The 44,995-nt window shown below is 70.4% G+C and carries 48 protein-coding genes and 1 pseudogene; 18 read left to right on the forward strand and 31 right to left on the reverse strand.

Annotated features, from left to right (window positions below):
• Positions 1–77: 77 nt before the first annotated feature.
• A complete protein-coding gene (locus FSY66_RS10920) occupies positions 78–875 on the forward strand; it encodes an enoyl-CoA hydratase (protein WP_144794855.1) in 798 nt (265 codons plus the stop codon).
• Positions 876–1,034: 159 nt separating this feature from the next.
• On the opposite strand, the gene FSY66_RS10925 is transcribed toward FSY66_RS10920, so the two are convergent.
• Positions 1,035–1,547, reverse strand: a complete 513-nt coding sequence (locus tag FSY66_RS10925; protein ID WP_144794858.1) for a ferritin — start codon at positions 1,545–1,547, stop codon at positions 1,035–1,037.
• Between the two features lie 72 nt (positions 1,548–1,619).
• Entirely contained in the window at positions 1,620–1,748 is a 129-nt protein-coding gene (locus FSY66_RS12945) for a hypothetical protein (protein WP_260853658.1), read from the reverse strand.
• A 277-nt stretch (positions 1,749–2,025) separates the two neighbouring features.
• Here FSY66_RS12945 and betT point away from each other — a divergent pair, with 277 nt between their 5' ends.
• The 4 genes from betT to FSY66_RS10945 all read left to right on the forward strand — a co-directional run bounded on the left by betT (position 2,026) and on the right by FSY66_RS10945 (position 9,545).
• Positions 2,026–4,254 (forward strand): choline BCCT transporter BetT, encoded by a 2,229-nt coding sequence (gene betT, locus FSY66_RS10930; RefSeq protein WP_144794860.1) that lies wholly within the window; start codon positions 2,026–2,028, stop codon positions 4,252–4,254.
• 8 nt (positions 4,255–4,262) lie between these two features.
• On the forward strand, positions 4,263–5,744 hold the full coding sequence (locus FSY66_RS10935) for an aldehyde dehydrogenase family protein (RefSeq protein WP_144794862.1): 1,482 nt from the start codon (positions 4,263–4,265) through the stop codon (positions 5,742–5,744).
• Between the two features lie 32 nt (positions 5,745–5,776).
• Positions 5,777–7,372, forward strand: a complete 1,596-nt coding sequence (locus FSY66_RS10940; protein ID WP_144794940.1) for a GMC family oxidoreductase — start codon at positions 5,777–5,779, stop codon at positions 7,370–7,372.
• A 178-nt stretch (positions 7,373–7,550) separates the two neighbouring features.
• The gene (locus tag FSY66_RS10945; RefSeq protein WP_144794864.1) at positions 7,551–9,545 is read left to right on the forward strand and encodes an acetoacetate--CoA ligase; all 1,995 of its coding nucleotides are present in this window, start codon (positions 7,551–7,553) and stop codon (positions 9,543–9,545) included.
• A gap of 93 nt (positions 9,546–9,638) precedes the next feature.
• Here the strand turns inward: FSY66_RS10945 and FSY66_RS10950 are convergent, their stop codons facing one another.
• The 4 genes from FSY66_RS10950 to FSY66_RS10965 form a co-directional block, all read right to left on the reverse strand.
• The gene (locus tag FSY66_RS10950) at positions 9,639–9,908 is read right to left on the reverse strand and encodes a DUF3072 domain-containing protein (protein WP_186304548.1); all 270 of its coding nucleotides are present in this window, start codon (positions 9,906–9,908) and stop codon (positions 9,639–9,641) included.
• A gap of 165 nt (positions 9,909–10,073) precedes the next feature.
• Positions 10,074–10,796: a hypothetical protein gene (locus FSY66_RS10955; RefSeq protein ID WP_144794867.1), complete on the reverse strand. Its 723-nt coding sequence runs from the start codon at positions 10,794–10,796 to the stop codon at positions 10,074–10,076.
• Between the two features lie 140 nt (positions 10,797–10,936).
• The gene (locus tag FSY66_RS10960; protein WP_144794869.1) at positions 10,937–11,500 is read right to left on the reverse strand and encodes a CAP domain-containing protein; all 564 of its coding nucleotides are present in this window, start codon (positions 11,498–11,500) and stop codon (positions 10,937–10,939) included.
• A gap of 292 nt (positions 11,501–11,792) precedes the next feature.
• A complete protein-coding gene (locus FSY66_RS10965; protein WP_144794871.1) occupies positions 11,793–13,055 on the reverse strand; it encodes an MFS transporter in 1,263 nt (420 codons plus the stop codon).
• A 125-nt stretch (positions 13,056–13,180) separates the two neighbouring features.
• Here FSY66_RS10965 and FSY66_RS10970 point away from each other — a divergent pair, with 125 nt between their 5' ends.
• Positions 13,181–13,639 (forward strand): MarR family winged helix-turn-helix transcriptional regulator, encoded by a 459-nt coding sequence (locus FSY66_RS10970; RefSeq protein ID WP_144794874.1) that lies wholly within the window; start codon positions 13,181–13,183, stop codon positions 13,637–13,639.
• A gap of 38 nt (positions 13,640–13,677) precedes the next feature.
• Here FSY66_RS10970 and FSY66_RS10975 read toward each other — a convergent pair whose 3' ends face one another.
• The 8 genes from FSY66_RS10975 to FSY66_RS11010 form a co-directional block, all read right to left on the reverse strand.
• Positions 13,678–14,313, reverse strand: coding sequence for an HhH-GDP family DNA glycosylase (locus tag FSY66_RS10975; protein ID WP_144794876.1), 636 nt, complete (start codon positions 14,311–14,313; stop codon positions 13,678–13,680).
• Positions 14,310–15,251 (reverse strand): alpha/beta hydrolase fold domain-containing protein, encoded by a 942-nt coding sequence (locus FSY66_RS10980; protein WP_144794878.1) that lies wholly within the window; start codon positions 15,249–15,251, stop codon positions 14,310–14,312. Before FSY66_RS10980 ends, FSY66_RS10975 begins: the two co-directional genes overlap by 4 nt.
• A 50-nt stretch (positions 15,252–15,301) precedes the next feature.
• Entirely contained in the window at positions 15,302–16,480 is a 1,179-nt protein-coding gene (locus tag FSY66_RS10985; protein ID WP_144794880.1) for a winged helix-turn-helix domain-containing protein, read from the reverse strand.
• A 16-nt stretch (positions 16,481–16,496) separates the two neighbouring features.
• A complete protein-coding gene (locus FSY66_RS10990; protein ID WP_144794882.1) occupies positions 16,497–16,868 on the reverse strand; it encodes an iron chaperone in 372 nt (123 codons plus the stop codon).
• 35 nt (positions 16,869–16,903) lie between these two features.
• The gene (locus tag FSY66_RS10995) at positions 16,904–17,779 is read right to left on the reverse strand and encodes a hypothetical protein (RefSeq protein ID WP_144794884.1); all 876 of its coding nucleotides are present in this window, start codon (positions 17,777–17,779) and stop codon (positions 16,904–16,906) included.
• 64 nt (positions 17,780–17,843) lie between these two features.
• Positions 17,844–18,659, reverse strand: coding sequence for an SDR family NAD(P)-dependent oxidoreductase (locus FSY66_RS11000; RefSeq protein ID WP_144794886.1), 816 nt, complete (start codon positions 18,657–18,659; stop codon positions 17,844–17,846).
• An 84-nt stretch (positions 18,660–18,743) separates the two neighbouring features.
• On the reverse strand, positions 18,744–19,892 hold the full coding sequence (locus tag FSY66_RS11005; protein ID WP_144794888.1) for an FUSC family protein: 1,149 nt from the start codon (positions 19,890–19,892) through the stop codon (positions 18,744–18,746).
• A gap of 1 nt (position 19,893) precedes the next feature.
• Positions 19,894–21,093 carry a sugar porter family MFS transporter gene (locus FSY66_RS11010; protein ID WP_144794890.1) on the reverse strand — a complete coding sequence of 400 codons (1,200 nt, stop codon included), beginning with the start codon at positions 21,091–21,093 and terminating at the stop codon, positions 19,894–19,896.
• 11 nt (positions 21,094–21,104) lie between these two features.
• Here FSY66_RS11010 and FSY66_RS11015 point away from each other — a divergent pair, with 11 nt between their 5' ends.
• Genes FSY66_RS11015 through FSY66_RS11025 form a run of 3 tightly spaced genes read left to right on the forward strand, consistent with a single transcriptional unit; the run spans position 21,105 to position 23,249 of the window.
• Positions 21,105–21,422, forward strand: coding sequence for a hypothetical protein (locus FSY66_RS11015; protein ID WP_144794893.1), 318 nt, complete (start codon positions 21,105–21,107; stop codon positions 21,420–21,422).
• Positions 21,423–21,468: 46 nt separating this feature from the next.
• The gene (locus tag FSY66_RS11020; protein WP_144794895.1) at positions 21,469–22,038 is read left to right on the forward strand and encodes a helix-turn-helix domain-containing protein; all 570 of its coding nucleotides are present in this window, start codon (positions 21,469–21,471) and stop codon (positions 22,036–22,038) included.
• Positions 22,039–22,091: 53 nt separating this feature from the next.
• Positions 22,092–23,249, forward strand: a complete 1,158-nt coding sequence (locus FSY66_RS11025) for a trans-sulfuration enzyme family protein (RefSeq protein WP_260853659.1) — start codon at positions 22,092–22,094, stop codon at positions 23,247–23,249.
• Between the two features lie 3 nt (positions 23,250–23,252).
• Here FSY66_RS11025 and FSY66_RS12950 read toward each other — a convergent pair whose 3' ends face one another.
• From FSY66_RS12950 to FSY66_RS11050, 6 genes are all read right to left on the reverse strand, one after another.
• On the reverse strand, positions 23,253–23,384 hold the full coding sequence (locus tag FSY66_RS12950) for a hypothetical protein (RefSeq protein WP_260853660.1): 132 nt from the start codon (positions 23,382–23,384) through the stop codon (positions 23,253–23,255).
• Positions 23,385–23,565: 181 nt separating this feature from the next.
• On the reverse strand, positions 23,566–24,003 hold the full coding sequence (locus FSY66_RS11030) for a VOC family protein (protein WP_144794897.1): 438 nt from the start codon (positions 24,001–24,003) through the stop codon (positions 23,566–23,568).
• 30 nt (positions 24,004–24,033) lie between these two features.
• Complete coding sequence (locus FSY66_RS11035; protein ID WP_144794899.1) at positions 24,034–24,477, reverse strand: HEPN domain-containing protein; 444 nt, start codon at positions 24,475–24,477, stop codon at positions 24,034–24,036.
• The gene (locus FSY66_RS11040; protein WP_186304549.1) at positions 24,470–25,063 is read right to left on the reverse strand and encodes a MarR family transcriptional regulator; all 594 of its coding nucleotides are present in this window, start codon (positions 25,061–25,063) and stop codon (positions 24,470–24,472) included. Before FSY66_RS11040 ends, FSY66_RS11035 begins: the two co-directional genes overlap by 8 nt.
• Positions 25,064–25,115: 52 nt before the next feature.
• Positions 25,116–25,808, reverse strand: coding sequence for a YczE/YyaS/YitT family protein (locus tag FSY66_RS11045; RefSeq protein ID WP_222115534.1), 693 nt, complete (start codon positions 25,806–25,808; stop codon positions 25,116–25,118).
• A gap of 48 nt (positions 25,809–25,856) precedes the next feature.
• Positions 25,857–26,804: an alpha/beta hydrolase gene (locus tag FSY66_RS11050; protein WP_144794903.1), complete on the reverse strand. Its 948-nt coding sequence runs from the start codon at positions 26,802–26,804 to the stop codon at positions 25,857–25,859.
• A gap of 327 nt (positions 26,805–27,131) precedes the next feature.
• Here FSY66_RS11050 and FSY66_RS13060 point away from each other — a divergent pair, with 327 nt between their 5' ends.
• Positions 27,132–27,980, forward strand: coding sequence for a hypothetical protein (locus FSY66_RS13060; protein ID WP_144794905.1), 849 nt, complete (start codon positions 27,132–27,134; stop codon positions 27,978–27,980).
• 103 nt (positions 27,981–28,083) lie between these two features.
• On the opposite strand, the gene FSY66_RS11060 is transcribed toward FSY66_RS13060, so the two are convergent.
• The 6 genes from FSY66_RS11060 to FSY66_RS11085 all read right to left on the reverse strand — a co-directional run bounded on the left by FSY66_RS11060 (position 28,084) and on the right by FSY66_RS11085 (position 33,270).
• Positions 28,084–29,070, reverse strand: a complete 987-nt coding sequence (locus tag FSY66_RS11060) for a quinone oxidoreductase family protein (protein WP_144794907.1) — start codon at positions 29,068–29,070, stop codon at positions 28,084–28,086.
• 34 nt (positions 29,071–29,104) lie between these two features.
• Entirely contained in the window at positions 29,105–29,962 is an 858-nt protein-coding gene (locus FSY66_RS11065) for an aldo/keto reductase (protein ID WP_144794910.1), read from the reverse strand.
• A complete protein-coding gene (locus FSY66_RS11070) occupies positions 29,959–30,405 on the reverse strand; it encodes a cupin domain-containing protein (RefSeq protein WP_144794913.1) in 447 nt (148 codons plus the stop codon). The genes FSY66_RS11065 and FSY66_RS11070 overlap by 4 nt, the downstream gene beginning before the upstream one ends.
• 4 nt (positions 30,406–30,409) lie before the next feature.
• Positions 30,410–31,312 (reverse strand): helix-turn-helix domain-containing protein, encoded by a 903-nt coding sequence (locus FSY66_RS11075; protein ID WP_144794915.1) that lies wholly within the window; start codon positions 31,310–31,312, stop codon positions 30,410–30,412.
• Between the two features lie 105 nt (positions 31,313–31,417).
• A complete protein-coding gene (locus FSY66_RS11080) occupies positions 31,418–32,062 on the reverse strand; it encodes a hypothetical protein (protein ID WP_144794917.1) in 645 nt (214 codons plus the stop codon).
• 167 nt (positions 32,063–32,229) lie between these two features.
• The gene (locus FSY66_RS11085) at positions 32,230–33,270 is read right to left on the reverse strand and encodes an alcohol dehydrogenase catalytic domain-containing protein (RefSeq protein ID WP_144794919.1); all 1,041 of its coding nucleotides are present in this window, start codon (positions 33,268–33,270) and stop codon (positions 32,230–32,232) included.
• Between the two features lie 169 nt (positions 33,271–33,439).
• On the opposite strand from FSY66_RS11085, the gene FSY66_RS11090 reads away from it, so the two are divergent.
• Positions 33,440–33,796 (forward strand): iron chaperone, encoded by a 357-nt coding sequence (locus tag FSY66_RS11090; protein WP_144794921.1) that lies wholly within the window; start codon positions 33,440–33,442, stop codon positions 33,794–33,796.
• A gap of 22 nt (positions 33,797–33,818) precedes the next feature.
• On the opposite strand, the gene FSY66_RS11095 is transcribed toward FSY66_RS11090, so the two are convergent.
• Both FSY66_RS11095 and FSY66_RS11100 read right to left on the reverse strand, forming a co-directional pair.
• Complete coding sequence (locus FSY66_RS11095; RefSeq protein ID WP_260853663.1) at positions 33,819–34,370, reverse strand: methylated-DNA--[protein]-cysteine S-methyltransferase; 552 nt, start codon at positions 34,368–34,370, stop codon at positions 33,819–33,821.
• Between the two features lie 89 nt (positions 34,371–34,459).
• Positions 34,460–34,957: an RNA polymerase sigma factor gene (locus tag FSY66_RS11100; protein ID WP_144794925.1), complete on the reverse strand. Its 498-nt coding sequence runs from the start codon at positions 34,955–34,957 to the stop codon at positions 34,460–34,462.
• Positions 34,958–35,593: 636 nt separating this feature from the next.
• Here FSY66_RS11100 and FSY66_RS11105 point away from each other — a divergent pair.
• From FSY66_RS11105 to FSY66_RS11135, 7 genes and pseudogenes are all read left to right on the forward strand, one after another.
• Positions 35,594–35,899 (forward strand): helix-turn-helix domain-containing protein, encoded by a 306-nt coding sequence (locus FSY66_RS11105; RefSeq protein WP_009374917.1) that lies wholly within the window; start codon positions 35,594–35,596, stop codon positions 35,897–35,899.
• Complete coding sequence (locus FSY66_RS11110; protein WP_260853661.1) at positions 35,896–38,979, forward strand: DNA-directed DNA polymerase; 3,084 nt, start codon at positions 35,896–35,898, stop codon at positions 38,977–38,979. Before FSY66_RS11105 ends, FSY66_RS11110 begins: the two co-directional genes overlap by 4 nt.
• A 10-nt stretch (positions 38,980–38,989) precedes the next feature.
• Entirely contained in the window at positions 38,990–39,295 is a 306-nt protein-coding gene (locus FSY66_RS11115; RefSeq protein WP_144794928.1) for a DCL family protein, read from the forward strand.
• Between the two features lie 17 nt (positions 39,296–39,312).
• Positions 39,313–39,636: a hypothetical protein gene (locus FSY66_RS11120; protein ID WP_144794930.1), complete on the forward strand. Its 324-nt coding sequence runs from the start codon at positions 39,313–39,315 to the stop codon at positions 39,634–39,636.
• A gap of 95 nt (positions 39,637–39,731) precedes the next feature.
• Positions 39,732–40,304, forward strand: coding sequence for a plasmid mobilization protein (locus FSY66_RS12695; RefSeq protein WP_222115535.1), 573 nt, complete (start codon positions 39,732–39,734; stop codon positions 40,302–40,304).
• Positions 40,305–40,435: 131 nt separating this feature from the next.
• Positions 40,436–40,783: pseudogene (locus tag FSY66_RS13150) on the forward strand (relaxase/mobilization nuclease domain-containing protein); the annotation flags it as partial.
• Positions 40,784–41,123: 340 nt separating this feature from the next.
• Entirely contained in the window at positions 41,124–42,068 is a 945-nt protein-coding gene (locus tag FSY66_RS11135) for a hypothetical protein (protein ID WP_144794932.1), read from the forward strand.
• A gap of 50 nt (positions 42,069–42,118) precedes the next feature.
• On the opposite strand, the gene FSY66_RS11140 is transcribed toward FSY66_RS11135, so the two are convergent.
• From FSY66_RS11140 to FSY66_RS11150, 3 genes are all read right to left on the reverse strand, one after another.
• Entirely contained in the window at positions 42,119–42,325 is a 207-nt protein-coding gene (locus tag FSY66_RS11140; RefSeq protein ID WP_260853662.1) for a hypothetical protein, read from the reverse strand.
• A gap of 11 nt (positions 42,326–42,336) precedes the next feature.
• Positions 42,337–42,891: an antirestriction protein ArdA gene (locus tag FSY66_RS11145; protein WP_144794936.1), complete on the reverse strand. Its 555-nt coding sequence runs from the start codon at positions 42,889–42,891 to the stop codon at positions 42,337–42,339.
• A gap of 137 nt (positions 42,892–43,028) precedes the next feature.
• Positions 43,029–44,585, reverse strand: coding sequence for a recombinase family protein (locus tag FSY66_RS11150; protein ID WP_144794938.1), 1,557 nt, complete (start codon positions 44,583–44,585; stop codon positions 43,029–43,031).
• Positions 44,586–44,995: the final 410 nt, after the last annotated feature.

A 44,995-nucleotide genomic window follows, 5' to 3' on the forward strand; every position in this document is an offset into this window, starting at 1 on the left:
GTGGCGATCATCCCCCGGCCTCACGCGTCCCGGCCCCTGCCAATAACGTCATGCCCTCTTACACCTAGACTGGGGCCATGACCGAGACCCAGGCATCCGAGCAGACCTACGACACGATCCTCGTCGAGACCCGCGGGCGGGTCGGCGTCATCACCCTCAACCGGCCGAAGGCGCTGAACGCGCTGAACGCCCAGGTGCTCGCCGATGTCCTGTCGGCGGCACGGGCCTTCGACGCCGACGACGGCATCGGCGCGATCCTGCTGACCGGATCGGAGAAGGCCTTCGCGGCCGGCGCCGACATCAAGGAGATGTCCGAGCGCGGGTTCTCGGAGATGTTCGCGACCGACTGGTTCGGCGCCTGGCAGGAGCTGGCGCAGCTCCGCACGCCCACCATCGCGGCCGTGAGCGGCTACGCCCTGGGCGGCGGGTGCGAGCTGGCCATGCTGTGCGATCTGCTGATCGCGGCCGACTCGGCGACGTTCGGCCAGCCGGAGATCAACCTGGGGGTGCTGCCCGGCATGGGCGGCTCGCAGCGCCTGACCCGGGCCATCGGGCGGCCCAAGGCCATGGACATGGTCCTGACGGGGCGGCAGATGGATGCCGCGGAGGCGGAGTCGGCCGGCCTGGTCTCGCGCGTGGTCCCTGCCGACCAGCTGCTCGAGCAGGCGATGGACATCGCCGAGACGATCGCCTCGAAGTCCCTGATGGCCACGATGGCCGCCAAGGAGGCGGTGAACGCCGCCCTGGAGACGCCGCTGTCGCAGGGGCTGATCTCCGAGCGGCGCCTGTTCCACAGCCTCTTCGCCACGGAGGACCAGAAGGAGGGCATGGCCGCGTTCGTCGAGAAGCGCGAGCCGCAGTTCCGCCACCGCTGAGCGGGTGACCGAGGCCGAGCGGCGTCGTCGGCCACGCAACGGCATGGAACCGGCGCCGTCCGACACGGTCCGGCGATGACGAGGCCCGCCGCCCCGTGCAAGGGGCGGCGGGCCTCGTTCCATGGTCCTCGGCGGCGGCCGACGAGCGCCGACCGGGTGTCAGCCCTCGGTCGTGCGGGCCGGGCGCTGGGACAGCTCGGCATCGATGCGCAGCAGGCCGGAGCCGTCGTCGCCGACGCGGCGGATGCGGCCCATGATCTCGTCGACCGTCGACTCCTCCTCGATCTGCTCCGAGGTGAACCAGTTGAGGATGGGGCGGGCGTCGATGTCGCCGGCCTCCTCGGTGGCCCGGTAGAGGTTCTGGATGGCCTCGGAGACCTTCTGCTCGTGCTTGTAGGCGGCCTCGAAGAGCTCCAGGGCGGAGGGCTCCACGAACTGCGCCGGCGCATTCAGGCCGCCGATCTGCACGTGGCCGTTGCGGGCATCCACGTGATCGATGAACTTGTTGGCGTGGACGATCTCCTCGTCCGCCTGGTGACGGAACCACGCGGCCATGCCGACGAGATCCTGCGCCTCGGCCTCGATCGCCAGCTGGCGGTAGACCAGAGAGGCCTCGAACTCGAGGGTGATCTGCTCGTTGAACTTGGCTTCGATCTCCTGTGAAATATTCATAATAAGAACTATAGGAGACCGGGCGGCTCGGCACCAGATCATGTGCTATGAGATGCATCGCTGAGCTGAGGCTCAGCTGGCCGAGGTCAGGCTCACCGAACCTCTTCGGACCTCGCGGCGCCCGTCGCAGTCCTCGACGCCGACCTGCTCGAGCCAGGCCGTGGCGGCCTCGGCATCCTGGCCCCCGCCGTTCTCGGTCATGGCCAGGCGCGTCCTCGGCGCTCGGGCGGGGCCGCCCATCCGGGGCTGCGCTCGAAGCTCTCCATGATCCGCACCTCCCGCCGCCGGGTCCCAGGCCGAGCGCGGCGGGCCGCGGGAGCAAGAGCCCAGGTGACAGGCAGGTCCGGCGGCAGGGTGAGTTCCTCCGCAGCGAGTCCTAAGGTGGAGCGGCCGGTCGATTCCGCAGGATCCTCAGGGTCCCTGGCGGGTCGGCCGTCTTCGTGCCGGAAGGCAGCCATTCCACCAGGAAGGAACTCCCATGGCAGGAACCGCCGAACCGCCGTCGGGCAGCACCGTCGTCCACGGGGCGGATGTGCCGTTCGACCCCGGGACCGCGGGGAAGCAGTCCCCCCGGCGCTCCGTCGTCAACTGGCCCGTGTTCCTCGGGGCCTCGGCGATCATCGTCGCATTCGCCGTCTGGGCCGCCGTCTGGCCGGGGACCGCCGAGACCGTCATCTTCGGGGCGATGGACTGGATCGCCACGAACTTCGGCTGGTACTACGTGCTGACCGTGACGACCGTCGTCGTCTTCGTGCTCGTGGTCGCCCTGTCCCGTGTGGGGCAGACCAAGATGGGCCCCGACCACTCCAAGCCCAAGTACAACCCCTTCACCTGGGCGGCCATGCTCTTCGCCGCGGGCATCGGCGTGGACCTCATGTTCTTCGGGATCTCGGGACCGGCGACCAACATCCTCACTCCCCCGGACGTGGCGCCGATGTCGGAGGAGGCCGCACGGATGGCCCCCCTGTGGACGATCTTCCAGTACGGCATCCCCGGCTGGGCCCTCTACGCGCTGATGGGGATGGTCTTCGGCCTGGTGGCCTACCGCTACCACCTGCCCCTGAGCATCCGCTCGGCCCTCGCGCCCGTCTTCGGCAAGCGCATCCACGGCGGCATCGGCCATGCCGCCGAGATCGGCGCCACGATCGGCACCGTCTTCGGCATCTCGGTGTCGCTCGGCATCGGCGTGGTGTTCCTGAACTACGGCCTCTCGGCGATCTTCGGCATCCCCACGAACGTCGCCGTCCAGGTCGCGCTCATGGCGGTCGCCGTGCTGATCACGGTGGCATCGACCGTCTCCGGCGTGGACAAGGGCATCCGCAGGCTCTCCGAGCTGAACGTGCTGCTGGCCATCGTGCTGATGCTCTGGATCCTGTTCACCGGCCGCACCCACGAGCTGCTCAACGCGCTCGTGCAGAACATCGGCGACTTCTTCTCCCGCTTCCCCGGGATGCTGATGAACACGTTCGCCTACACCGACGGCACCGCCGCCTACCCGGCGGATCAGTGGATGGCCGACTGGACGCTGTTCTTCTGGGCCTGGTGGATCGCCTGGGCGCCCTTCGTGAGCCTGTTCCTCGCCCGCATCTCCCGCGGCCGCACGCTGCGCCAGTTCGTGTTCGGCGTGCTGCTCATCCCGTTCGCCTTCATCCTGCTGTGGGTCTCGATCTTCGGGAACGCGACCCTGATGAACGCCGACGACCCGGATTTCCTGGAGCTGGCGGTCAGCCTCCCCGAGTCCGGCTTCTTCAACCTCCTGGAGCAGTACCCGGGCGCCTTCTTCACAATCCCGCTGGCGCTGCTCACGGGGCTGTTCTTCTACGTGACCTCGGCGGACTCCGGCTCGCTGGTCCTGGCGAACATGTCGTCGAAGACCACGGACACGGACACCGACGGCGCCCCATGGCTGCGCATCGTCTGGGCCGTCATCACCGGCATCCTGACCCTCGTCATGCTGTTCATCGACGGGGTCTACACCCTGCAGGCCGCCACGGTCATCGTGGGGCTGCCCCTGTCGCTGCTCGTGTGGATCGTGATGCTCAGCCTCTGGAAGATGCTGCGCACCGAGCAGGTGAACCTCGACTCCCGCCGGGCCGCCCTGCCGGGGCTGCTCAGGAGCCGCGTGCGCGAGACCGGCCAGCAGGGCAGTTGGCGCAAGCGCCTGCAGGACCGGATGTCCTACGCCTCCGCCGCGGACGCTCAGGCCTTCGTGGAGCGCACCGCGGCCCCCGCCGTGGAGGAGGTCGCCGCCGAGCTGTCCGACCTCGGGCTGTCGGTCGCGTGCCACCGCGGCGAGAACCCGGACAGCGGCATCCCGTTCGTGGACCTCGTCGTGTCCTTCCCGGAGGCCGAGGAGTTCAAGTACCAGGCCTATCCCGTGGCCCACGCGATGCCGAGCTTCGCGGCGAACCTGTCCGCCGTGCGCGATGTCTACTACCGGATCGAGATCTTCTCGACCCACGGATCGCGCGGCCGCGACATCATGGGGTACACCAAGGACCAGGTGATCGCCGACGTCCTGGACGCCTACGACGCGCACATCGCCTACCTGCACCTCAGCGGCGACGGCGGCGGCCTGGCGACCGGGGCCGTCACCGGCACCGCTCCGGACACCTGGCTCGACACGGACGAGATCGACGTGGTCGACCGGCGGTCCGAGCGGGCCGCCCGCACCGCAGCACTGACCAGCCCCACCGACAAGGAGTGAGCAGCGACATGACCGAGAGCATCGCGACCCTGTACATCGACGGAGCGTGGGTCCCCGCCTCCGACGGCGGGACGCGCACCATCATCTGCCCCGCCGACGGCACCGAGGTCGGCGCCGTCTCCGAGGCCACCGGCGACGACGTCGAGCGCGCGATCCTGGCCGCCCGGAAGGCCTTCGAGGGACGCGCCTGGGTGGACACCCCCGCCGCGCAGCGCGGCGACTTCCTGATCCGCGTCTCGGACGCCCTGCTGGAGCGCAAGGACGAGTTCGCCCGGGCCGAGGCGCTCGACACCGGCAAGCGCCTCGTGGAGGCCGAGGGCGACATGGACGACATCGCCGCCTGCTTCCGGTACTTCGGCAAGATCGCCGACCAGGACCCGGGGCGGCTGGTCGATGCCGGCGACGACGCCGTGATCTCCCGCGTGGTCCGCGAGCCGATCGGCGTGTGCGGCATGATCACGCCGTGGAACTTCCCGCTGCTGCAGGCCGCGTGGAAGATCGCCCCCGCCCTGGCCGCGGGCAACGCCTTCGTGCTCAAGCCGGCGGAGCTGACTCCGCACACCGCGATCCTGATCGTGGACGTGCTCGACGAGCTCGGCCTTCCGGCCGGTGTGGCCAACCTGGTGCTGGGCGACGGCGGCGTCGTCGGCGCCCCTCTGTCCAGCCACCCGGAGATCGATCTGGTGTCCTTCACGGGCGGTCTGGCGACCGGCCGGAAGATCGCGGCCGCGGCGGCCGAGGGCGTCAAGAAGGTCGCCCTGGAGCTGGGCGGCAAGAACCCGAACGTCGTCTTCGCCGATGCCGACTTCGACGCGGCCGTCGACAACGCGCTCAACGCGGCCTTCACCGACTCGGGGCTCGTCTGCTCGGCCGGCACCCGGCTGATCGTGCAGGACACGATCGCCGAGCGCTTCGTCGACGAGGTGGTCCGCCGCGCCGGCGACATCGTCATGGGCGGCCCGTTCGACGAGAAGGCCGAGACCGGCCCGCTCATCTCGAAGGCCCACCGGGACAAGGTCACCGACTACGTCCAGCGCGGCATCGCCGCCGGCGCCCGCCTGAGGGTCGGCGGCCACTGGGGCGGACAGGAGCACGAGTCCGGCTTCTTCTACGCCCCGACGGTGCTGGACCAGTGCGACCGGGACAACCCCGCGGTGGTCGAGGAGGGCTTCGGCCCGGTCATCACGGTCGAGACCTTCTCGACCGAGGCCGAGGCCGTCGAGATCGCCAACCACACCGAGTACGGCCTGGCCGGGGCGGTGTGGACCTCCGACGCCGGAACGGCCAACCGCGTGTCCCGGCGGCTGCGCCACGGCACCATCTGGATCAACGACTACCACCCCTACCTGCCGCAGGCGGAGTGGGGCGGCTTCAAGTCCTCCGGCGTGGGCCGCGAGCTCGGCCCGTCGGGTCTGGAGGAGTACACCGAGGCCAAGCACATCTACGAGAACACCGAGCCGGCCGTGACCGGCTGGTTCCCGCAGAAGTGACCGGCAGCATGCCAAGCGTGCCGCAGAACGAGATGGAGGAGGACCGCATGGCCGATGAGCCCGTGTCGGAGAACCTGATCACCGAGTACGACTACATCGTCGTGGGAGGCGGCTCGGCGGGCGCCGTCGTCGCCGCTCGGCTGAGCGAGGACCCGGAGATCTCCGTGGCCCTCGTCGAGGCCGGCGACCACGATCTGGACCACGAGATGGTCCTGCAGCTCAACCGCTGGCCGGAGATGCTGGAGTCCGGGCTCGACTGGGACTACCCGATCGAGCCGCAGGAGAACGGCAATTCGTTCATGCGCCATGCCCGGGCCAAGGTCCTGGGCGGCTGCTCGTCGCACAACTCGTGCATCGCCTTCCACCCGCCCGCCGAGGACATGGACCTGTGGGAGCAGATGGGCGCCGAGGGCTGGGGCGCCGAGACGATGCTGCCGCTGATCAAGCGCCTCGAGTCCAACCCGTCGCGCCCCGGCGAGCGGCACGGGACCGACGGGCCCGTCCAGCTGATGGACGCCCCGCCGGTCGATCCCGTCGGCGTGGCCCTGCTCGAGGCGTGCGAGCAGGCCGGCATCCCCCGCGCCCGGTTCAACGACTTCGAGACGGTCGTCAACGGCGCGAGCTTCTTCCAGGTCAACCGCCAGGCGGACGGCCGCCGGGCCTCGTCGTCGGTGTCCTACCTGCACCCGATCCAGCAGCGCGACAATCTCGAGATCCTCACGAACCGCCAGGTCATGCAGGTGCTCTTCGACGACGAGCAGCGGGCCGTGGGCATCGAGTACATCGACAACTGCTTCGACCGGTCGTCGATCATGCGCGCCCGCAAGGAGGTCATCCTCTCGGCCGGGGCCATCGACACCCCCAAGCTGCTGATGCTCTCGGGGATCGGCCCGGCGGATCACCTGCAGGAGGTCGGCATCGACGTGCGGGTGGACTCCCCGGGCGTGGGCTCGAACCTCCAGGACCACCCGGAGGCGGTGATCTCCTGGGAGTGCACCCAGCGGATGACCCGCGACACGACGCAGTGGTGGGAGATCGGCATCTTCTCCCCCACCGAGGAGGGCCTGGAGCTGCCGGACCTGATGATGCACTACGGCTCGGTGCCCTTCGACATGCACACGCGCCGACAGGGCTACCCCACCTCCCCCGAGTCGTTCGCGCTGACCCCCAACGTCACGCACGCCAGGTCCCGCGGCACGGTGCGCCTGCGCTCGATCGACTACCGGGACAAGCCCAAGGTGGATCCGCGCTACTTCACCGACGAGGACGGCTACGACATGTCCATCGCCGTGGCCGGCATCCGGAGGGCGCGCGAGATCGTCGCGCAGCCGGCCATGGACGCCTACCGCGGCCGCGAGCTGTTCCCGGGCGAGGAGGCCCAGACGGACGAGGAGATCGCCGACTACGTCGCCAAGACGCACAACACGGTCTACCACCCCGCCGGGACCTGCCGGATGGGCCCGGTCGACGACGACATGTCCCCGCTGGATCCCCAGCTGCGGGTCAAGGGCGTCCAGGGCCTGCGCGTCGTCGACGGCTCGATCATGCCGCAGCTCGTCGCCGTGAACCCGAACATCACCACGATGCTGATCGGCGAGCGCGCCGCGGACATCATCCGCGGCGCCTGAGCGCCGACGCGCTGTCCGGCACGTCGTCCGGCGGCCGCGGCGCCAGGAGGGCCCCGCAGACCCATCGGCCTGCGGGGCCCTCGTCATGACCGCCATGTGCTTCCCCTCACACGCCGTCTCCGCCATGCTCGTCCCATCACCTCCGGCCCACGCGCCGACCCCGACCCAGGAGGCGACCATGACCACCGCCGAGCGCCGCGAGCTGCGGCGCCCCTCCCCCGAGCGCATCGAGGCCTCCGAGCTGTCCCGCTATGCGCGATGGCTGCAGCGCACGCGCGGCGTGCGCGCGCAGAGCTACGCGCAGCTGCATGCCTGGAGCGTCGAGCACCTGGACGAGTTCTGGGAGTCGATCTGGGAGCACTTCGACGTCATCGGCGAGCGCGGGACGGGCCCGGTGCGCACCGGCGATGCGATCCTCGGCACGACGTGGTTCCCCGGCGCGCGGCTGAACTACGCCGAGAACCTCCTGCGCTGGTCCGAGCAGCGCCCGGACGACGAGGCGATCATCGGCCGTCACGAGACCTCGCCGCGCACCGCGCTGAGCTGGGCCGAGCTGCGCGGCCGGGTGGGGTCGCTGTCCGCCCGGCTGCGCGAGCTGGGCGTGCGCCCCGGCGACACCGTGTGCGCCGTGCTGCCCAGCATCCCCGAGACGATCACGGCACTGCTGGCCGTCGCGGCCGTGGGGGCCGTGTGGTCGGTCGTCAACACGGACTTCGGCGTGCAGGGGATCCGGGACCGGTTCGAGCAGATCGAGCCCACTGTGCTGCTGACCGTGGACGAGGTCGAGTTCAACGGCCGTCGCCGTGACCAGCTGCCGCTGCTCGCGGAGATCGTCGAGGCCCTGCCCAGCCTGGAGCACCACATCCTGGTGGACACGCGGCCGGGAGCGCAGGCCCCCTCCATCGGCGTGCCGAGCCGCCTGTACTCCGAGCTGGTGTCCGAGCCGCAGGAGCCCGACTTCGAGCCCGTCGAGTTCTCCCACCCGCTGTGGGTCCTCTACTCCTCGGGCACCACCGGCCGCCCCAAGGGCATCGTGCACTCCCACGGAGGCGTCGTCCTGGAGGCGCACAAGGCCAATGCCCTGCAGTACGACCTCCGCCCCGGCGACCGCGGGTACTTCGCGGTCTCGACCACCTGGATGGTGTGGAACCTCCTCGTCGACTCCATGATGCGCGGCGTCACGGTCATCACCTACGACGGCGTGCCGACAGCCGACTCCGGGCAGGTCCACGTGCGGCTGGTCGACGAGGAGCACGCCGCCTTCTTCGGCACGGGGGCCGCTCTGCTGTCGCTGATGGAGCGATCGGGCACGTCACCGGGCGAGCGCTTCGAGCTCTCGGAGCTGCGCACCGTGCTCTCGACCGGCTCCCCGCTGCCGGACTCCGCGTGGACCTGGGTCCACGACCGCCTCAAGGCCGACGTCCACCTGGGCTCAGACTCCGGCGGGACCGATGTGGCCTCGGGGATCCTGGGCTCCAATGCGTGGGATCCGGTGCGCGTGGGCGAGCTGCAGGCCCCTTACCTGGGCGTGGCCGCGGTGACCCTGGACCCGGACGGGCGACGGATCCGCGACGAGGTGGGAGAGCTCGTGATCACCGAGCCCATGCCGTCCATGCCGGTCATGTTCTGGAACGACCCCGAGGGCACCGCCTACCGCGAGGCCTACTTCAGCCAGTTCGACGGCCTGTGGCGCCAGGGCGACTGGGCCACGGAGCGCTCCGAGGGCGGCTGGCAGATCCACGGCCGCTCGGACTCGACGATCAACCGCGGCGGCATCCGCATGGGCTCGGCCGACATCACCTATGCGGTCGACGCGGTCCCCGGCGTGCAGGAGTCCATGGTGATCGGCGCCGAGCTCGAGGACGGCGGCTACTACATGCCGCTGTTCGTGGTCCCGCAGGAGGGAGTCGAGCTCGACGACGCCCTGCGCGAGGCCATCGTGCGCTCCATCCGAACCCGGGTCTCCCCGCGCTATGTCCCCGATGCGATCCTGGCCGCCCCGTCGGTGCCGACCACGCGCACCGGCAAGCTCATGGAGGTCCCGATCAAGCGGGTGTTCCAGGGCGGGGATCCGCAGGCCGTCAACCGCACCGCGGCGGCCGACGTCGAGACCCTGGAGTGGTACGTGGAGCAGGCCGCACGATTCGCGGCCGAGCGGGCCCGCGGCTCCTGAGACGCCCCGCCGGGAGCAGGCGGGGGCTGAACGGAGGCGGTGCCCCGGGACGTCCGCGGACGACCCGGGGCGCCGTGCTCCGGTGCGGCCGGCTCAGCCCTTGAGACGGTCGATGTGCTCGGAGGCCTGGGCCTTGGTCAGGTCGGCGGGGACGGTCTCGCCCGCCTGCTTGGCCAGGGTGTCCAGGTAGGACTTCTGGGACTCGGTCATGGGCTCGTCGCCGCTGACCCACTCCTCCGGATCCTTCTCCAGCGCGGAATCGCCGCCGGAATCGCCCGTGGCGCCCAGCATCTCGGCACCGCCCTCGGTGTCGTCGGTGACCGGCGTGTAGAGCTCGTCGTCGCCCTGTGCGTTCTCTGACATGGGAACAACCTCCTGGATCTGCGGCCGCCGCACGAGCGGCGGCCGGGTCGGGACGTCGACGCACGCCGCGGCGGTCGATGCCGCAGTGCGCGTCCGCGCTCATCATGGCACTGCCCACCGACGCAGCATCGGGGATGACGACGGCCGCCGCACGAGCGGCGGCGCTCAGGCGGTGCGCAGCCGCTGCACCAGCAGCACGACGGCCTGCGAGAGCACCATGCTGATCATCAGGACGACGATCGCCACGAGGCCGTCCGCGACGCTGATGCGCCCGTCGACGACGCTCGACCCCCACCATGTCACCGCGAAGACGGCCACGAGCATCACGCCGACGAAGACCAGCCGCAGCCACAGCGGATCGACCTGCGCGAAGACCGGGAGCATGGCCGCCCAGCCCAGGTTCGCGGCCGCCCAGAGGACCAAGGCCACGACCACGAGGCCCGCAGCATGCGGCGGGAGCGGCAGCGGCAGCAAGAGCGACGAGTCGACGTGCCACGGATGCTCCCCGCCCCGCAGCAGGTGCGGCCAGGCCAGCATGGCCGTCGTGAGCACCGCGGCCCAGGGCAGCCCGGCCAGGAGCACCGCCAGGCCGAGCCGGCGGCGCGGGAAGCCGCTGTCCGGCAGATCGGTGTCGAAGGCCCACCACGGCGACAGCAGAGCCCCGACCACCACGACGATGGCGCCGAGGAGAGCGCCGTCGAAGATGGGCTCGAAGGAGTTGTTCCGGATCAGACCGCGGGAGCCCAGGAAGACGAAGGCCCACGAGCCCAGCCCGATGGCGACCGCCCAGGCCGTCTGCCGGCGCAGGAAGCGGAGGATCTGAGCCGCCGACGACGGCTCGGCGGGCGTCGTCCGTGACGGCGGGATCATGCCTGATGGCTGGGGCACGACGGACTCCTTCGACGAGCGGTGTCGACGTCAGCCTAGTCAGACTATTTGCTTATGCAATACCGAGTCCTCGTGCCGGCGCGCTGCGGCCCCGGTCTCGGCGCGAGACCGGGGCCGCAGCGGCGCGAGGCGGTGTCGGATCAGAAGGTGCCGAAGTTCTGCGTGGCGTAGACATTGCCGTCGTCGCCTTCCGCCAGGCCGAACCCGGCCGCGTTGAACTGGGGATCCATGATGTTGGCCCGGTGCGAGGGGCTGTTCATCCAGTAGTCCACGAAGTAGGAGGCGGTCTCCTCCACGGAGCCCTGGGAGCCCATGCTGTAGGCGATGTTCTCGGCCATACCGGTGGAGCCGGCCGCACGGGTCTGCTCGATGAACGAGGGGTTGTGCGAGGGCGCCCCCGCGGCGGCCTGCTGCCCCGACCAGCCGGTGCTCATGGCATCCAGCTCGCCGCTTCCGGCCAGCGGGGACAGCCCGGCCTGGGCGCGGTGGTCGTTCACCTGCGCCAGGACCTCCTGGGAGACCTGCGCGGAGAAGGACGAGTCGACGGCGGGGGCGGCCTCGGGCTCGGGTGCCTGGGCGGCCGAGGCCTGTGCCCGGGGCTCGTCGGCGGCGACGGAGACCGCTGCCTGCGCGGGGGCGACTGCAGCACCGGTCCCGGCGGCGGCCAGAGCAGCGGCTGCGAGGCAGAGACGGGTCTTCTTCATGGGAATGCTCCTCAGCGAGTGGGGTGCGGGCGCGCTGCCCGAAGTCCGCTCGCGAACCTAGGAGCCGCAGCGACTCCCGCTCAAATCACTTTCGTTATCGAATCGTGATTCAGCCGTGATGCTCCTGTGACCTGAAGAGATGCTGAAGACCGCTGTCGCCCGCCATGAGGCGGATCGCGCTCCCCGGACTCGTCATCGCGATCGGAAGCCTGGGGATCTGCGCAGAATCACGGGCGCGGCCGACGCCCGGCCGTCGAGGAGGCCGGCGATCGCGCCGTGCCATGGGCGACGCTCAGACGACGCGGCCCGAGCGCGCGACCTGGTGCCGGCCGTGCACGAGCTGGTAGAAGACCCCGGCCACGACCACGAGTCCAGCCAGTCCCAGATACATGGGGCCGTAGCCCGTCGAGGAGAGGATCGCGCCCAGCAGCACCGGCCCCAGGCCGATGCCGACGTCGGCCAGCAGGAGCAGCGTCGAGATGCCGGTGCCGAGCCGATCGGCGGGCACGGCACTGACGGCGATGGCCTGGGCGGCCGGCATGAGCGTGCCGTAGCCCAGGCCGGTCAGCGCACCGGCGACGACGACCTGCCAGTCCTCGCCGGCCGCGGCCAGCACCACCAGCGCCAGGGCGAAGCACACGAGGCCGAACCACACGACCACGTTGTCGCCGCGCTGGTCCTGGACCCGGCCGAGCACGAAGCGCATCACGAGCATCGCCGCGGCATAGGCGACGAAGAACAGCCCGGCGCCGGCTGCGAGATCGCGCTCCACCGCATAGGCGTTGAGGTAGGTGATCACCCCGGCGTAGCACAGGCCGATCAGCACCATGAACAGCCCGATCGGCACGACGGCCGGGTGCACGATCTCGGACAGGGAGAAGCGGGCCTGCCGCGCAGCCGCGGCCTCGTCACGCTGCTCGGCCTCCTCGTCGGTGCGGGCGGGGGTGCCGGCAGCCGGCTTGCGCAGGAACAGCGCCAGGACGAGCCCGAGCACAGCGGTGCCCAGAGCCGTCGCGAAGAGGGCGCCGTAGCTGAAGGACCCGACCAGGAAGAGCCCCAGCGCGGGGCCGACGGCCGTGGCCAGGGTCGTGCCCAGGGCCACGTAGCCGGTGCCCTCGGCGCGACGGGCCGGCGGGATCACGGACTGGGCGATGGCCATGACCGCGGTGCTGGCGAACGCGTAGGCGAAGCCGTGCACGATGCGCACGGCGATCAGGGCGGGCAGCGAGGCTGCCGGGAGGTACAGCGCGCAGGCGATGATCACGACGGCCAGGGCCGCGAGCATGACCTTCCGGCGGCCGAGGCGGTCCACCACGAAGCCGGTGACCAGGCGCGCGACGGTGGCCCCGACGACGAATGCGCTCGAGGCGAAGCCGCTGGCCGCGTCGTCCGCGGCGAACTCCCGCACGGCATAGAGCGCCATGGTGGTCACGAGCAGGTAGAAGACCAGGTACTGCGAGAAGTTGACCAGCCACGCCAGCACGAAGGCAGGGGTGACCAGGCGCTGGGCGGCGGGGCGGTCGGTTCTGGGGATCTCACCGGTGGGGGCAGGCACGCGTCATCTCCTGGGGAACGGCATTTGTATGATGCAAATGTAGCACTGGAATTGCACGATACAATCGCCGCTGTCGGACGGCAGGTGCGAGCAGCGCCCGCAGACGCCGCAGGAGGAGCCGCCCCATGGATCGCCAGCCGCGCGAGGCCCTGATGTACGAGCACATGCTCATGTCCCGCCATGCGCTGCAGGGCTCCGCGCCGCGCCTGCGCCGGGCGACCCTGGAGCGCAGCGCCGCGGTGCTGCTCGCCCGGCTCCAGGCCTCGGGCCCGCAGACCGTGGCGGAGCTCGCCGAGGCCTTCGACCTGGACGTCTCCACGGTGCATCGGCAGGTCGCCGCCGCCATGAAGGCCGGTCTGATCGAACGGGTCGACGATCCCGACGGCGGCACGGCCCGGAAGCACCGGCCCACGCAGGAGGGCGCCTCCCGGCTGCGCGAGGACTTCCGCGGCCGCACCGAGTCGATCGCCGCCGTGACGGCCGGCTGGTCCGAGGAGGACGTCACGCAGCTCGCGCGCCTGATGCGGCGGTTCAACGAGTCCGCGGAGGCGATCCGGGAGCAGCCCTGGCCGCGTGAGGGCTGACCTCCGTGCGGTCGTGCGGGTCGTGCGGGTCGTGCGGGTCAGGCCAGGGGGTCGCCCGCCGACTTGTCGAGGGCCGCGCGCACGAGTGCCGCGGCCAGGCGCGGGAGGTCGTCGGCGGCCACCAGGTCCGCGAGCTCGCCGGGATCCGTCGGCAGCCCGACGCGGCGCGCTCCGTCGAGCGCCTTCCGGTCCAGGACAGGGGCGATCGACGGCCAGACGCCCTGCACCTCGCGGGCGAAGATCGAGGCGCCCGTGGGCCCGATCCCGGGGAACTCCTGCAGCCGCTTCAGCACCTCGTCGGCGGAGCCCGAGGCCTCGCGCAGCCGGCGCAGGTCCCCGCCGTAGGAGTCCAGCACGAGCTGGGCGCCCTCTCCCAGGCGCGTGGCCGTGGACTCGTCGTAGCGCTTGTACCGACCGCGCCCGAGGGCGGCCACGCGCTGCCGCCAGGAGGAGTCGCGCATCTTCTGCGGGGTGCCCAGGTCCGAGCCGATCAGCTCCCGGGCGGCCCCGACCGCGATATCGGCGCTGATCCGGGTCGAGAGCAGCGTGGTCAGCACGAGCAGGCGGTAGAGCGGGGCCGGCTCGTCCTTCAGGGTGATCCCCGCCTGCTCGGCGAAGGTCGTGCCGTGCCGCTCGAGCAGCGCTGCCACCGCGTCCCGGTGCGATCTCGTCATGCTCCGGCCTCCGTCCGGGTCGGCCCTGGGGCGGGCCGCAGGCTCTCGACCACGATCCGCGCTCCGCGCTCGCCGGCTCGGGTGGGCAGCAGGGGGAAGACATGCAGCTGGTCCTCGGCCTCGTGCCACGCGAGCTCGACGCCGACGGCCCGGGCCCGGTCGCGCAGCAGGCGCGCATCGGGGTTCAGGACGTCGCGGGTCCCGGTCAGCACCGTCAGGGGCCCGAGCCCGCGCAGATCCCCGGACAGCGGGCTGACCGCCGGATCCGTCAGCTCGTCGTCGCCCGCCCACTGCGCCGAGAGCACCTCTGCGCCGGGCACGCTCAGCCACGGGTCGATCGGCTCCAGCTCGGGGATCCGCGGGTTCTGCCAGGTGAGGTCCAGGGCGGGCGAGAGCAGCGCGGCGGCGGGCAGCGCGATGCCCTGATCGCGCAGCGCCAGCAGCGCGGAGAGCACGATCTGCCCTCCGCTGGAGTCGCCCGCCGCGCGCACCTGGCCCCCGGCTGCGAGCTCCTGGTGCACGAGCTCCACGACGCCGTCGCGGACCTGTCGGGCCCGGCCCCGCGGGAGCAGCGGGTGGATCGGGACGACGACCCGCTGCCGGGTCTCCCGCGCGATGCGCGCGATCAGCTGCCAGTGCTGCGGGCGGATCTCGTCGACCCAGCCCCCGCCGTGGACGTAGACGACGACCGGGAGGCCCGAAGGATCGCTGCCCCGCCGGCGCGTCGGCTCGACGTCGTAGACCGGCCAGCCGCCCGGATCGGGCAGGCGGCGGCTGATCCTCACGCCTCGCATCCGGCCGGGCGGCCCGAACGGCTGCGGACGCAGGTGCCGCTCGCGGATGCGCTCGCGGGCGCCGTCCTGCGACTCGAACGGGGCGCCGGCGCCCGCGGCGCGCAGGTACGGCGGGATCGCGGCGTCCGGCACGAGGATGCGCATGGCGGGGCCTCCGATCTCGGGGATCTCGGTCGGGCAGGGGCGATCCGAGTCTATTCCGGGGCGCCGATGACGTCGGCGAGCTCGAGCCACTGCGCCATCGAGCGCAGCTGCCCGGTCAGGGCCCCGCGGGCGGCCGCGGGGGCGTCGGGCTCCCAGGTCAGGCGCTGGACGCGCAGGGCGCCGGCGAGGCGATCGGCCTTGAGGTCCGCGCGGGCGACCAGCGTGTCGCCGTAGACGAACGGCAGGACGTAGTACCCGTGCCGGCGCTGGGGCCCGGGCGTGTAGATCTCCAGCCGGTACCGCATCCCGAACAGCGCCTCGGTGCGCTCGCGCTGCCAGACCAGCGAGTCGAACGGGCTGACGAGGGCCTCCACATGGGCCTTCCGCGGACGGCGGGCGGCCGTGTGGAGGTAGGCCGGGCCCAGCCCGCGGACCCCGACCTCCTCGAGCTCGCCGGCGGCCAGCAGATCGGCGACCGCGGCGCGGGACTCGTCCGCCCGCAGGCGGAAGTGATCGCGCAGGGTGCGCAGGCTCGCGATCCCGTGGGCGCGGGCGGCGATGCGGATCAGCTCCACGTGGGCCTCGTGCGCGTCCATGCGCCGCGACCGCTCGAGCAGCTCCGGGGAGAAGACCCGATCGGGCAGCACGTACGTCCGCTCGAACTGGCGATTGCGCCCGCTGCTGACGATCTGCCCCGACCAGAAGAGGAACTCCAGGGCGGTCTTGACCGCGGACCAGTTCCAGCCCCAGGCGTTCTCGCGCCCGGGCACCTCGTGCTCCACGAGCGCGTCGCACTCGCGGGCGGTGAGCGGCCCGTGCTGCGCGACCACCGCTCGGACCCGGTCCACCAGCTCGGGCTGCTCCCGGGCGATGCGGCGGATGCCGCCCCAGGCCTCGGTGCGGGCCCGCTCGCGCCGGAAGGCCAGCAGCGGCCAGGTCGACGGCGGGATCAGGCTGGCTTCGTGGGCCCAGTACTCCACGAGGCGGCGGGGCTGGCGGTCCCGGAGCCGATCCAGCCTGTCCCGGTCGTAGGGACCGAGACGCGAGAAGAAGGGGAGGTAGTGCGATCGGGTGAGCACGTTGACCGAGTCCACCTGGATCACGCCCACGCGGTCGATCACCCGGTTCAGGTGCCGTGCGGTGGCCGCTGCGGGGGCCGGCCGAGGGTCCAGGAATCCCTGGGCCGCCAGCGCGATCCGGCGGGCGGCGGCCGGGGTCAGCTCAGCCATGGCGCGTCCACGACCGTCAGCCGGCATCGATGCCGTGCTCGGCCAGCTTGGCCTCGATGAGCCGGCGGCACAGGTCCTCTGGGATCTCCCGGTCATAGGGCAGCTTGAGGAACCCGGCCCCGGACTCCTGCCCGGCCGCGGCCGCCTCGTCCTGCCATGAGGCGAAGAAGTCGGGGGTGAAGCGCAGCGAGCAGTGCTTGGCGAAGGCCTGCAGCATCCACAGCCGGTCCTTGCCGCTGAGGTAGGCCGGGGTGTTCCAGTGCAGCGTCTCGGCGACGGCGGGAGCATAGCCGAGGCTGATCTCCCGCAGCCGCAGCAGGTGCGGGCGCTGGTGGTCCTCGAGCCGGTCGAAGAAGTCCTGGGGGCTCTGGCGCTTGGGAGAGGGCATGGACCGAGGCTACCGCCGCGCCGACCGGGTCGGGCTCAGCGGCTCAGGATCTCCGTGAGCCGCTCCAGTGCCCGGGAGCAGGTCCGCTGCCGGGCCAGTCCCTCTCGGGCATGGGCTGCGGCGCTGAGCCCGCGCTCGGTCCAGACGAGCTGCACGATGCAGGGGTTCAGTCCCGCCCAGCCCGAGCCGACCATCCCCGTCATGTGCAGCACGGAGCCCCCCGGCCCGGACCATGCCTCGTCGGCCGCGCCGCCGAAGAGCTCCTGCCGCACCGCGCGCACCAGCTCCGGGTCCCGAGGCGCGGCCAGCTCGGCCTCCGCCCCGTCCAGGCGCGTGAGATGCCGGGAGCCGACGCCGGCACCGTGCGCTCCGCCGGCGCTGCCCGCGGCGGTCCCCGCCGTGCCTGCCCCGAACCCGCCGCCGACGGCCCCGCCCATGGCGCCGAGCTCCGCGAGCCGGGCGTCGAGCCGGGCCTCGACCTCGGTCAGGCTCAGCACCGGCGACGCGACGGCGACGGCTCGGCCCCGCAGCAGCAGCGGCATGAGCAGCAGGACCACGCCCCCGAGGCCGAAGAAGGCCGCGCCGATGAGCGGCACGGCGGCCGTCGCCCAGTCCCCCGCGGTCCGGTTCGGACCGCTCAGCGCAGCTGCGGCCATCCCCAGGCACCCGACCCCCATGCCGACGCAGCCCAGCCCCATGAGGACCGGGGCCGCGCCGCTGCCGGCGCCGAGCAGCTGGGAGGCCAGCACCAGGGCGCAGCCGCCGAAGAACGCGACCGCCACGATCCCGACGAGCGGTGCTCCGGCGAAGGCCACGAGGATCCCGAGGGCCGCGAAGAGCAGCGCGACCGCCAGGACCAGGATCTGCAGGACCCCTGCTGTGCGCCGCTTCGGACCGGATGACGGCTGCATGCGCGTGATGCTACCCCGATCATGTGCTAAAGCACATGGCCGGCCCGTCACGGGCTGCGTGATCTCAGGAGCCGGCAGGCCAGTCGTCGCGGACCGGTGCGCCTCCCACGACCACGTCCTCCTGGCGCCCCGTGACCCGTGTCCAGGAGTCCTGGGGGCGGTAGCCGAGCTCGACCATGGTGTTGGTGATGTCCCACCGGCGGTTCGGGTTCTCGGAGATCGCGTAGTACAGCCCGAAGGTCACGTCGGCCTCGATGGCCCGGCGCACCACCTCCACGCAGTCGTCCGGAGACAGCCACATGGCGTGCAGCAGCTCCTCGTCGGAGGCCAGGGGATCCTCGGCGTACCAGCCGATGCGCAGCGAGATGAACTCGAGGCCGAAGGCGTCGTGGTAGTAGCTGCCGAGGGCCTCGCCGAAGGCCTTGGAGACCCCGTAGAGCGAATCGGGACGGGGCAGCGTGGTCGGCAGGACGGGCCACTGCTCGTCGCGGTCGTGCATTCCGAAGGCGTGGTTCGACGATGCGAAGACCACGCGCCGCGCGCCGGCCTGCCGGGCGGCCTCCAGGACGTTGCGGGTGCCCACGATGTTGGTGCTCAGCACGTCGTCCCATTCGGAGTCCGGCGACGAGGCCCCGGCCAGGTGCACCACGGTGTCCACGCCGTCCATCAGCTCCTGCACGGAGCCCAGGTCGCTCAGATCGGCCGTGCGCAGGACCCGCTCCTGCTCCTCGTTCTTGGGGGTGCGGCCGTGCTGGACGATCTCGTAGTCGTGGCCCTTCTCGGTGAGGCGATCGGCCAGCAGCAGCCCGATGCCTCCCGTGGCCCCGGTGATGAGGATGCGACGGGTCTCGGCGGCGGAGGGGGAGGGTGAAGTCGTCATGGCCCCATCCTCGTGCCGGCGCAGGCGATCGGTCCAGGAGCCGCCGTCGGCAGGCTGCCCCCTCGGCGCGGGCCGCCGCCCCGGTCAGGACCGTGCGCCGCGGGATCTGCGCGCGGTCAGGGCACGCGTGCCGCGGCCCACCCGTCGCAGGATCGAGGTCCGCGGATCGGCCGGCCTGCTGACCTCGGCCTCGCCGCCCTCGCCGTGCAGCACCCTCCGGGCCGCGGCGGGGTCCAGGCCGGCGTAGAGCATGACGTCCCAGGCGAGCATCCGGATCAGGTGCTCCGCCGGAGCCGCCTCCCGCTCCCCGCCGGGCAGTGCGGAGAGCACCTCCGGCATGTCGTCGACCACGCGCTGGCGGTTCGCCCGATCCCCCGGATCCTCGGCCAGCCGCCGGATCAGCTCGGCGAGGCCCTGCAGCGCACGGGCGCGCTGCGCCCACAGGCCCCGGTCCTCCCGCAGAGCCAGGCGCACGGCGATGATCGCGTCGTCGCCGATCAGATCGAGGTGGCTCGCGTTCTCCGTCATCGAGACCAGCGGGCGGATCCCCGAGCGGCGGGTCAGGGAGTGCCGGGCCACGCGGCGGCTGCGATCCGTGGCCGAAGCCACCTCGGCGAGGTCGTCGCGCGTGCCGCGAAGGTCGCCCATGGCGGTCTCGGCGGCCCCCGCATCGTCCGCGCGCAGCGCCTCGGAGGCGGCCTCCAGACCGCCCGCCACCGCGGACAGCGCCTGCGATTCGGCCCGGTGCAGCAGGCGCATCGGATCCGGGGAGAAGAGCACCTGGGTGAAGACCAGCGCCACGCCGGCACCGATCAGCGCGTCGATGAAGCGGTGCGGACCGGCGCTGCCGTCGGAGATCGAGACCGTCAGCACGGCGGAGGCCGCGGCCTGGGCGACGACCAGGCGGCTGCCGCCGGCGGCCGTGGCGATCACCAGGGAGATCAGCACCGCGATCCCCAGGGCCGCCGCCTGGTGGGGGACGGCCAGCAGGACCAGCTCGCCGACGGCGATGCCCAGCAGCACGCCCCACAGCAGCCTCAGGGCCTGGACCCCGCGCTCGCCGACATCCGTGTTGAGGGAGATGACGGCGGCGATGGGCGCGAAGAACGGGTCCGAGTGGCCTGCGACCAGGCCCGCCAGGACGAACGCCAGCAGCGCCGCGGCCGCTCGCTGGAGCAGCGTCCAGCCCTCGGCGGCCAGGTTCTCCCGTGCCCTGCTGAGGCGGTCGCCCATGTCAGGCCAGCTTCTTCCCCTTGGTCTCGGGAAGGGCCTTCCACACGAAGACCACGCCGAGGATCGCGAACACGGTGTAGAGCCCGTAGGCGATGTCCAGGCCCGCGTTCGCGAGCACGGGGAACGTCAGGGTGATCAGCCAGTTCATGAGCCAGTTGACGGCCGTGCACACGGCCACGGCGATCGTGCGCAGGTCCGAGTCGAAGAGCTCGCCGAGCATGAGCCACATGACCGGCCCCCACGTGATGCCGAAGGCGATCGCGAAGCCGTTCATGCCGACCAGCGCGGCGATCGCCGCTCCCCGGGGCAGCGCGTCCTCGGCCCCGCCGGCCTGCGCGAACGCGATCGCCATGGTGGCCATCGACGCGATCATGAACAGGCCGCCGCCGATCAGCATGGGCCGGCGCCCCACGCGGTCCATGATCAGGATCGCCACGACGGTGGCCAGGATGCTCAGCCCGGCGGTCAGCATGCTCACGCCGAACGAGGCCTCGGTGGGCACGCCGACCGACTGCCAGATGGTGTTGGAGTACATCTTCACCACGTTGATGCCCACGAGCTGCTGGAAGGCCGCCAGCAGGATCCCGGCCCACACGATGCCCTGGAGCCCCAGGCGGCTGCCGCGCAGGTCCTTGAGCGAGGCCCTCGACTCGCGGTGCTCGAGCTTGTCGCGGATCCGCTCGAAGCGGCCCTCGACGTCGTCGCCGCCGGCGCGGTCGATGAACGCGCGCGCGGAGTCGTGGTCGCCCAGGCGGATGGCGTCGGGCGGGGACTGCGGGAGCCGCAGCGCGATCAGGAGGTAGACCAGGGCGATGACCGCCACGACGGCGAACATCCAGCGCCAGGCCTCCATGCCCCACAGCTGCGCCGTCTCCGAGCCGGCCGCGCGCGCGACGAGGTAGCCGGAGGCGAGGCCCAGGAACTGCCCCAGGACGATGGCCATCTGCCAGAACGTGCCCATGGTGCCGCGGATCCGCGGCGGGGAGACCTCGCTGACGTAGGCGGGGACCACCGCGCTGGCGGCGCCGATGCCCAGGCCCGTGCAGATGCGGAAGATCAGGATCAGCCAGAACCCGGCCGCGAACTGGGTGACGACCGAGCCCACGAGCATCAGAGCGCCGGCCAGCGCCATGACCCGGGTGCGCCCGATCCGCTCGGAGACGTCGCCGGCGAACCAGGCGCCGACGGCCGCGCCGATCATTGGCGATCGAGGTGATCAGCCCCGTCTGGAAGGAGCTGAGCTCGAGCGAGGGCGAGATCCCGTTGATCGCCGAGTTCATGGTGGACATGTCGAAGCCGAACAGGAAGCCGCCGATCACCGCGCCCAGGGCGAGCAGCGTGATGAATCGGGTGGGTCCCGAGGTCCGGGAGTCGGTCGGAGCGGATGCGGGCATGGGGATCCTCGGAATCGCTGAGTCGGGGGTGCGGGGCCTCGGCGGGCCCGCCCTTCACCGTATCCCGCTCCCGGAGGCCGGCGCCCGCCGCACGTTGCCGCCGTCACGCCCCACCCGGTCCCCGCGCCGCGCATGATCCACCATGATGGACAATCACGCGCAGATGATGGCATTCTGCGCCCATGGCAGATGATCTCGCCCCGGCTCTGGCGCGCACCATGCTCGAGGCGCGCACGCGCCTCGGCCTGTCCGCGGCGGCCCTCGCGGAGCGATCCGGGGTGTCCCGGGCGATGATCTCCAGGATCGAGCGCGGCGAGGCCCACCCGACCGCGGTGCTGCTCGGCCGCCTCTCCGGTGCCCTGGGCATGACGCTCTCGGAGCTGATCGCCCTGGCGGAGGGCGGCGACGATCCTCTCACCCGGGCCGCCGATCAGCCGGTCTGGACCGACCCCGCCACCGGGTACTCGCGCCGCGCCGTGTCCCGGCCGTCCGATGCCGCGCTCGAGCTGGTGGAGGTGAGCCTCCCGCCGGGGGCCGAGGTCGGCTACCCCGCGGAGGCCTACCGCTTCCTCGATCAGCTGGTGTGGATGCTCGCCGGGTCGCTGCGGATCCGCTCCGGGGCGCAGGTCCATGACCTGTCCCCCGGCGACTGCCTGCGCTTCGGCCCGCCGCAGGACACGGCGTTCATCAATCCGTCGGACTCGCCCGCCCGGTACCTCGTGGTGCTCGGCAAGCGCGGCCCGCGCACGTGAGCCCGGGCGAGCCCCGCCCGCTCCCGAGAGCCCCGAGAGAAGGAGGCCTCCTCATGGCCCAGCATCCGATGCACCCGCCCACCGTGCCCGTCGACCCCTCGTGGGGCCCCGACAGCGTCGTCGTCCAGGCGGGGCGCCCGGAGCGCACCGCGGGCGCTCCCATGAACCCGCCGGTCACCCTGAGCAGCACCTACGTCCACGACACCGACCGGGCCTACGGCCGCGACGGCAACGACGGCTGGATCGCGCTCGAAGCGGCCCTGGGTCAGCTCGACGGCGGCCGCGCGGTCGTCTTCGCCTCGGGACTCGCCGCGGCGACGTCGATCGCCGACCTGGTGCCCGTGGGCGGGACGATCGTGCTGCCGTCGTCGGCGTACTACGGCGTGGCCCACCTGTTCGCGCGGCTGGCGGACCAGGGCCGGCTCGCGGTGCGCACGGTGGATGCCGGCGACGCCGCGGCGGTGCTGGCCGCGGCCGAGGGGGCGGACGTCGTGTGGATCGAATCGATCGCGAATCCGACCATGGTGGTCTCCGACGTCGCGGCCATCGCCGAGGGGTCGAAGCGGCGCGGGGCGCTCACGGTCGTCGATGCGACCTTCGCCACGCCGCTGCGGCAGCGCCCGCTCGAGCTCGGAGCGGACATCGTGCTGCACTCGGCCTCCAAGATCATCGGAGGCCACTCCGATCTGCTGCTGGGGGCCGCGATCTGCGCCTCGGAGGAGCATGCCCAGCGCCTGGCGGCCCATCGTCACGATCACGGGTCGATCCCCGGGGCGCTCGAGACGTTCCTGACCGTGCGGGGCCTGCGGTCCCTGGACGTGCGCCTGGAGCGGGCCGAGTCGAATGCGACCGAGCTGGCCCGCCGCCTGGAGGGGCACCCTCGGGTCACGCGGGTGAACCGCCCGGATCTGCCCGACAGCCCGGAGCGCGCCAGGGCCGAGCGGGCACTGCCCCGGGGCTGCGGGAACATGCTCTCCTTCGAGCTCGACGCGACGCCGGAGCAGACCGACGAGATCCTCGTGGGCCTGTCCCTGCTGACCCACGCCACGAGCCTGGGCGGCGTGGAGACAGCGATCGAGCGACGGACGCGGTGGGCCGCCGAGGAGGCCGCAGGGGTTCCCATGACGCTGTGCCGCGTCTCCGTCGGCATCGAGGGCATCGACGACCTCTGGGCCGATCTGCAGGCCTCGATCCGCCGCGTCCTGGGCTGAAGCTCAGCGCATGAGGCGGCTGAGCAGCCGGTGCGCGCTGCGGCGCCCGAGCCGCTTGCCGTAGGCCTGCGGGCCGCTGCGCATCGCGCGCACATCGCCCTGCATCCGTCGTGCCCTGAAGAGCCAGTTCAGCATGGTCCCGTCCTCCTGGTGGTCGATCGGCGGAGCCCCGGCGGCCCGGCCGCCGAATCTCGACGACGCCGAGCAGGGGCTGCGTGGTTCCGGCCAGCGTAGGGCCTCCGGACGCTCCGGCGGGAGAGCTCGCTCCGGATCGAGCTCTCTGGCCGCCGGAGCATCCGGGGCATCCGTCGCCCGCTCAGCGGCCCCGGAGGTCCTGGGCGAGCATGACCAGGATCCCGCTGGGGCCCCGGAGGTAGGTCAGGCGGTAGACGCCCTCGTAGTCCGCGACGCCGCGCAGCGGCCGGCAGCCGTGCTCGGCCGCCGTCGCGAGGGCCGCGTCCAGGTCATCGACCTGGAAGGCGACCCGATGCATGCCGATCTCGTGCGGCTGCGTGGGCGTGGTCGGAACGGCCTCGGGGTGCACGTACTCGAAGAGCTCGAGGCGGCCGCTGCCGTCCGGGGTCTCGAGCATCGCGATATGGGCATGGTTGCCGTCCAGGCCCACGGTGGTGTCGGCCCACTGCCCGCGCACGGTGTCCCGGCCGATGACCGTGAGGCCGAGATCCGTGAAGAAGGCGACGGCGGCGTCGAGGTCCGCCACGGCGATGCCGACGTTCTCGAGTCTGATGCTCATGCCCGCACGCTAGCGCAGGGACGCCCGCCCTCAGGCCTCGACGGCGGCGGCACATGCCGCGACGATCGCCGCGGCGGCCTCGATCGCCTCCGCGACGTCCTGAGCGGTGGCCGTCGGACGGGCCTCGTCGGGGTACTCGGTGCTGTTGCGCACCTGCCGCATCCACTCGAACTCGGCCAGGGCGTCGTCGTGGACGTAGGCCGCGGCGGCGACCCCGGTGTTCACGTGCGCGCCGCCGACGGGCCGGGCCCGCAGCCCGTGGTCGGCGAGCACGCCGGCGAGCGCCTTGCGCGCGGCGTCATAGGCCGCGGTGAAGGCCATGGCCACGTCCTCGGTCCCGGAGAGCATCCGCGCGGTGCGCAGGTGCCGCTGCGCCGTGGCGATCACGCTGCGCGCATGCTCCGGATTCGGGCTCACGCGCTCGAGCTTCCGGGCCCGGAGCATCTGCTGGATCTCCGCCGGCGCCTCAGGCACGGACCGCTCCCGTCATGACGTCGACGACGGGGCGGCTGCGGACCGTCCGGACGAACGGGGACGCATCCTGCGACTCCCACTCCCGCGGCGTCAGACGAGTGATGCTCACGGGGGCGCCCAGCGCCTCGGTCGCGCGGGCGGCGATCTCGGTGAGCCGGCGGCGCGGGGTCTCCCCCACGACCAGCACGTCGATGTCGCGCGGGAAGCCCCCGGGCTCACCGGCTCGCCGGGCGGCCCACGAGCCGTAGATCAGGACCCGGTCGACGCCCTCGACGCCGTCGAAGGCCTCGCGCAGCACCGGCACCGGCCCGTAGGCGGATTGGATGATCTCGCGCATGGGCGCATGCAGCGGATGGTCCTGATCGGCCTGCACCATGCGGCTGCGCCCCTCCTGCCGATCGCGGAGGATGCCGCTGTCGACCAGTCTCCCCACCTCGCGATGGACCACCGCGGGGCTGACCCCGGTGCGGCGGCCCAGCTCGGCCAGGGAGAGCTCGCGGGCGGGATGCCCCAGCGTCTCGGCCAGGATGGCGCCCACGGCATCCGAGCGCACGAACGGCGTCAGCTGCGGGGGAAGAGTCTTCACAGAACCGGAAGATATATTCCGTTTATGGGAAGCGTCAAGGCCCGCCGCCCGCTCAGCGAGAATCGGGGCGGCGACGCGCGCGGATCCTGTTCCACCACCGCTGGTAGGTCTTGACGAGCCCGCCGACGACGAACGCCGCGAAGACCGTCCCCTCCCGGACCCCCTGGAGCTCACCGGACAGCCACAGGGAGAGGATCACCGCCAGGATCACCAGGAACCAGTCGAAGCACTGCTTGACCGTGCCGAACTGCCACCCCGAGACGGTCGCGATCGCCGCGACGATCCCCTCCCCGGGGATGTAGAGGATCCGCGGCAGCACCTGGATGAACACCCCGATGGACACCAGGACTGCCCCCAGGATCACCAGCAGCCACTGCTGCAGGTAGTCCGCCGGCTGCAGGAATCCCGTCAGGCGCAGGGAGACGTCGCACAGCCAGCCGAAGATCACGGCGACGGCGATCTGGAGGATGTTGATCGGGTGGAACCTGCGCCGCAGCAGGATCGCCTGCACCGCCACGAACACGAGGTTCATGAGGATCGTGATCCGGCCGAAGCTCAGCGGGAGGGGCCCGGCCAGCGCGGCGGGGACGGTCGAGATGGGCGAGGTGCCCAGCGCGGCGTGGACGGACACCGCGATGCCGACCGACATGATCCCCACGCCCGCCGCGAAGAGCAGCCAGCGCACGGGAAGGCCGAACTCGGGGGCGGGCATGGCCGGCCGGGCCGGCGGCTCGGAGGACTTCATGCCGAGGACCCTACGTCGGGGCGGGGGCGACCCAGGACCGCCGTCCGCTCAGCCCCGCTCGGCGACCCGTCCGACGAAGCCGAGGATCTCCGCCTCGACCTCCGCGCGCGTCGCCGGCTCGTTGTGCACCTCGTGGCGGACACCGGGGAACACGCAGGCGCGCACGTCGTCGTGGCCGCTGTCGCGAAGCCGGTTGGCCACGTGGAGCGCGCCTTCCCCGTACCCGGCGACCGGGTCCTGCTCGCCGGCCAGGATCAGCACGGGCAGACCGGTCGGCAGCGCGGAGTACCAGGACTCGCCGTTCGCCTGGTCGTAGAGGTCCACGAAGCCCTGCAGGAAGCGCGAGCTCAGGGGCGCGCCGAAGTTGTTGAAGGGGTCCCGGCCGTGATCCGCCACGACGTCGGCGTCGGCGGCGACCCAGGCGGTGGGCCCGGCATCCTCTCCGAAGCGCTCCAGGAAGCCGTCGAACAGCTGCCCGGCCAGGTGGTCCGGCGCTGGCTCGGCCCGGTCCTCCCCGGCGGCGAGGCGGGCGAGCTCGGCACGGTCCACCGAGTCCTCGATGCCGCGCATCTGCGCCGCGATGCCGCACAGGGCCAGACCGGCGAGCTGCGCCTCGGGACGCGAGGCGAGGACGCGGGCGATCATCGAGCCCCAGCTGTGGCCGAAGACCACGTACGGGACGTCGGGCAGCTCCTGGCGGACCCTGCCCTGCAGGGTCATCTCGTCGTCGACGACGACGCGGGCGGCCTCGTCGCCGGCATCGCCCCAGATCCCGGACTGCATGGCCGTGCGGCCGTGCCCGGCGTGGTCCCCGCCCACGACGGCATATCCCGCATCGAGAAGCGTGCTGATGAGGTGGAGGTAGCGCCTCGAGTGCTCGCCGAGGCCGTGGACGATGTGCACGACGGCCCTGGGCTGCGTGACCGGGGTGTGGAGCCAGGCCTGGATGGTGTCCCGGCCGTTGGCCGACGTGAACTCGAGCTCGTGCAGTGCCATGCGAGGCTCCTCTGCTGATCGATGCCGCGGCCACCGGCCGCCGATGTCGGCAGGTTATACCCGGCGGCATCGGGAATTGAGAAACCGCCCGGTCGCGCAGCGGGTCGAGCGGCAGACTTCCTGGTCGATCGGTCGGACACGTCGCACCGAGGCACGTCATGGAGGCCGAGGAGCCGCCGCGCATGCTCCGTGACACCGCCTCGCAGGACGGCCGCGGCCGCTGCCGGTCAGGGGCCCGTCGACGCTGATGAATGTACATTCATGTTAGGCTCCCAGGGACCGCTCAGGGTCTGCGAGCGGCCGCCCGCGTCGAACTGGAGCCCACCCGTGCCCGATATCAGCCGCCGCACCGTTGCCAGGAGCGTCGCCTGGGCCGTCCCCACCATCGCCGTGGCCGCCGCCGCGCCGGCCTACGCCGTCTCCCCCGGCAACCGCGTCGCGACCATCGGCGGGGGCGCGCCCGCGTACTACGGCTGGGGCGCCAACACGACCAACCCCAGGACCACGGCGACCACCACGCAGAAGCTCGAGTTCGCGGGTCAGGTCTCGCTGAGCGACCTGCCGAGGGACGCGGTCATCACCGGCATCAGCTACACGTACTGGTTCCAGAACCGCGTGGACACCGACACCAATCCCAACGGAGCCTCCGGTGCCCACGGCCCGGGCATCTACGTCCCGGGCAACGCCCGGGCGTCGACGTACAGCCCCGGGGTCTGCACCGTGAGCGGCAGCACGGTCAACGGCTGCCGGTTCACCTACGGGTCCGCCGCCATGTCAGCGCCCACCGACGGCAACACCAACACCAGGACGAACCCGTTCACCTCGGGCAGCGCCTCGGGGGCGGTGCGGACGAACCTGACGCAGCACACCTTCGACAACGGCCGGACGACCCTCGCGTGGCAGTTCGTCTTCACCGGGGATCCCGCCAAGGCGAACGCGCTGCTGACCACGGATGCGGAGGGCTACAAGCACCTGGCACTGCAGTCCACCCCGCAGATGAACGTCACCTACACCAACGTCCTGCAGAATCACCCCGCCCAGCGGACGATCCAGGTGGACCGCTTCTCCACGGTCACCTACACCTCCGGCGGACGGACCCACACCCTGACGCGTCGCATCGGCAACTCGGTCTTCTGCAACTCGAGCGCTCAGCCGGGCGGCGTGAACATGTGCTGACGGGCCCGCCGGTCCTGCGCTGACGAACGGCATCCCGCCTGCCCATCCTTCGGATCGGAAGGCGGGATGCCGTCGTTCCGGCCCCGCCGGGTTCTGCGCGGATTCAGCCGAAGGTCAGCACGATCTTGCCGACGGCCTCTCCGGAGCGCAGCCGGTCAGCGGCCTGCTGCGCGTCGGCGACGTCCACCGTGGAGTCGATGACGGGCCGGATGTCGCCCCGCGCGACCGCGGGCAGGACGGTCTCCTGAAGCGCCTCGAGAATCGGCAGCGTCTCCCAGTGTCGGGAGAAGCCGAACGAGACCCCGTGTACGCTCAGGTGCCGGTAGGACAGCGCATCGAGGTCGATCGTCGACGACGGGCCGGCCAGGCGCCCGATGTTCACCACGTGCCCGTCCTCGGCGGCCGCCGGGAGGCACTGCGCGAACGTGTCGCCGGCGATGTGGTCCAGCACGACGTCGACCCCGCGACCGTCCGTGGCGGCGAGCACGGCCCGCGTGAGGTCCTCGTCATCCGTCACGATCACCGTGTCGACACCGAGGTCCGCGAGCAGATCCCTCTTGCCCGCGCTCCGGGTGGTCCCGATGACCTGAGAGGCGGACAGGGCCTTCGCGATCTGCACCCCGATCATGCCGATGCCGGTGCTCGCGCCGGTGACGAGCACGCTCTGCCCGGGCTCGAACCCGGCCGCGGTGAGGGCGCCGAACTCGGTCAGCAGGGCCGTGGGCAGCGCGCAGGCCACGGCCGGCTCGAGGCCGGCCGGCCGAGGCAGCACGAAGCGATGATCGGCCACGAGGAATTCGGCGAACGACGACGGGAACGTGCCCATCACCGGGTCGCCCACCGCCCAGTCCCCGGCCTCCGGGCCGGCGGCGGCGATCTCGCCGGCGTACTCGAAGCCGGCGACGGACTCCTCGCCGGAGCCGCCGTTCGCGGGATCCGCCTCGGCCAGCATCGGCAGATCGGCACTGTTGGTCGCCGAGGCGCGATTGCGGATCAGCACCTGGCCCTTCCCGGGCTCCGGGGCCGGCATCTCGTCGAGGACCCATTCGGGTCCTCGACCGGCGATCAGGGCGCGCATGGTCTCGGTCATCGACTCCTCCGTCCGGTCGTCGTGGATGAGCCCGTCACTTGCCGCTGTACACAGGGAAGTCGCTGGACTCCCCGTAGTCGCTGGCCTGCAGATCGCGCAGCGTCGCCATGTCCTCGTCGGAGATCACGAAGTCCACGGCTGCATTGGAGCGCATGTGCTCGGGGTTGGCGGTCTTCGGCAGCGAGACCGCCCCCAGCTGCAGCGTGTAGCGGATGCACAGCTGCGCCACGGAGACGTCGTACGTCTGCGCCATGGCCTGCAGGTCGGGGTGGCGCAGGATCTCGCCGTGGCCCATGGGCGAGTAGGCCTCGATGAGGATCCCCTGCTCCCGGCAGCAGTCGATCAGCTCGTGCGGGGTGTTGCCCGGGTGGGCCAGCACCTGGTTCACGTGCGGGGTCACCGTGCCGTGGTCGATGACGTTCCCCAGATCAGCCGGCAGGAAGTTGGAGACGCCGATGCTGCGCAGCTTCCCGGCTCGGTGGGCGTCCTCCAGGGCGCGCCAGGCCTCGCGGTTGCCCTCGGCGTAGTCGCCGCCGCGGAAGTCGTCCCACGGCTGCGGGGCATGGATCAGCATGAGATCGAGGTGGCCGATCCCCAGCCGCTCCAGGGACTCGTCGATCGCTGCGACGGCCCCGTCGTAGTCCTTGATCTCCGCGGCGAGCTTGGAGGAGACGAACAGCTCCTCGCGCGGGACGCCGCTGGTGCGCACGCCCTCGCCCACGCCGCGCTCGTTGCCGTAGGCCTGAGCGGTGTCGATGTTCCGGTAGCCGATCTCGATCGCGGTGCGAACGGCCTCCGCGGCCTGGTCGTCCTCGATGAACCACGTGCCGAGTCCGAGCACGGGGATCTCGACGCCCCCGGTCAGGGTGGTCTTCTCGTTCAGGATGCTCATGCGCTCTCTCCGTTCTCCTGCGCGGTGGCGGGCAGTCGCCCGTACGTCTCCTCGTCGACGGGCTCGAGCCACTCGTTGCTGACGTCCTCGCCCGGCGTCACGAAGGCGACGTGGGAGAACCACGAGTCCGCCTTGGCGCCGTGCCAGTGCTTGAGACCTGCCGGCACCCGGATCACGGAGCCGGGGCCCATGCTCACCGGGTCCTGGCCCTCGGCCTGATACCAGCCCGAGCCGGCCGTGCACATGAGGATCTGGTCCCCGGCGCCGTCGCTGCCGTGGTGGATGTGCCAGTTGTTGCGGCAGCCCGGCTCGAACGTGATGTTGGCGACCGGCACGGCGCCGTCGGCCAGGGGCGCGTTGTAGCTGCGGCCGATGAAGTACTCGGCGAAGGCCTCGTTGGGCTCGCCCTGGGGGAAGATCTGGTCGAAGTCGTTCTGGGTCATCTCGTCATTCCTTCGGGGTGAGGGTGTGATCGTCCGAGTCCGGGGATCCGGAGGCAGCGGCCCGATCGGTGGCCGCCAGGCTGGCCAGCAGGTCCAGGCGCTCCCGGCTGGGCGAGCCGGGCTGTGCGGCGTAGATCATCAGGAACAGCCCGGGCTCCGCGGTCAGCTCCATCCCCTCGAAGGTCAGGGTGAGATCCCCGACGGCGCAGTGGTGGAACTCCTTGGTCCCGGAGCCGTGGCGGCGCACGTCGTGGGCGCCCCAGCGGGTGCGGAAGGCGTCGCAGCGAGTCGACAGCTCGCCGATCAGATCGTGCAGCTGCGGGTCCCGAGGGTCGTGGCCCGCGCCGGTGCGCAGGATGGCCACGGTGATGTCGGCGGCCTTGTCCCAGTCCGGGTAGAACTCCCGCGCGCGCTCGTCCAGGAAGCAGTGCCGCGCCAGATTGCCCTGGCCGGGGCCGTCGAAGACCTCCCGGTAGAACACCCGGGCCAGGTCGTTGACCGCCAGCAGGTCCAGGCGCTCGTTGCGCACGAAGGCCGGGCCGTCGGTGATGGCCTCCAGCGCCCGGACGAGGCTCTCGCGGGGCTCCCAGCCGCGGGCCCTGCGGCGCCGTACGGGCTGCCCGCCGCCGTTGGCGATGCGGGCGAGGTCGAAGAGGTGCTCGTGCTCGGCATCGTCGAGCTGCAGCGCGCGGGAGATGGCCGTCAGCACGGCATCCGAGACACCGGCCAGGCTCCCCCGCTCGATCTTGGCGTAGTACTCCGGGCTGACGTCGGCCAGCATCGCGACCTCGCTGCGCCGCAGGCCCGGCACGCGGCGCTGGCCCGAGACGGTCAGCCCCGCCTGCTCCGGCCCGATGTTCGCGCGGCGGGTCATGAGGAACTCCCGCACGTCGTCCCTGATCTCCATGCGGACCACCGTAGGCCCGGCGCCCGAGCGCCAGGGAGTCTCCGGTGGTGCACCCCTCGTCGGGGCCGCTCGGGTCGCCTACAGGTCTGAGCGCCCCGCCCCGTCTCAGGGGCGGAGGCACAGGCCGCGGGCCCTGCCGAAGAGCTCGATCGTCTGGTCCTCGGTGAAGCCGTCGATTCCGGGCAGCAGCAGGTACGGCACCTCGAAGCGCAGGTACGGCCGGGGCCCGACGCGGCGCTGCCACCAGAGGCTCTGCGCGCGGACCATGGCGCGGCCCTCGGGGCTCAGCGGCATGACCGGGCAGAGCCCGCCGACGTCGTTCTTCACGCGGATCCGGCGGCGCTCAGGCGGCCCCAGGACGCTCCACGGCAGCGGGCCGATGCCCCGCAGGCTCACGCCGAGGCCGTCGAGCACCACCGGCTGCTCCTCCACGCGCCATCGGCTGCCGATGCTCCGGATCGCCACCGCCGCCCCGACGCCGGCCAGAAGCCCGACGAATGCCAGCAGGACACCGAGCGGGATCAGCAGCGACCAGAGGCCGATCTCCTGCAGCGCCGCGCCGAGCGGCACCAGGAGGACGCCGACGACGCCGAGGGAGAGCAACACCGCAGCGGCGACCCGCTGACGCCCCAGCCAGCGGGCGACGACGTCGGAGCGGCGGCCGGGCAGCATCACCGCGCCCCGAGCGCGCAGATGCTGCAGGGTCGCGTCAGGCGTCACGACGATCCGCTGCATGGGCACAGTATGCATCGGCGAAAGACTCGCCTCGCGCCGAATATCAGCCATCATTCCGATGAAGCCGCGCAGACCGGGACATGGCATCCTGCGGCTGCTTCTCAGGACTTCCTGGACGTGCGAATTCGCCGACTAGCGCGATGACGTGCTGTCCAGCATCACACGGAATGTCTCGACGCCGCTCACGGAACCAGGACCGCGCGCCCCTGGACCCGGCCGTGGTGGAGGTCGTCGAAGGCCTGCACCGCGTCGTCGAGGGAATAGCGATTGACCTGCACGCCGATCCGGCCGTCCTCGGCGAGCTGGATGACCTCGCGCAGCTCCGCGACGGTGCCGCCGTACGGGCGCTCGATCTGGATGCCCCACGGGATCGGGCCGCCGTTGCCCACGAGGTAGTCCAGTTGAGCGCCCCCGAGCCCGACGAACATGATGGCGCCCCCGTTGCGCACGGTGTGCACTGCCAGGTCGGCCGTCGGCTGCACGCCGACGAAGTCGAGGACCACGTCGGCTCCCTTGCCGTCGGTGGCCTCGAGCACGCGGTCGGCGGCCTGCGCGTCCGATGGCAGCGCCAGATGCACTCCGTGCTCCTGGGCGTACTTCACCTTCTCCGGATCGGTGTCCAGCGCGATGATGCGCGCGCCCGTCGTCGCCTTCAGCAGCTGGATGCCCATGTGGCCCAGGCCGCCGAGCCCGATCACGACGACCGTCGCGTCCCCGGTGAGGCGGGGCCGCACCCGGTTGATGGCGTGCATGGGCGTGAGGGCGGCATCGGCCAGCGGCGCGGCGTCCGCCGGATCGAGCTTGTCCAGCGGCACCAGGTTGTGAGGCTTCACGACCAGGTGCTCGGCCATGCCGCCGGGGCTGCCGATGCCGGGGCACAGCGGAGCGAGCGCATCGCGCGGGTAGGCGACCTCGCAGTAGTTGTCGCGGCCCTTGGCGCACTCGCGGCAGTTGCCGCAGGACAGGATGAGGGACACGACCGCCCGATCGCCGGGCTGCCAGCCCCCGACCTTGTCGCCGACCCGATCGACCGTGCCCGCGGCCTCATGGCCGAGGATGCCGCCGACCCAGGGGCTGTCGTCTCCCGACCCGATGATCGCCAGGTCCGAGTGGCACACGCCGGCGCCGCCGATCTTCAGCAGGACCTCATCGGGGCCGGGCTCCGGGGCCGGCCGGTCGACGACCTCGATCTCGTTGTTCCGGGCAAAGATCACGGCGCGCATCGGGTTCCTCCGGGACTCGCGGATGAGAGCTGGTTCACTCACCAACCTAGGCGCCCGCCACGCCGGCAGTCACGGGCCTGCGCAACTGTGAAGCCGGCACCTTCAGGCCACCCGGAGAGCGACGAGGCGTCACCGCTGCGCTCTGCATCCCCACCAGGAGAGAACACCCATGGCCGACATCGCCGACCACGGCGCGTACATCGCGGCCGCATCCGAGCGCTTCCGGCCCGTCCTCCGCAATCTCCGGGACCTGCTCCGAACGGCACTTCCGGAGGCGGAGGAGATGGTCGCCTACGGCATGCCGGGGTTCAGGCTCCGCGGCTCGGTCGTCGCCGGCTGCGCGGCCTTCAGCAGGCAGGCCGGGCTGTATGTCCTGGGCCCGGCTATCTCGGAGCATGCCGAGGAGATCGCGGAAGCCGGCCTGAAGGCGACCAGGACCGGCATCACCTTCCCGCCGAGCAAGCCGCTCCCGGATGACCTCGTGATGCGGCTGGCGCGGACGTCGAGCCGGCATGCCGACGACTGAGCCCGTCCGGTCTCCAGCGCGCTCAGGCGGCCTTCTCCAGGTTCAGCAGCGCCGTCTTGGCCTCCAGCCCGCCGATGTAGCCGCCCAGACCGCCGTCGGCGCGAAGGACCCGATGGCACGGCACCACGACCGGCAGCGGATTGGTCGCGCACGCCGTGCCGACCGCGCGCACGGCCCTGGGGCTGCCGACGATCTCGGCGACCTCCTTGTAGGACTGCGTGCGCCCGTATCCGATATGCGGCAAGTGCCCCTGCACGGCCCGGCGGAATCCCGACGACAGCGCGAGGTCCAGGGGCAGATCGAAGGCGCGCCGGGCCCCGGCGAAGTACTCGTCCAGCTCGGCTGCCGCCGCGTCCAGCCGGCGGGGGGCCGCGAGCACTCGCGGGCTGATCCGCTGGGCCAGCGACTCCAGCACGGCGTCGAAGCCCTCGCGCTCGAAGGCGACCCGCACGAGACCGGCTTCGGTCGCGGCCAGCAGCAGCGGCCCGAGCGGCGAGTCGATCGTCCGGTAGGCGATGTCCACGAGCCCGTGCTCCCCGGCCGCCGCGTCCAGACGGGCGCGCAGGTCGATCATCGCGGTGGGCTCGAGCGGGAAGCGGACGGCGCTCTCGGTGTCCGCGCCGTCGTCGGCCGGACGGCCCGCGCCCGAAGCTGTGCTGATCGTCATCGCGATGCTCCCTTCGTCTCCTCGCCCGCCGTGTACGTCTGCCGGAGGCGCTTCATGCCGTCGGCCGCCGCGCGGCGCACGGCCTCTGGGCTGCCGCCGATCAGCTCGGCGGTCTCGGCGTGCGGCAGACCGCCGAGGTAGTGGTAGGCGATCGCGAGCCGCTGACGTTCCGGCAGGGCGGCGACGTCGGCCCACACCTCGGACCCGTCGTCTCCCGGTCTCCCATGCCGCGACGGGCGCTCCGGGAGGTCGTCGCTGGGGATCGCGTGCCGAGCGTGCGCCCGGGCGATGTCGATCGTCTTGCGGTGGGCGACGCGCACCAGCCAGGCCTCCACGTTCGTGTCCTCCGGCAGCTCCGGCCAGGACCTCAGTGCGGCCAGGAAGGTCTCGGACCAGGCGTCGTCGGCATCCGCTCCGGGCCCCAGCACGGCGCGGCAGACCCTCAGCACGGTCGCCCCGTGCCGCTGCACCGCCCGTTCGAATGGCTGCTTCATCGTCATCACACCGTAGACGCGCGGGCGAGGGGCGATGTGAGGTCTGGATCCGGATGAGCTGCGGGGCCATGGACCCGGGCGGTTCGGTCCCGGCGGCCCCGGACGGCCGTCCGCACAGGCGTGGATACGACGCGGTCGCGGCGCCAGCCGGCTAATCGCCCCGGCAACGCTTCACCGACTCGTCGAGTCCTCTGTCAAGGAGGGGGCCCGAGGACAGCTCCGAACCCTGATATCGCTGATGGTCACCGTGGCAGGGGGGGGCACTGGCCCGATCGGACGGTCAGACGTTGAAGCGGAACTCGACCACGTTATGGACAGAACTATCGTCACGAGCGCTCAAACTTGCGCGCCCTTGACAGGCCAGGTAGGATCGCGTCAAGTTCTCGATCACCGCGACCGCAAGGTGTTCGAGAAGGGATCACCCCACGTGGGCTGTGGTGAGCAGCGCATAGTCAGCACCGGGTAGCGCCGGGAACCACGTCGAGATTGAGATACAGACGACCCGGCAGGGAGTGACTTCTCCCGTAAGGCACGGAAGTCCCTCAGGGCCCAGTGGAGCATCGCGCACGGCGACCGGGAAAGTAGCCGGACAACTATTCCCCCGTCTCCGGACAGTTCAAGCTGTCTGGAGTTGTCATGGGGTACTCCCCGCCTCCCTCGTCCGACCTCACCCACTATCTCAACCTCACCGATGCCGTCGAACTTGGCTTCGGCGCGTATCAGACCCTTCGGCGATACATTGCCCAGGGCAAGCTTCCTGCGGTCAAAGTTGGAGGCCGCATCAAGGTTCTGCGGTCTGACCTTAATGCCCTCGCGGTCCCAAAGCGACAGCCCACCTTCGAGGAGGTCGAGGCCGCCGCAGAACGTCTCGCCAGCTCCGCTCCCCCGCTGAGCGACGCCCAGGTCCGTCGCCTCAGCGCGATCTTCGGCGGTGCGGCATGAGCGCCGGGCTCGCGTGCACGAAAGACCTCTTCTTCCCGCACGGCACCACTGAAACCCCTGGTAGAACGGCAATGGCGGCAGCGCCGTATGGGGAGCAGCCCCATGACGCCGCCGCCGCCGATGCTCGCGACCCGGTCGATGCGGCGGGCTGGTCTCGGACAGTGGTGGCAGACTCGGCGACGTCGCGGAAGTACCCGGCCCAGTTCGAGGTCCTGACTCGTTCAATAGCACGCGGAGCGCGCGGCGCTGCCGGCTTCGGGCAGTACCCCTCGGTGGCCGCGATGTCCACGGATCAGGATTCCATCGTCATCGGCTTCGACACCGAGTTCGTGACTGTCGATCTGATGGATGCCGACCGTGTATGGGTCGGCGAGGACGAGCACATGGTGCGGAAGATTGTGTCCTACCAGTTCGCCACGATTGACCCTCTCGATGACTCCCAGCTCCGGCTCTGCGTGGTCATCCCCCGAAGCTACAGGGGGCCGCGCGGCTCTCGTACGGCGCGGCTGTCCTTCGAGAAGGGCCTTGAGATCGCGATCATGAGCCTGGGTCTTCATGAGCACAGGCTCGCAGTTGGTTGGACTGACAAGGGCGTCTCGGCGCAGTCTGCCATCGGTGACGACGGCAAGTCCCACCCCTCGGTGTGGTTCAAGCACAGTCCCGAGGGGACGCCCAGGGCGTTGCCGATCACCTTGGTCGCGCACTACCAGCACGCCGACCTGACTACTTTCGTCGACCGCCGGAAGGCGATCAACGTCTGGAACCAGGCGTATCCCGGTCGGTCGAAGACGCTGTCTGATCGTGCGGGTTGGGACGGTCGACGTGCCCGGTGGCTGGACGGTCGTGCGCCGGACATTCTCCGCACGGTGATCTCGGCCAGCGCGGGCATGGTGTCGAACAAGCCCGCCCGCATGGTGCTTTCCGGCGAGAACTGGCGGTGGAAGCTGCCGGTGGAAGTCTCGATCCGCGACACGATGGCGCAGAGCGGTGCTGAGCCGCTCAAGGCACTCGGTGCGGCGATCGGGGCGCCGAAGCTGGATGTTCCTGGTGACTGGATCACCCGGATGGACGAGTACTTCGACGTGCATCCTGCGGAGTTCCTCGACTACGCGGCGAATGATGCCGTGATCGCTCTGGAATACGTGAGCCAGCTATACGGCGATCACCGTGCTGTCCCGTTGACCTTGCCCACTGCTGCGGCGAAGGCGGTGAAGGGCCTTATCCAGGACGAGCTGGGCGAGGGCCGCGACTTCAATACCGTCTTCGGCGGACTCCACAAGGTGACGAAGACCCGCGAGGGTGCTGCCGGTGTAGACGAGCAGCAGCTCGACTTCTACCGCGTCCGGGCGCTGGAGCCGATCGACGGCGCTGCGGCGACGTGGATCCATGCTGCGGCGATGAGCTTTCGAGGCGGGTACAACATGTCTGCCGAGCTTGGGCTGTTCGCGCGCGTGACCAGTGACTTCGATCTTCAGTCCTGCTACCCCACGTCCAGTTCGACGATTTGGGATGTCGACTACCAGCATCCCGATGGCGTGATTCTGAAGACGGTGAACAACGCCGACCTCACGCTGTCCGACTTCAAGACCCCACTCACGCCGTTCCTCGGGTTCGTGAGCTTCGAGTTCCCGAGCACGGTCGCGTTCCCTTCGTTGCCGGTTCCGGTCGAGGGGTCGATGGTCTATCCGCTCACAAGCGGTGGTGCTCGTGGGGTCTGGGCAACCGGTCCCGAGGTCTGGCTCGCCCTCACGCTTGGCGCGACTGTGACCTGTCAGATCGGCCACTTCGGACGGGTCCTCACCGATGAGCATGGTGAGCCCTCTCGGCTTCTCCGGGGTGCGTACAAGCAGCTCCTCGATGACCGTGCGCGGGCCAAGGCGGAGTTCGGTGCGAAGTCGTTCGAGCAGAACGTCCTGAAGCTGATGGCGAACTCTCCCTACGGCAAGCTGGCGCAGGGAGTTATGGGCCAGCGGGGCTGGGATGCCTGGGCGCAGGAACGTGATGCGGTCGGCGGGTCCGCGATCACCTCACCCTGGCACGCGTGCATGACTACCGGCCTCGTGCGCGCGGTTCTGCTTGCGACGCTGAACCAGCTTCACAACCTGGGCTACAGCACGCCGTCCTGCACTACGGACGGATTCATCACGGATGCCGATCTGGACGTGGTCGACAGCCTCGACCTTTTCGGGCTCGGTCCGATCTGGCGTGAGTCCCGGCTCGCGCTGACCGGTTCGCAGGGGATGTGGGAGCGCAAGCACCAGCAGACCGACCTGCTCAACATCACTACCCGGGCGAACTTCAGCCGACAGCCTGCCGGCGTCCTGGCACACGGTGGCTACAAGCTTCCAGAGGGCATCGAGCAGGACAGCCAGGCCGACCGCGACCTCATGTACGAGCTCATGGCGAGTCGTGAGGGCGCACTTCCGGTGACGATGAAGGTCTTTCCCTCGGTGCAGGAACTGACCCGCATCGACAAGCGGCTGGACTTCGCGCCGCGCGTGGTCCACAAGGAGCAGACCATCGAGTTCGACCGAAAGCGCCGCCCCGTCCCCGATGGGATGTCGGTCGACGTCATCGACATCGACGGCGTCCAGCATGAGGTCGCCCATGTGCACACCGTGCCCTGGGATTCTCCCGAGCAGGCCACGTTGGGGCGTTCGGTCGACCAGGGCCTCAAGGAGTGGGACGACGGCCTCGGCGAACCCGTGTGGATTCGCTCCCCCGTTCGGCGGACTGTCGAGCAGTGGAAGGACTACTTTGCGCGGCTCGACGCTCTGCTCGATGAGGACGGTTCGATCGCCCATGCAGCGCAGCTGGAGCACATCGCCAAAGGCATCGTGATCGCCTTCCGCCAGGAGATCATCGACATCCCGTGGCTCCATCCGGGACGGCCTCTGGCAGACAGGCTCGATGCGTTCGAAGCATTCGGGCTGCCTCGCGTGAAGGAGCGGTTCTGGTCGCACGCCCGGTCGAAGGCCGAGCGCCAGATCGACATCGACCTGGAGGCGATCCGCCCCTACGTCAAGTGGATGCAGGCGATCGACCCCTTTGACGAGTCGGCTTCTGCTGGCGCTTCGTGAGGTGGTGACGATGAGCTACAGCCTCGGAGGACTTGCCTTCGCCACCAAGCAGAAAGTCGCCAACCACGCCAGTGCCGTGCTGAACCGAGCGGGGCTCGGGGAGGTCCTGCGCGGTTCCGATGAGTCGTTCGCCCGTGACCTCCTCGCCCACCATCCAGAGGCCGACCGCAAGCACGGCGCTGGCGTCCTCTGGATCACCGTCGCCCTCATCCCTGAGTGGGGCACGAGGAACTTTCTCGTCTTTCGGGAGGACGGGTCGATCGACAACTGGTCGATCAAGAAGTGCATCAACAACTTGCGACCGGAAGGTCACTGAACCGAAAGGAACTGACCATGAGCAACAAGACCACGACCAATCTCGACGAGCTGATCGATCAGGAGCGCCGCCGAGCGTCCGAGCGCATCGCCAAGCTCAAGCGTGCTGCCGCCGCCGAGCAGCGCCGCATCGACGAGAAGGTCATCAATCTGCTGCGCGACCAGAGCCCCGATCTCTACGACCGGCTCTCCGAGGAGGCGGCCGCTACCTTGGAGGCAGAGAAGGCGAAGAGGTCGAGGCGTGCGAAGAAGGCGGCATCGTCTTCGGGGTCGGCGAACGACGGGACTGCCTCGCAGTCCGTCGATCCCGAGCATGAGGAGGCGGCACCGTGGAACGGCTGACGGCTCCGATCCGGGACTTGCGTCAGCGTCCCGGGACCCCCTCGCCCGCAGGGAGCGCAGCGACCGAGGACGAGGGCCAGCGGTTCTTGGAGGACATGAGCGCCAGCGAAATGTCCGACAAGAACCCTGCTGGCCGTCTTCCGTACGCCCCGGAGAGCGAGCCCGACTCCCCAGGCAGCGCTGGTCGGGCTCGTGCGGAGGGGTGTGCGGAAGACCCGGCCCTGGCAGCGGAGCTGCACCACGACTCCCAGGTGAACACCGGTCGTGGTGCTGCGCAGAGGGCAGGGTCGGCCGAGGCTCCGGTGGAGCCTCGGAACAGCCGTCGTCGGGAGGTCTCTCTCGACGTGCGGCTGACGGTGGCTGATCGCGATGCGATCCGCCGCCGTGCCCACGTGCTCAGCGTCAAGCCGAGCGCATGGGCTCGTGCCGTCATGCTCGACGCGCTGGACTCGAGGTCCTCGAAGGTCGATCAGCTGGAGAACAACGCGGGAGTGAAGGAGACTGCGCCTACGTCTCTTGCTCCGGCAGTAGAGCAGCTGCGTCGAGTTGGTGTGAACCTGAACCAGGCGCTCCGCAAGGATGCTGCCGTCGATGACAGTCTCCTTTACGCGGTGTTGGTTGCGGTGGACGAGGTGCGCGCCTCGCTCGGCGATCGGACACGGACATGAGCACCGTGAACGTCCGTCCCTCGACCAACGCTGCAGGAGCCGTTGGGTACATCCTCTACGGGCGTGACCCTGAGGTGCGAAAGGAGCTCATCAAGGTCGGATCGACGCGTGCAGCCGCGTATGCGATGTCCATGGTCGACGGCGGGACGACCCCGTCGGAGTTCATAGCGTGTGCCGAGGCGCACGCTGCTGTTCATGGTCGGACGAACCAGCTTCAGAGCTATGTGCTGGCGTTCCACCCCGACGAGTTCGACGTAACCTCCCAAGCCGAGCTTGAGCGCATCCGGGACGTGGCCGTTGAACTCGCCGAACGCATGCACAGCGCTGACTACATGGTCGCGGTGCACGCTGACTCTGCCGGAGGCCATGGGCACGCGCACATCCTCGTCATCAACCACGACAACCTCACCGGTAAGAGCCTCCAGCGGTACACATCGTGGAAGCACGGACTGCGCCAGCTGAACGACGAGCTGATGGCAGACGAGGGCCTGCGGGTGCTCCCCGACCCCGCGGAACCGAAGCCCGACTGGGAGCTGCGGCGCGAGGACTTCGCGCCGGGCGGATTCGAGCAGGCCCTCGGGGACAAGGTCTACGACGCACTGACCGACTCACGCTCAACGAATCGCGAGGCGTTCGAGCACGTCCTCGCCGGGCACGGGGTCACGCTCGCGGTGACGAACCGCGACGGCTGGAGTTACAAGATGCGCCGGGATGACAACGGGAAGCTCGGACGGAAGAAGGCCTCGGCGCTGACACCCGAATTCACAGCCGAAGGTGCTCAAGAGATCTTCGACTACCACTCACAGAAGGGACAGGCTCATGGGAGCACTGGACAGGATCAAGCAGGCCGACGAGCAGCAGAAGACTACCGAGCTCCTGGAGAACTTGATCTCACAGCACGACGCCGACAGGCAGCAGATCGCGAAGCTGACGAACACCGTCGCCGACCTGACCGAGTACGTGAAGGTGATGGACGAGGAGCAGACGATACGGCTGGATCGCCTGTCGACCTCGCGGCAGCTCGAGCTGCCCTCCACTCTGCCGCTCGACGCCGAGACGAGGAAGCGGCTGAACGAGATCGAGAAGACGCTGAGCGCCGTCGCGCAGCAGCTGAGCAGCAGCGAGGTCGTGAAGCTGCCCGACGGGTCCTCGGTCACCAGGGCGGACCTGGCCGCATACACGATGACACAGAAGATCAGCGAGGAGCTGAAGACGACGACTTCAGCCTCGGCTGACCTCGCCGAGGCCGTGCGCAAGCGCGGCCACGTCCGTATCGACACGGGCAAGCTCACCGAGCACGCTGTGAAGGTACTCGATGACCGACTTGCAGAGGCTGTCGAGGTTCCCGTCCAGAGGGTCGAGAAGACCGTCGAGGGGCTCGAAGAGCGGGTGGTCAGGCTCGGCTCCGAGAAGCTCGCCGAGCTTACCGGCCGCGCCCACGAAGTGGTCAGCGCCGTCGGGCGGGCCGAGCGGCGAGTCGAGCGACTCTCGGCGAGGGTCACCTGGGCGACGGTCGGTCGTATGTGCCTTGCCCTGGTCCCGTTCACCGTCGCGTTCATCATGCTCACGGGGATGGTCGGCGGGATCACGCAGATGCTCGGCCTCGGACCGCTGCTCGGATGGGCCTGGGACTCCTTCGCCGCCGCGAGTGCCTGGTGGGCGAAGGCACTCATTGCCCTCGCCGCCCTCGGCGGATGCGCTCTGTTCGCCTGGCTGCTCTGGTGGCTCGGAAAGAAGCTGTACGAGAGCTACCGCGGTTGGTAGTCGGAAGAAAAGTGAGTGCCCCGTAGCCGAAGCTACGGGGCACTCTGAACTCAGTCGACGTCGGGGGCATCGCCGAACAGCTCGGCATCGGTGTCGTAATACCCGAGAAGGTCGCGCTGCTGGCGGATCAGACCGACGGTTGCCTTGTGCAGGGCGAGCAGGTCATGGAGGTGAGCCTCCTCATCGCCCATCTCGGGGTTGCCGACCCACCAGCGAAACGATTCGGCGTGGCTGTAGGCGTTGGACTCAGCACTCATGATCGTTCCCTTCACAGGTCCCTGAAGACGTACACGGAGATCGCGTCGGCTCGGACAACCGTGTAATCGTGTTCGAGGTCGCGGGTCCAGGCAACCCAGTTGAAGTAACGCAGAAGCTGTTCCGGGGCGTCCTGCGGGATGAGGCCGATCTCCTCGGCGAGGGTCTCGGCGTAGTCCCGGAAGCTGCCCCACGTGCCGCAGAAGCGCTCTTCGAAGTCGGGAACAGACGGCAGGTCTCCGGTGCCTTCGGCAACGTAGCTACCGGAGGCCACCCAAGCGCACAGAGCATCGCGCTGATGCTCGGGGACCGCGAGGAGGACACGAGCCCACTCGGCGGCCTCCGACGGACTCATCTCGCCCGAGGCGGGGATGTTCTCGTGGTCCACGACCCACAGCTCCTCGCATCCAGGGCGCACACGATGAGCGCCGCCGTGGACGTCAGCAAGGGTGACTTCGTCGGCGGACTCGCCCTCGAACCACTCGCCGACGAGGCGAGCGTTGTTGTAGCAGGCGAGACAGCCGATCCAGGCTCGGGGCGTGGTATCGGTGTTCGTTCGGGTGGTCATGGCGGGTCTCCTCCGTGGTCGAGGAGAGCGGCGGGCGCGACAGGCAGTCGTGCTCGGTGAATCGACGCGCTTACGCCACGTCGCCGCTCTCAAGAGGTCTCCCGGCCACGCTCCGCGTGGCTACCCAGCCAGGTGGTCTACCTCCAGTCGACGACGACGGACTCGGTCCTGAACCCCTTGCGCCCGCGCGGCTGCGGGAGAAGCGTGATCGTGGCGAGGGTGTCGATGGTCTGACGGCGGAGGTCAAGTGACGCTTCCCGGAATGCTGAGGCAGGGTCATCGACGCCCAGGATCGGTGACAGCGCGCCCGTACGGCCTTGAATGAGCCGTTCGGCCTCCAGCTCCTGGATACGCGCTTCTGCGGCATCCCGTACGCGCTTGAGGTCGCGTGCCTCAATGATCTCGGCATCGTAGTCGGCCTCGGCGCGCAGGATGCGCGCTCTCTGGTCGCTGATCGCTGAGTCGATGCCTGCCGTGTGCGGACCGCCGTCTGCGACCTCGACCATTGCCTTCGCGTCCTTGCGCGCAAGACGCTTGGCGACGACCGTCGTGACGAAGTCGTCGATGGCGGCGCCCGAGCGCACGATGTGCCCCGCGCACTTGTACCCGCGCGGTGCCCCAGTCACCTTCTTCCCACACGTCTCGCCGGTATCCTCGTCGACGTACCCGCACCGGTAGAGCCCGCTGCCAAGGTGCTTGCGCTTCGTGGAGCCAGACGTGTTCGTGACGCGCTCGGTGTCGTCGAGGACCTGCTGCGCCTTCCACCATGTCTCATGGTCGACGATCGGTTCCCATTGCCCCCGGATAGGCTCTCCGGAGTCGTCACGCAGGATCTGTGCCTTCCACATCCGGCGGCGCTTACCGTCAGCCTGAGCAAACTTCGGCGTGTAGGTGCTCAGCGCTGCATAGCGCGGGTTCCGCAGTATGCCGAGCACGGTCGACGGCGACCACGGTCCGTCCTCGACGATCGGCCGGGGTTCGAGCCCCTGTTTCTCGCGGGCGGCGGCGCGCTCGACGCTCACCGTATGCGTGTGCTTAGGCAAGGGCGAGAGGCCGTCGATCTTCTCAGAGCCGCTGAGCGCCCGCGCGAGCGAGCGCAACGACTCGGGGTGCTCGATCCTGGTGAACAGCTCGTAGATCGCCCTCACTGCCTCAGCCTCGTGGAGGATCACTTCGCCGTCTACGGCGTAGCCGAGTGGTCGCATACCCTTCGGAGCACGACCCTGCATGGCGCGCTGACGCTGGGCGGCGGACTGACGGGCGCTCTTGCGTTCCATCTCAGCACGCGCCACGGCGGCCTTGATACGTGCATACATGCGCCCACCGTCGGTGGAGAGGTCCGCGTCACCGTTGGCTGTGACGAGGGCGAGTCCGCGCAGCTCGGCGGCGTCGATCCAGTCCTCCAGCTGTCGGGGCTGTCGGGTGAGCCTGTCGAGGTCGTAGCAGATGATCGCGTCGAACCGTCCGAGCAGGTAGTCCGCAACCATGCGGTCGTAATCCGGACGGATCGCTGTTCGGTCGGTGGCGCTCTTGGACTGGTCCACGTAGGTCTCGATGACGTCCCAGCGCCGGAACTGGGCGAGGTTCTCGCAGTCCTCGCGCTGGCGGTCGATGGCGAGCCCGTCCATCTCGCGGTCCTGCGAAATGCGCAGGTAGATGGCTGCCTTACGGGGTGCGATGGAGCGCTCGTTCATGAGTCAAGGCTACTGCCAGACATAAGCACTGTCCATCACTAATGACGTCTCGCTCGCACCTCATGCCCATAGGACTGTGCCAGCTGGGTCACTGGCTGGCATAACGTACCGACGAGCGCGGATCGATCTGTCAGCGCGGTTCCTATTGCCCAAACCTCGGCGAGAAGGGTCCCTGCGTGTTGCGTTGCAACCACTGCGGAGGGTAAAAGCCTGGGACGAGCCCGGGCCAGACTTCAGCGCTTTTTTCTTGCCTTCCTGGCGTTGTGGTCGTTGTACTCGACGACCGCAGCTTGGATGTCCAATCCGTCGTCCAGTGCTTTCCGTGCGCGTTCCAGGGCTCGATTACTGGCTCTTCGCAGATGAGGGTGTAGAAGCTGACGGCGCGGCGGTGTCGGGATAGAAGTCGAGGT

This window comes from Kocuria palustris, from assembly GCF_007666205.1.
GTDB lineage: Bacteria > Actinomycetota > Actinomycetes > Actinomycetales > Micrococcaceae > Kocuria > Kocuria palustris_A.

What these genes read in the sequence shown, in the direction of transcription:
- FSY66_RS10920 (WP_144794855.1), top strand. Translation starts at nt 78, where the DNA reads ATGACCGAGACCCAGGCATCCGAGCAGACCTACGACACGATCCTCGTC.
- FSY66_RS10925 (WP_144794858.1), bottom strand. Translation starts at nt 1,547, where the DNA reads ATGAATATTTCACAGGAGATCGAAGCCAAGTTCAACGAGCAGATCACC.
- FSY66_RS12945 (WP_260853658.1), bottom strand. Translation starts at nt 1,748, where the DNA reads ATGACCGAGAACGGCGGGGGCCAGGATGCCGAGGCCGCCACGGCCTGG.
- betT (WP_144794860.1), top strand. Translation starts at nt 2,026, where the DNA reads ATGGCAGGAACCGCCGAACCGCCGTCGGGCAGCACCGTCGTCCACGGG.
- FSY66_RS10935 (WP_144794862.1), top strand. Translation starts at nt 4,263, where the DNA reads ATGACCGAGAGCATCGCGACCCTGTACATCGACGGAGCGTGGGTCCCC.
- FSY66_RS10940 (WP_144794940.1), top strand. Translation starts at nt 5,777, where the DNA reads ATGGAGGAGGACCGCATGGCCGATGAGCCCGTGTCGGAGAACCTGATC.
- FSY66_RS10945 (WP_144794864.1), top strand. Translation starts at nt 7,551, where the DNA reads ATGACCACCGCCGAGCGCCGCGAGCTGCGGCGCCCCTCCCCCGAGCGC.
- FSY66_RS10950 (WP_186304548.1), bottom strand. Translation starts at nt 9,908, where the DNA reads ATGTCAGAGAACGCACAGGGCGACGACGAGCTCTACACGCCGGTCACC.
- FSY66_RS10960 (WP_144794869.1), bottom strand. Translation starts at nt 11,500, where the DNA reads ATGAAGAAGACCCGTCTCTGCCTCGCAGCCGCTGCTCTGGCCGCCGCC.
- FSY66_RS10970 (WP_144794874.1), top strand. Translation starts at nt 13,181, where the DNA reads ATGGATCGCCAGCCGCGCGAGGCCCTGATGTACGAGCACATGCTCATG.
- FSY66_RS10975 (WP_144794876.1), bottom strand. Translation starts at nt 14,313, where the DNA reads ATGACGAGATCGCACCGGGACGCGGTGGCAGCGCTGCTCGAGCGGCAC.
- FSY66_RS10980 (WP_144794878.1), bottom strand. Translation starts at nt 15,251, where the DNA reads ATGCGCATCCTCGTGCCGGACGCCGCGATCCCGCCGTACCTGCGCGCC.
- FSY66_RS10985 (WP_144794880.1), bottom strand. Translation starts at nt 16,480, where the DNA reads ATGGCTGAGCTGACCCCGGCCGCCGCCCGCCGGATCGCGCTGGCGGCC.
- FSY66_RS10990 (WP_144794882.1), bottom strand. Translation starts at nt 16,868, where the DNA reads ATGCCCTCTCCCAAGCGCCAGAGCCCCCAGGACTTCTTCGACCGGCTC.
- FSY66_RS10995 (WP_144794884.1), bottom strand. Translation starts at nt 17,779, where the DNA reads ATGCAGCCGTCATCCGGTCCGAAGCGGCGCACAGCAGGGGTCCTGCAG.
- FSY66_RS11000 (WP_144794886.1), bottom strand. Translation starts at nt 18,659, where the DNA reads ATGACGACTTCACCCTCCCCCTCCGCCGCCGAGACCCGTCGCATCCTC.
- FSY66_RS11005 (WP_144794888.1), bottom strand. Translation starts at nt 19,892, where the DNA reads ATGGGCGACCGCCTCAGCAGGGCACGGGAGAACCTGGCCGCCGAGGGC.
- FSY66_RS11010 (WP_144794890.1), bottom strand. Translation starts at nt 21,093, where the DNA reads ATGATCGGCGCGGCCGTCGGCGCCTGGTTCGCCGGCGACGTCTCCGAG.
- FSY66_RS11020 (WP_144794895.1), top strand. Translation starts at nt 21,469, where the DNA reads ATGGCAGATGATCTCGCCCCGGCTCTGGCGCGCACCATGCTCGAGGCG.
- FSY66_RS11025 (WP_260853659.1), top strand. Translation starts at nt 22,092, where the DNA reads ATGGCCCAGCATCCGATGCACCCGCCCACCGTGCCCGTCGACCCCTCG.
- FSY66_RS12950 (WP_260853660.1), bottom strand. Translation starts at nt 23,384, where the DNA reads ATGCTGAACTGGCTCTTCAGGGCACGACGGATGCAGGGCGATGTGCGC.
- FSY66_RS11030 (WP_144794897.1), bottom strand. Translation starts at nt 24,003, where the DNA reads ATGAGCATCAGACTCGAGAACGTCGGCATCGCCGTGGCGGACCTCGAC.
- FSY66_RS11045 (WP_222115534.1), bottom strand. Translation starts at nt 25,808, where the DNA reads ATGAAGTCCTCCGAGCCGCCGGCCCGGCCGGCCATGCCCGCCCCCGAG.
- FSY66_RS11050 (WP_144794903.1), bottom strand. Translation starts at nt 26,804, where the DNA reads ATGGCACTGCACGAGCTCGAGTTCACGTCGGCCAACGGCCGGGACACC.
- FSY66_RS11060 (WP_144794907.1), bottom strand. Translation starts at nt 29,070, where the DNA reads ATGACCGAGACCATGCGCGCCCTGATCGCCGGTCGAGGACCCGAATGG.
- FSY66_RS11065 (WP_144794910.1), bottom strand. Translation starts at nt 29,962, where the DNA reads ATGAGCATCCTGAACGAGAAGACCACCCTGACCGGGGGCGTCGAGATC.
- FSY66_RS11070 (WP_144794913.1), bottom strand. Translation starts at nt 30,405, where the DNA reads ATGACCCAGAACGACTTCGACCAGATCTTCCCCCAGGGCGAGCCCAAC.
- FSY66_RS11075 (WP_144794915.1), bottom strand. Translation starts at nt 31,312, where the DNA reads ATGGAGATCAGGGACGACGTGCGGGAGTTCCTCATGACCCGCCGCGCG.
- FSY66_RS11080 (WP_144794917.1), bottom strand. Translation starts at nt 32,062, where the DNA reads ATGCATACTGTGCCCATGCAGCGGATCGTCGTGACGCCTGACGCGACC.
- FSY66_RS11085 (WP_144794919.1), bottom strand. Translation starts at nt 33,270, where the DNA reads ATGCGCGCCGTGATCTTTGCCCGGAACAACGAGATCGAGGTCGTCGAC.
- FSY66_RS11090 (WP_144794921.1), top strand. Translation starts at nt 33,440, where the DNA reads ATGGCCGACATCGCCGACCACGGCGCGTACATCGCGGCCGCATCCGAG.
- FSY66_RS11095 (WP_260853663.1), bottom strand. Translation starts at nt 34,370, where the DNA reads ATGATCGACCTGCGCGCCCGTCTGGACGCGGCGGCCGGGGAGCACGGG.
- FSY66_RS11100 (WP_144794925.1), bottom strand. Translation starts at nt 34,957, where the DNA reads ATGAAGCAGCCATTCGAACGGGCGGTGCAGCGGCACGGGGCGACCGTG.
- FSY66_RS11105 (WP_009374917.1), top strand. Translation starts at nt 35,594, where the DNA reads ATGGGGTACTCCCCGCCTCCCTCGTCCGACCTCACCCACTATCTCAAC.
- FSY66_RS11110 (WP_260853661.1), top strand. Translation starts at nt 35,896, where the DNA reads ATGAGCGCCGGGCTCGCGTGCACGAAAGACCTCTTCTTCCCGCACGGC.
- FSY66_RS11115 (WP_144794928.1), top strand. Translation starts at nt 38,990, where the DNA reads ATGAGCTACAGCCTCGGAGGACTTGCCTTCGCCACCAAGCAGAAAGTC.
- FSY66_RS11120 (WP_144794930.1), top strand. Translation starts at nt 39,313, where the DNA reads ATGAGCAACAAGACCACGACCAATCTCGACGAGCTGATCGATCAGGAG.
- FSY66_RS12695 (WP_222115535.1), top strand. Translation starts at nt 39,732, where the DNA reads ATGAGCGCCAGCGAAATGTCCGACAAGAACCCTGCTGGCCGTCTTCCG.
- FSY66_RS11135 (WP_144794932.1), top strand. Translation starts at nt 41,124, where the DNA reads ATGGGAGCACTGGACAGGATCAAGCAGGCCGACGAGCAGCAGAAGACT.
- FSY66_RS11140 (WP_260853662.1), bottom strand. Translation starts at nt 42,325, where the DNA reads ATGAGTGCTGAGTCCAACGCCTACAGCCACGCCGAATCGTTTCGCTGG.
- FSY66_RS11145 (WP_144794936.1), bottom strand. Translation starts at nt 42,891, where the DNA reads ATGACCACCCGAACGAACACCGATACCACGCCCCGAGCCTGGATCGGC.
- FSY66_RS11150 (WP_144794938.1), bottom strand. Translation starts at nt 44,585, where the DNA reads ATGAACGAGCGCTCCATCGCACCCCGTAAGGCAGCCATCTACCTGCGC.